Origin of the sequence: Mesorhizobium sp. M1252, from assembly GCF_040318265.1 — a bacterium.
GTDB lineage: Bacteria > Pseudomonadota > Alphaproteobacteria > Rhizobiales > Rhizobiaceae > Mesorhizobium.
The window spans coordinates 55,959-110,803 of the sequence record NZ_JAMYLX010000010.1 but is presented as its reverse complement, the minus strand read 5'-3'; the positions used below and the strand labels follow the sequence as shown (position 1 = coordinate 110,803).

The 54,845-nt window shown below is 63.9% G+C and carries 58 protein-coding genes and 1 riboswitch (2 of these 59 cut by a window edge); of the genes, 26 read left to right on the top strand and 32 right to left on the bottom strand.

Going from position 1 to position 54,845, the window contains the following annotated elements; translation table 11 throughout:
- The 3 genes from NKH22_RS20710 to rpmB form a co-directional block, all read right to left on the bottom strand.
- A protein-coding gene (locus NKH22_RS20710; protein ID WP_023694049.1) for a polyamine aminopropyltransferase crosses the window boundary here: on the bottom strand, window positions 1-110 show its 5' end (the start). Its footprint begins 562 nt before the window's first position; the window shows 110 of its 672 coding nt (coding positions 1-110); it begins with the start codon at window positions 108-110; the stop codon falls past the left edge of the window.
- Window positions 111-113: 3 nt separating this feature from the next.
- Window positions 114-794, bottom strand: coding sequence for a queuosine precursor transporter (locus NKH22_RS20705; RefSeq protein ID WP_023694048.1), 681 nt, complete (start codon window positions 792-794; stop codon window positions 114-116).
- Between the two features lie 162 nt (window positions 795-956).
- Window positions 957-1,253 (bottom strand): 50S ribosomal protein L28, encoded by a 297-nt coding sequence (gene rpmB / locus NKH22_RS20700; protein WP_023670682.1) that lies wholly within the window; start codon window positions 1,251-1,253, stop codon window positions 957-959.
- 259 nt (window positions 1,254-1,512) lie between these two features.
- Here rpmB and NKH22_RS20695 point away from each other — a divergent pair, with 259 nt between their 5' ends.
- The 3 genes from NKH22_RS20695 to NKH22_RS20685 are packed head-to-tail and all read left to right on the top strand — an operon-like array spanning window position 1,513 to window position 3,917.
- Window positions 1,513-2,313, top strand: a complete 801-nt coding sequence (locus NKH22_RS20695) for a DUF3108 domain-containing protein (protein ID WP_352910783.1) — start codon at window positions 1,513-1,515, stop codon at window positions 2,311-2,313.
- A gap of 45 nt (window positions 2,314-2,358) precedes the next feature.
- Window positions 2,359-3,246 (top strand): aromatic amino acid exporter YddG, encoded by an 888-nt coding sequence (yddG, locus tag NKH22_RS20690; RefSeq protein WP_023670684.1) that lies wholly within the window; start codon window positions 2,359-2,361, stop codon window positions 3,244-3,246.
- The gene (locus tag NKH22_RS20685; protein WP_023742898.1) at window positions 3,243-3,917 is read left to right on the top strand and encodes a lysoplasmalogenase family protein; all 675 of its coding nucleotides are present in this window, start codon (window positions 3,243-3,245) and stop codon (window positions 3,915-3,917) included. The genes yddG and NKH22_RS20685 overlap by 4 nt, the downstream gene beginning before the upstream one ends.
- On the opposite strand, the gene NKH22_RS20680 is transcribed toward NKH22_RS20685, so the two are convergent.
- Together NKH22_RS20680 and gloB are read right to left on the bottom strand one after the other, a co-directional pair.
- Window positions 3,914-4,339 carry a cupin domain-containing protein gene (locus NKH22_RS20680; protein WP_023706325.1) on the bottom strand — a complete coding sequence of 142 codons (426 nt, stop codon included), beginning with the start codon at window positions 4,337-4,339 and terminating at the stop codon, window positions 3,914-3,916. The genes NKH22_RS20685 and NKH22_RS20680 overlap by 4 nt on opposite strands.
- 20 nt (window positions 4,340-4,359) lie before the next feature.
- Window positions 4,360-5,127 (bottom strand): hydroxyacylglutathione hydrolase, encoded by a 768-nt coding sequence (gene gloB / locus NKH22_RS20675; RefSeq protein WP_023706326.1) that lies wholly within the window; start codon window positions 5,125-5,127, stop codon window positions 4,360-4,362.
- Between the two features lie 117 nt (window positions 5,128-5,244).
- Here gloB and NKH22_RS20670 point away from each other — a divergent pair, with 117 nt between their 5' ends.
- The 3 genes from NKH22_RS20670 (at window position 5,245) to NKH22_RS20660 (ending at window position 8,838) form a co-directional block, all read left to right on the top strand.
- On the top strand, window positions 5,245-6,027 hold the full coding sequence (locus NKH22_RS20670; RefSeq protein ID WP_023670688.1) for a class I SAM-dependent methyltransferase: 783 nt from the start codon (window positions 5,245-5,247) through the stop codon (window positions 6,025-6,027).
- Window positions 6,028-6,164: 137 nt separating this feature from the next.
- Window positions 6,165-7,985, top strand: coding sequence for an ABC transporter ATP-binding protein/permease (locus NKH22_RS20665; protein ID WP_027050739.1), 1,821 nt, complete (start codon window positions 6,165-6,167; stop codon window positions 7,983-7,985).
- Between the two features lie 64 nt (window positions 7,986-8,049).
- Window positions 8,050-8,838 carry a DUF1194 domain-containing protein gene (locus NKH22_RS20660; RefSeq protein WP_352806916.1) on the top strand — a complete coding sequence of 263 codons (789 nt, stop codon included), beginning with the start codon at window positions 8,050-8,052 and terminating at the stop codon, window positions 8,836-8,838.
- Between the two features lie 51 nt (window positions 8,839-8,889).
- On the opposite strand, the gene NKH22_RS20655 is transcribed toward NKH22_RS20660, so the two are convergent.
- Window positions 8,890-9,825: a glycosyltransferase family 2 protein gene (locus tag NKH22_RS20655; RefSeq protein ID WP_023673297.1), complete on the bottom strand. Its 936-nt coding sequence runs from the start codon at window positions 9,823-9,825 to the stop codon at window positions 8,890-8,892.
- Between the two features lie 248 nt (window positions 9,826-10,073).
- On the opposite strand from NKH22_RS20655, the gene NKH22_RS20650 reads away from it, so the two are divergent.
- On the top strand, window positions 10,074-10,394 hold the full coding sequence (locus NKH22_RS20650) for a DUF1330 domain-containing protein (RefSeq protein WP_023673298.1): 321 nt from the start codon (window positions 10,074-10,076) through the stop codon (window positions 10,392-10,394).
- A 7-nt stretch (window positions 10,395-10,401) separates the two neighbouring features.
- Here the strand turns inward: NKH22_RS20650 and metW are convergent, their stop codons facing one another.
- A complete protein-coding gene (gene metW / locus NKH22_RS20645; RefSeq protein WP_023673299.1) occupies window positions 10,402-11,016 on the bottom strand; it encodes a methionine biosynthesis protein MetW in 615 nt (204 codons plus the stop codon).
- Window positions 11,013-12,182: a homoserine O-acetyltransferase MetX gene (gene metX / locus NKH22_RS20640; protein WP_023685352.1), complete on the bottom strand. Its 1,170-nt coding sequence runs from the start codon at window positions 12,180-12,182 to the stop codon at window positions 11,013-11,015. The genes metW and metX overlap by 4 nt, the downstream gene beginning before the upstream one ends.
- 60 nt (window positions 12,183-12,242) lie before the next feature.
- A riboswitch (SAM riboswitch) is annotated at window positions 12,243-12,320 on the bottom strand.
- Window positions 12,321-12,446: 126 nt separating this feature from the next.
- On the opposite strand from metX, the gene hisC reads away from it, so the two are divergent.
- Window positions 12,447-13,556 (top strand): histidinol-phosphate transaminase, encoded by a 1,110-nt coding sequence (hisC, locus tag NKH22_RS20635; protein ID WP_023704330.1) that lies wholly within the window; start codon window positions 12,447-12,449, stop codon window positions 13,554-13,556.
- A gap of 4 nt (window positions 13,557-13,560) precedes the next feature.
- Complete coding sequence (locus NKH22_RS20630; protein ID WP_023686715.1) at window positions 13,561-14,496, top strand: prephenate/arogenate dehydrogenase family protein; 936 nt, start codon at window positions 13,561-13,563, stop codon at window positions 14,494-14,496.
- Window positions 14,497-14,502: 6 nt separating this feature from the next.
- Here the strand turns inward: NKH22_RS20630 and NKH22_RS20625 are convergent, their stop codons facing one another.
- A complete protein-coding gene (locus tag NKH22_RS20625) occupies window positions 14,503-15,426 on the bottom strand; it encodes a sugar kinase (RefSeq protein ID WP_352762721.1) in 924 nt (307 codons plus the stop codon).
- Between the two features lie 124 nt (window positions 15,427-15,550).
- Window positions 15,551-16,549, bottom strand: coding sequence for a DUF2125 domain-containing protein (locus NKH22_RS20620; RefSeq protein WP_352910777.1), 999 nt, complete (start codon window positions 16,547-16,549; stop codon window positions 15,551-15,553).
- Between the two features lie 122 nt (window positions 16,550-16,671).
- On the opposite strand from NKH22_RS20620, the gene NKH22_RS20615 reads away from it, so the two are divergent.
- The 3 genes from NKH22_RS20615 (at window position 16,672) to NKH22_RS20605 (ending at window position 19,027) form a co-directional block, all read left to right on the top strand.
- A complete protein-coding gene (locus tag NKH22_RS20615) occupies window positions 16,672-17,205 on the top strand; it encodes a gamma-glutamylcyclotransferase (protein ID WP_352910776.1) in 534 nt (177 codons plus the stop codon).
- Between the two features lie 164 nt (window positions 17,206-17,369).
- On the top strand, window positions 17,370-18,317 hold the full coding sequence (locus NKH22_RS20610) for an aldo/keto reductase (RefSeq protein WP_023731073.1): 948 nt from the start codon (window positions 17,370-17,372) through the stop codon (window positions 18,315-18,317).
- An 83-nt stretch (window positions 18,318-18,400) separates the two neighbouring features.
- Window positions 18,401-19,027, top strand: a complete 627-nt coding sequence (locus NKH22_RS20605) for a LysE family translocator (protein ID WP_023698717.1) — start codon at window positions 18,401-18,403, stop codon at window positions 19,025-19,027.
- 69 nt (window positions 19,028-19,096) lie between these two features.
- Here NKH22_RS20605 and NKH22_RS20600 read toward each other — a convergent pair whose 3' ends face one another.
- Window positions 19,097-19,906, bottom strand: coding sequence for a lysophospholipid acyltransferase family protein (locus NKH22_RS20600; RefSeq protein WP_023673308.1), 810 nt, complete (start codon window positions 19,904-19,906; stop codon window positions 19,097-19,099).
- Between the two features lie 115 nt (window positions 19,907-20,021).
- Window positions 20,022-20,927 (bottom strand): LysR family transcriptional regulator, encoded by a 906-nt coding sequence (locus NKH22_RS20595; RefSeq protein WP_352910774.1) that lies wholly within the window; start codon window positions 20,925-20,927, stop codon window positions 20,022-20,024.
- A gap of 114 nt (window positions 20,928-21,041) precedes the next feature.
- On the opposite strand from NKH22_RS20595, the gene NKH22_RS20590 reads away from it, so the two are divergent.
- On the top strand, window positions 21,042-21,674 hold the full coding sequence (locus NKH22_RS20590) for a pyridoxamine 5'-phosphate oxidase family protein (RefSeq protein ID WP_023673310.1): 633 nt from the start codon (window positions 21,042-21,044) through the stop codon (window positions 21,672-21,674).
- Between the two features lie 93 nt (window positions 21,675-21,767).
- Here NKH22_RS20590 and NKH22_RS20585 read toward each other — a convergent pair whose 3' ends face one another.
- The 3 genes from NKH22_RS20585 to ftsE form a co-directional block, all read right to left on the bottom strand.
- Window positions 21,768-22,487, bottom strand: coding sequence for a YdcF family protein (locus tag NKH22_RS20585; RefSeq protein ID WP_023673311.1), 720 nt, complete (start codon window positions 22,485-22,487; stop codon window positions 21,768-21,770).
- Between the two features lie 133 nt (window positions 22,488-22,620).
- Window positions 22,621-23,610, bottom strand: a complete 990-nt coding sequence (locus tag NKH22_RS20580; RefSeq protein ID WP_023694031.1) for a cell division protein FtsX — start codon at window positions 23,608-23,610, stop codon at window positions 22,621-22,623.
- A complete protein-coding gene (gene ftsE, locus NKH22_RS20575) occupies window positions 23,603-24,262 on the bottom strand; it encodes a cell division ATP-binding protein FtsE (RefSeq protein ID WP_023685344.1) in 660 nt (219 codons plus the stop codon). The genes NKH22_RS20580 and ftsE overlap by 8 nt, the downstream gene beginning before the upstream one ends.
- Before the next feature lie 174 nt (window positions 24,263-24,436).
- On the opposite strand from ftsE, the gene NKH22_RS20570 reads away from it, so the two are divergent.
- The 3 genes from NKH22_RS20570 (at window position 24,437) to NKH22_RS20560 (ending at window position 26,074) form a co-directional block, all read left to right on the top strand.
- A complete protein-coding gene (locus tag NKH22_RS20570; protein ID WP_023685343.1) occupies window positions 24,437-25,072 on the top strand; it encodes a hypothetical protein in 636 nt (211 codons plus the stop codon).
- Between the two features lie 23 nt (window positions 25,073-25,095).
- On the top strand, window positions 25,096-25,638 hold the full coding sequence (hpt, locus tag NKH22_RS20565) for a hypoxanthine phosphoribosyltransferase (protein WP_023673315.1): 543 nt from the start codon (window positions 25,096-25,098) through the stop codon (window positions 25,636-25,638).
- A 64-nt stretch (window positions 25,639-25,702) separates the two neighbouring features.
- The gene (locus NKH22_RS20560) at window positions 25,703-26,074 is read left to right on the top strand and encodes a response regulator (RefSeq protein WP_023673316.1); all 372 of its coding nucleotides are present in this window, start codon (window positions 25,703-25,705) and stop codon (window positions 26,072-26,074) included.
- Between the two features lie 6 nt (window positions 26,075-26,080).
- Here NKH22_RS20560 and NKH22_RS20555 read toward each other — a convergent pair whose 3' ends face one another.
- Window positions 26,081-27,031 carry a DMT family transporter gene (locus tag NKH22_RS20555; protein WP_023822497.1) on the bottom strand — a complete coding sequence of 317 codons (951 nt, stop codon included), beginning with the start codon at window positions 27,029-27,031 and terminating at the stop codon, window positions 26,081-26,083.
- 225 nt (window positions 27,032-27,256) lie between these two features.
- Here NKH22_RS20555 and NKH22_RS20550 point away from each other — a divergent pair, with 225 nt between their 5' ends.
- On the top strand, window positions 27,257-28,120 hold the full coding sequence (locus NKH22_RS20550; RefSeq protein WP_023726969.1) for a LysR family transcriptional regulator: 864 nt from the start codon (window positions 27,257-27,259) through the stop codon (window positions 28,118-28,120).
- Here the strand turns inward: NKH22_RS20550 and NKH22_RS20545 are convergent.
- From NKH22_RS20545 to NKH22_RS20535, 3 genes are all read right to left on the bottom strand, one after another.
- A complete protein-coding gene (locus NKH22_RS20545; protein ID WP_023685340.1) occupies window positions 28,117-28,488 on the bottom strand; it encodes a glyoxalase superfamily protein in 372 nt (123 codons plus the stop codon). The genes NKH22_RS20550 and NKH22_RS20545 overlap by 4 nt on opposite strands.
- 41 nt (window positions 28,489-28,529) lie before the next feature.
- Entirely contained in the window at window positions 28,530-31,118 is a 2,589-nt protein-coding gene (locus NKH22_RS20540) for a TIGR02302 family protein (RefSeq protein WP_023822496.1), read from the bottom strand.
- A gap of 136 nt (window positions 31,119-31,254) precedes the next feature.
- Window positions 31,255-32,196 (bottom strand): threonine/serine dehydratase, encoded by a 942-nt coding sequence (locus tag NKH22_RS20535; protein ID WP_023822495.1) that lies wholly within the window; start codon window positions 32,194-32,196, stop codon window positions 31,255-31,257.
- Between the two features lie 50 nt (window positions 32,197-32,246).
- Here NKH22_RS20535 and NKH22_RS20530 point away from each other — a divergent pair, with 50 nt between their 5' ends.
- Window positions 32,247-32,549, top strand: coding sequence for an ArsR/SmtB family transcription factor (locus NKH22_RS20530; protein WP_352910770.1), 303 nt, complete (start codon window positions 32,247-32,249; stop codon window positions 32,547-32,549).
- 20 nt (window positions 32,550-32,569) lie between these two features.
- Here NKH22_RS20530 and lysA read toward each other — a convergent pair whose 3' ends face one another.
- The 3 genes from lysA to argH form a co-directional block, all read right to left on the bottom strand.
- Window positions 32,570-33,838 (bottom strand): diaminopimelate decarboxylase, encoded by a 1,269-nt coding sequence (gene lysA, locus NKH22_RS20525; RefSeq protein WP_023822493.1) that lies wholly within the window; start codon window positions 33,836-33,838, stop codon window positions 32,570-32,572.
- 64 nt (window positions 33,839-33,902) lie between these two features.
- Window positions 33,903-34,109, bottom strand: a complete 207-nt coding sequence (locus NKH22_RS20520; RefSeq protein ID WP_023673325.1) for a hypothetical protein — start codon at window positions 34,107-34,109, stop codon at window positions 33,903-33,905.
- A 68-nt stretch (window positions 34,110-34,177) separates the two neighbouring features.
- Complete coding sequence (gene argH, locus NKH22_RS20515) at window positions 34,178-35,578, bottom strand: argininosuccinate lyase (protein WP_352910769.1); 1,401 nt, start codon at window positions 35,576-35,578, stop codon at window positions 34,178-34,180.
- Between the two features lie 34 nt (window positions 35,579-35,612).
- On the opposite strand from argH, the gene tlpA reads away from it, so the two are divergent.
- On the top strand, window positions 35,613-36,305 hold the full coding sequence (gene tlpA / locus NKH22_RS20510; RefSeq protein WP_023804537.1) for a thiol:disulfide interchange protein TlpA: 693 nt from the start codon (window positions 35,613-35,615) through the stop codon (window positions 36,303-36,305).
- On the opposite strand, the gene NKH22_RS20505 is transcribed toward tlpA, so the two are convergent.
- Entirely contained in the window at window positions 36,302-38,749 is a 2,448-nt protein-coding gene (locus NKH22_RS20505) for a bifunctional diguanylate cyclase/phosphodiesterase (RefSeq protein WP_352910856.1), read from the bottom strand. The genes tlpA and NKH22_RS20505 overlap by 4 nt on opposite strands.
- Before the next feature lie 146 nt (window positions 38,750-38,895).
- Window positions 38,896-39,042, bottom strand: coding sequence for a hypothetical protein (locus NKH22_RS20500; RefSeq protein WP_023694020.1), 147 nt, complete (start codon window positions 39,040-39,042; stop codon window positions 38,896-38,898).
- 185 nt (window positions 39,043-39,227) lie between these two features.
- Between NKH22_RS20500 and ugpB the strand changes: the two genes are divergently transcribed.
- From ugpB to NKH22_RS20480, 4 genes are all read left to right on the top strand, one after another.
- Window positions 39,228-40,538 (top strand): sn-glycerol-3-phosphate ABC transporter substrate-binding protein UgpB, encoded by a 1,311-nt coding sequence (gene ugpB / locus NKH22_RS20495; RefSeq protein ID WP_352910767.1) that lies wholly within the window; start codon window positions 39,228-39,230, stop codon window positions 40,536-40,538.
- A 71-nt stretch (window positions 40,539-40,609) separates the two neighbouring features.
- Window positions 40,610-41,494 carry a sn-glycerol-3-phosphate ABC transporter permease UgpA gene (gene ugpA, locus NKH22_RS20490; protein WP_023731064.1) on the top strand — a complete coding sequence of 295 codons (885 nt, stop codon included), beginning with the start codon at window positions 40,610-40,612 and terminating at the stop codon, window positions 41,492-41,494.
- 9 nt (window positions 41,495-41,503) lie between these two features.
- Window positions 41,504-42,352, top strand: coding sequence for a sn-glycerol-3-phosphate ABC transporter permease UgpE (gene ugpE, locus NKH22_RS20485; RefSeq protein ID WP_352806930.1), 849 nt, complete (start codon window positions 41,504-41,506; stop codon window positions 42,350-42,352).
- Between the two features lie 7 nt (window positions 42,353-42,359).
- Window positions 42,360-43,421, top strand: coding sequence for a sn-glycerol-3-phosphate import ATP-binding protein UgpC (locus NKH22_RS20480; RefSeq protein WP_352910764.1), 1,062 nt, complete (start codon window positions 42,360-42,362; stop codon window positions 43,419-43,421).
- A gap of 35 nt (window positions 43,422-43,456) precedes the next feature.
- Here the strand turns inward: NKH22_RS20480 and NKH22_RS20475 are convergent, their stop codons facing one another.
- From NKH22_RS20475 to NKH22_RS20465, 3 genes are all read right to left on the bottom strand, one after another.
- Window positions 43,457-44,539 (bottom strand): ABC transporter ATP-binding protein, encoded by a 1,083-nt coding sequence (locus NKH22_RS20475; RefSeq protein WP_352910763.1) that lies wholly within the window; start codon window positions 44,537-44,539, stop codon window positions 43,457-43,459.
- Complete coding sequence (locus NKH22_RS20470) at window positions 44,536-46,107, bottom strand: ABC transporter permease (protein WP_023737454.1); 1,572 nt, start codon at window positions 46,105-46,107, stop codon at window positions 44,536-44,538. Before NKH22_RS20470 ends, NKH22_RS20475 begins: the two co-directional genes overlap by 4 nt.
- A 154-nt stretch (window positions 46,108-46,261) precedes the next feature.
- Window positions 46,262-47,269, bottom strand: a complete 1,008-nt coding sequence (locus NKH22_RS20465; RefSeq protein WP_023698702.1) for an iron ABC transporter substrate-binding protein — start codon at window positions 47,267-47,269, stop codon at window positions 46,262-46,264.
- 204 nt (window positions 47,270-47,473) lie between these two features.
- Here NKH22_RS20465 and NKH22_RS20460 point away from each other — a divergent pair, with 204 nt between their 5' ends.
- From NKH22_RS20460 to NKH22_RS20450, 3 genes are all read left to right on the top strand, one after another.
- A complete protein-coding gene (locus NKH22_RS20460; protein ID WP_023671665.1) occupies window positions 47,474-48,025 on the top strand; it encodes a sigma-70 family RNA polymerase sigma factor in 552 nt (183 codons plus the stop codon).
- A gap of 1 nt (window position 48,026) precedes the next feature.
- Window positions 48,027-48,665: an NrsF family protein gene (locus NKH22_RS20455; RefSeq protein ID WP_023824691.1), complete on the top strand. Its 639-nt coding sequence runs from the start codon at window positions 48,027-48,029 to the stop codon at window positions 48,663-48,665.
- 202 nt (window positions 48,666-48,867) lie between these two features.
- On the top strand, window positions 48,868-50,802 hold the full coding sequence (locus NKH22_RS20450; protein ID WP_352910760.1) for a PAS domain S-box protein: 1,935 nt from the start codon (window positions 48,868-48,870) through the stop codon (window positions 50,800-50,802).
- 27 nt (window positions 50,803-50,829) lie between these two features.
- Here the strand turns inward: NKH22_RS20450 and NKH22_RS20445 are convergent, their stop codons facing one another.
- From NKH22_RS20445 to NKH22_RS20425, 5 genes are all read right to left on the bottom strand, one after another.
- The gene (locus NKH22_RS20445) at window positions 50,830-51,708 is read right to left on the bottom strand and encodes a 3-hydroxybutyryl-CoA dehydrogenase (RefSeq protein ID WP_352910757.1); all 879 of its coding nucleotides are present in this window, start codon (window positions 51,706-51,708) and stop codon (window positions 50,830-50,832) included.
- Window positions 51,709-51,828: 120 nt separating this feature from the next.
- A complete protein-coding gene (locus NKH22_RS20440; RefSeq protein ID WP_352910755.1) occupies window positions 51,829-52,758 on the bottom strand; it encodes an electron transfer flavoprotein subunit alpha/FixB family protein in 930 nt (309 codons plus the stop codon).
- Window positions 52,759-52,778: 20 nt separating this feature from the next.
- A complete protein-coding gene (locus NKH22_RS20435) occupies window positions 52,779-53,528 on the bottom strand; it encodes an electron transfer flavoprotein subunit beta/FixA family protein (RefSeq protein WP_023686691.1) in 750 nt (249 codons plus the stop codon).
- Between the two features lie 214 nt (window positions 53,529-53,742).
- On the bottom strand, window positions 53,743-54,543 hold the full coding sequence (locus tag NKH22_RS20430; RefSeq protein WP_352887854.1) for a rhomboid family intramembrane serine protease: 801 nt from the start codon (window positions 54,541-54,543) through the stop codon (window positions 53,743-53,745).
- Between the two features lie 29 nt (window positions 54,544-54,572).
- A protein-coding gene (locus tag NKH22_RS20425) for a cob(I)yrinic acid a,c-diamide adenosyltransferase (protein ID WP_027050720.1) crosses the window boundary here: on the bottom strand, window positions 54,573-54,845 show its final stretch. 309 nt of this gene lie beyond the right edge of the window; the window shows 273 of its 582 coding nt (coding positions 310-582); its start codon lies beyond the right edge, outside the window — the gene reads right to left on this strand; its stop codon occupies window positions 54,573-54,575.

Here is a 54,845-nt window from a genome sequence, read left to right as displayed (position 1 = left end):
AGCTCATTGGTGCCGAGCATGATCGAGAATTCGCTGCCGCGCTGCTTGAGGCGCAGTTCCTGTCCGCCGTCAGGCGTTTTGGCCGAGCCGAGCTGGACCCAAGGGATCACGGCCTAGACAGCCACGGTCGGCTGGCTCCAGTGGGCGGCGAGCAGCCGGTAGGGGATCAGGGCCACAACAGCGATGATCAGCTTCACCGAAAGGTCGCCCAGCGCCCAGGAGACCCAGCGCATGGTCTCGACCGGCAGCACGCCCATCAGCGGCGCCGTCTCCAGCGCAAAACCGTCGTTCGGGCCGGCAAAAGCGAAGGCGGCCGAAAAGGCGATGCTGAAGAACACCAGGGTGTCGAACACCGAGCCGACCAGCGTGCCGACGATCGGCGCGCGCCACCAGCTCTGCCGGCGCAACCGGTTGAACACGGTGACGTCGAGCAATTGCGCGCAAAGGAAGGCCGCGCCGGAAGCTGCGGCGATGCGCACCAGCCGGTCGGCTGATGTCTCGAACTCGATCAGGCCGTGGCGAAACAGGAAGGGCGGGACGAGGATCGAGCAGACCACAGCGGTCATGAAGCCGACAAGGACGATGCGGCGCGCAACGGTCGGCCCGTAGCGGCGGTTGGCAAGGTCGGTGACCAGGAAGGAGAAGGGATAGGTGAAGGCGCCCCAGGTCAGGATGTCGCCCAGCGACAGACCGCCGGCCTGGCCCTGCATCGGGAACTGCACGAGGATGTTCGATGCCACGACGACAAGCGCCATGGCGGCCACAAAGGGCAGATATCGCGAGAAGGAAGTCATTTTTTTATCCTGGGTAATGGAACCAGCCAGGCGCTAGCCGAAATCCGGATCGCGCTGCCTTGCAAGTTTTGAGCATCGGATTGCTCCGATGCTGCTGCCTTAGAAGTTTTGAGCATCGGATTGCTCCGATGCTCAGGGCGGTCGTCCCCCGCCTTGATATCGTTAAGCGGCGGGCTGGTCGGCCAGCTTCTTGGCGATCTGCTTCTTCAACAGGCGCGCGCGCTGCGACAGTTCCTTGGCGTCGGCCTTGGCCAGGAAGGCGTCGAGGCCGCCGCGATGCTCGACCGAACGCAGCGCGTTGGCCGAAATGCGCAGGCGCACATTCTGGTTCAGCGCTTCCGAAATCAGCGTCACATTGACGAGGTTCGGCAGGAAGCGGCGCTTGGTCTTGTTGTTGGCGTGGCTCACATTGTTGCCGGTCTGGACTGCCTTGGCAGTGAGTTCGCAAGTGCGGGACATGGTTCTAACCTTCAGTTCTGTCTAAGCCTGCCAAACCTTGTTCGCCCGCGCCGGGTGGCGCGCGGTTTCAGTCAGGCGGCCTTATGGAAAAGTTGGCGTTCCTTAGTTGCATTTCGCCAATGCGTCAAGCTCCGGCTTGCCCACGACTGTGACGGGCGTTTCACATAAAGGCCGAAATTCAGCCTATAAGCGGTCGGACAGGGACATTTCAAGCCGGAGTCGCCCGCCTCCGGTTAAAAAATCAAGGACCGAGCCCGCCATGCTTCGCCCGTCACATGCCGTTGTCGCCATACTTGTCGCCGCCTTGCCGACATCAACCCTTGCCGCCGCGCCCGCAGCCACCGCACAGTCCTTCAAGGGCGAATACACGGTGTCGTTCCTCGGCCTTTCCGTGGCCAAGGCGACATTTTCCAGCCACTACGAAGGCGATAGCTATTCCATAGACGGCACCGTCTCCAGCGCGGGTCTCGCCACCTTGCTCGACGACACGAGCGGCACGATCTCGTCAAAGGGCAAGATTCTGGGCAAGCAGATGCAGCCGCAGGTATTTCGCGCCGATTATAAGTCCGGCAAGAAGGCTTCCATGGTCGATATCCGCTTTGCCAATGGCGCGGTGACCGCCACCCAGGTCATTCCCGAACCGAAAAAGCGCAATCCCAAAAACTGGATACCGCTGGGCAGCAACGATCTGGCATCTGTGCTCGATCCCATGGCGGCTACCGTCATCCATGCCGACAGCCTCGACCAGGTCTGCGGGCGCAAGGTGAAATTCTATGACGGCGAGATGCGCGCCGACCTGACGCTGACCTACGCCTCGAAAGGATCGATCTCGGTCAAGGGCTACAAGGGCGACACCGTTACCTGCAAGATGAGCTTCGAGCCGGTGGCAGGCTACCGCAAGGGCCGCAAGGCGCTGAATTACCTGAAGAAGAAGAGCCAGATGATGGTGACGTTTGCACCGCTCGGCCAAACCGGCATATATGCGCCGATCCACGCCACGGTCGGGACGCAGATCGGCACCTTGACTGTCAGCGCGGGGCGGTTCGAAGCTACTGAATAGACGCGCCCACCCGAATAGAAATGGGGCGAGTCGCCGGAGACGGGCATGGGGCGCGCAACACTGATCGGTTTCTCGGCGGTCGCCATGTGGGCGCTGCTGGCGTTGCTCACCGATGCGTCGGGCGCCGTGCCGCCATTCTTGCTCTCGGCCATCACCTTCACCATCGGCACCGCGGTCGGGCTGGTTGCCCGGCTGTTCATGCCGGCGACCGATAAAAGCCTGAAGATCCCACGCCAGGTCTGGGTGATCGGCATTGCCGGACTGTTCGGATACCATTTCTTCTATTTCACCGCGCTGCGCAACGCGCCGGCGGTGGAGGCAAGCCTGATCGCCTATCTGTGGCCGCTGCTGATCGTGCTGGGATCAGCGCTGATGCCGGGCGAGAAGCTGGCCTGGAACCATGTCGTCGGCGCGCTGCTCGGGCTCGCCGGGACCGTGCTGATCGTCACCAAGGGTGGCGGCCTCGCCTTCGATGCTCGCTACACCTTCGGCTATGCGATGGCGGCCGTCTGTGCGCTGCTGTGGTCGTCCTATTCGCTGCTGTCGCGGCGCTTTCCGGCGGTGCCGACCTCGATCGTCACCTGGTTCTGCGCCGCCACGGCAGCCCTGTCCCTCATCTGCCATCTTCTGCTGGAAAAGACGGTGCTGCCCGATGGCCCCGGCCAGTGGCTGGCGGTGGTTGGTTTGGGGTTGATGCCGGTGGGTGCCGCCTTCTACGCCTGGGATATCGGCGTCAAACGAGGCAACATCCAGGTGCTCGGCGCGGCAAGCTATGCGGCGCCACTGCTGTCGACATTGGTGCTGATCGCGGCGGGCGTTGCCGAGCCGTCGCTGCGTATCCTGGCGGCCTGCGTACTGATCACCGGCGGCGCGGCGCTGGCGGCGAAATCGTTGTTCCTGCGCAAGGCGGCAACTGGCGGGGCAAGCGCATGACGATGCCGTTTGCCGGCGGCATCGACGCCAACGCAAATGCAACATTGATTTTTTCGCTGGTGGCGGCGGTGATCTACGCCTTCACCCTGGACATGCGGCCGACGCTGGCCCGCTCGGCGGCAAAGACGCTGGCCGTGGCCATGCTTGCGGCGCTGGCCTTCATGCAAGGTGGGCCGCTGTTGCTCGTCTCTGCGCTGGCGCTCAGCGCCGTCGGCGATGCCTTCCTGTCGCGTGACGGCGAAAAGGCCTTCCTCGGCGGGCTGGCCAGCTTCCTTGCGGCGCATGTCCTCTATGTGCCGCTCTTCCTGCTCGGCGGCGGCGGGCTGGATGTGCTCAGCACCGAGACATGGCGCGGCGCCATCGCGCTTGCCATGGCGGCCTTCGCAGTCGTCATGCTGGCGGCGCTCTGGCGCCGTGTCAGTCCCGGCCTGCGGGTGCCGATCGCCATCTATATCGCGGCCATTCTGGCGATGGGCATCTCGGCGTTGACGCTCGCCAATCCGTGGGTCATCGGCGGCGCTGTTATGTTCATGGCATCGGACGGGCTGCTTGCCGCGGAGAAATTCCTGGTTCCGGCAATAGCACCCTATCGCGCCGGCATCCGTTATGCGGTCTGGGTGCTCTACTATGCCGCCCAGCTCTGCATAACTCTTGGTTTTCTTCTGGCCTAAGGCTGCCAGCCCGGCTCGGCCATTTCAAACGCGGCGAAGTCGAAGCCCGGCGCCACGGTGCAGCCGACCAACGTCCATTCGCCGAGGCTGCGCGCCGATTGCCACCAGCCGGCCGGCACGACGATCTGCGGCCGCTCGCCCGCCGCAAGCTCAATGCCGAGCACCTGCTCGATCACCTGGTTAAGCATTGGACTACCTTCCTCGCACATCGACAGCGCCAGCGGCGCTCCGGCATGGAAGTGCCAGACCTCGGCCGCGTCCTTGACCCGGTGCCAGGCCGAAATCTGGTCCTGTTCAAGGAGGAAATAGATCGCCGTCGAATGGCCGCGCCCGGCGCCGTCGCGAAAGGTCTCGGCATACCAGCCGCCTTCCGGATGTGGCTTGAGGCCGAGCGTGGCGATGATTTCAGCGGCGCTGGTCATGGCTGATCCCGGAATGATGCTCAGAAATTGTCCTTGCGCTTGCGGATTTCCGCGAACACTTCGGCGTCGGAGGCCGCCTCCATACCGAGATGCTTGCGGATCGCCGGGTCGTGCCAGCGCAGGAACGGATTGGTCGACAATTCCTCGCCGATCGTGGTCGGCAGCGTCGCCTTGTTGTCGGCGCGCAGGGTCTCGATCTTGGCGGCGCGTTCTTTCAGCGCCGAATTGGTCGGGTCGACGGTCAACGCAAAGCGGGCGTTCGAAAGCGTATACTCATGGCCGCAATAGATGACCGTGTCGGCCGGGAGTGCGGCGAGCTTCTTCAGCGACTCATACATCACCGGCGGCTTGCATTCGAACAGCCGGCCGCAGCCGAGCGCGAACAAAGTGTCGGCGGTGAACGCCACTTTCGAGGCCGGAAAATGATAGGAGACATGGCCCGCAGTGTGGCCGGGCGTGGCGATGACATCGATCCGCTCACCGCCGAGATGGACGACCGAGCCTTGCCCGACGGTCTCGTCGATGCCGGGGATCTTTTCCTTTTCCGCCTCCGGTCCGACGATGCGCAGCTTGAAGCGCTCCTTCAGCGCCAGATTGGCCTCGACATGGTCGACATGGTGGTGGGTGGTCAGGATCATCGTCGGCTTCCAGCCGGTACGCTCGATAGCGGCAATGATCGGCGCTTCTTCGGGTGCGTCGATAATGGCGGTCTCGCCGCTTTTCGGGTCATGCACCAGCACGCCGAAATTGTCGCTGCGGCACATGAACTGTTCGATTTCGACGGGCATTGGCATCTCTCCATCTGTTGGCGCAGACATAGGGCGCTTGGCCGCTGATGTCATCTAGCTTTGCAGAACGTGCCGGCTTTGTTGAACTTGGGCGGCATCGCAGCTACCGTCCCGCGCATGCATTCCGATATCGTCGATCTCCGCTCCTTCTATTCGACCACGCTCGGCCGCCTGGCTGAACGCTCGATCACCATGGCGCTGTCCTCAATATGGGCAACAGTGCCCAATGAGCGGCTGGTCGGGCTCGGCTATACCTTGCCGTGGCTGGAGCGGTTCGGCACCGATGCCGAGCGGGTGTTTGCCTTCATGCCTGCTACGCAAGGCGCCGTCGTCTGGCCGGCGAACGGGCCGACGGCTACGGCGCTGGTCTTCGACGAGGAATTGCCGCTGGTCGATTCCTGCATCGACCGCATGCTGCTCGTGCATTCGCTCGAACATGTCGAAAACCCGCGCGAGACGCTGAACGAGATCTGGCGGGTGCTGTCGCCGGCAGGGCGCGTCGTCATCGTCGTGCCCAACCGGCGCGGTGTCTGGGCGCGGTTCGAGCACACGCCGTTCGGCAATGGCCGGCCGTTCTCGCGCGGCCAGCTGACAGAATTGCTGCGCGAGGCGAATTTCACACCGGCTTCCTGGTCCGACGCGCTGTTCTTCCCGCCATCGCCGCGGCGCTTCATGATGCGGTTCCACAATGTGCTGGAGCGCGCCGGCCGGCGGTTCTGGCCGATCTTTTCCGGCGTCATCGTGGTCGAGGCGCAGAAGCGGCTCTATCAGGGCGTGCCGGTCGCGCAGCGCGCCTCGCGCCGTGTCTTCGTGCCGGTACTGTCACCGCACGGTGCGACGCGGCTTGGCCGCCGGGCGGAAGGGGTGACATCGACGACGCGTCAGGTGACACCTTCGTGATCATCATGAAAACTGGTGTTGCGTGGGTTTTTCCCACCTATCTGTCGCAGATGCATTCGCGGTCCGTTTGAGCGGCGGATGCCTTCAAGTCTCTCCATCTGGTTTCAGCAACGCTTCTGAACGCAAGGACCTCGTGCATGGCTGATCAACCGGACAAGTCCGCCACCGTTCAGCCGGTAACCGTCGAAGCCAGCAGCCTGCGCGATCAGGTAGCGACGATCAAACGGGCGCTGATAGGCTCACCGGTGCGCAAGTGGCTGGTCTGGACGTCGGTCGGCATTATGGCGGTCATCGTCGCGACGTCGATCGGCCAGGTTCTGCTCAACCGCTGGAACCAGCCTTTCTACGATGCGCTGGCGCGTCGCGACATGGCGGCCTTCCTGCATCAGCTGATGATCTTTGCCGTGATTGCCGGCACGCTGCTGCTGCTCAACATCGCTCAGACCTGGCTCAACCAGATGATCCGGCTGAAGCTGCGCGAGGCGCTGACGCTCGACCTGATCGACCAATGGATGCGGCCGGCGCGGGCCTTCCGGCTCGCCAATGCCGGCGCCATCGGCGTCAATCCCGACCAGCGCATGCAGCAGGATGCCGCGCATCTGTCCGATCTGTCGACGGACCTCGGGGTCGGCCTGCTGCAATCCTTCATCCTGCTGGTGTCGTTCGTCGGCGTGCTTTGGCAACTCTCGTCGGGCTTCGTCTTCCACATCAACGGCTGGTCGCTGGCGATACCGGGCTACATGGTCTGGGCCGCGTTCCTCTATGCCGGCATCGCCTCCTGGCTGAGCTGGCTGGTCGGGCGGCCGCTGATCCGCCTCAACAGCGACCGCTACACCCGCGAGGCCGAGCTGCGTTCCGGGATGGTGCGCGTCAACGAGAATGTAGACGCCATCGCGCTCTATCACGGCGAAGCCGATGCCAAGAGACGGCTCGAAATCGACCTTGGCACGGTGCTGGGCGCGATGCGAAACATCTACAAAGCGCAGATCAACCTTTCCTGGGTGACCGATACCTATGGCTGGATCACCGTGGTGGCGCCGATCCTGGTTGCATCGCCGGTCTATTTTTCAGGCGACATCAGCTTTGGCGGGTTGATGATGGCGGTCGGCGCCTTCAACCAGGTGCACTCGTCGCTGCGCTGGTTCATCAACAATATCGGCGGCATCGCCGACTGGCGCGCCACGCTGATGCGCGTTGCCGACTTCCGCATTGCGCTCGATGAAACCGATGTGTTGCACGACAAGGAAAAGCGCATCGAATTCGGCGATAACGCCAATGGCAGCCTGACCTTCGAGAAGCTCCAAGTGGCCTCGCCGGAGGGCTGCACCAAACTTTCAGACAGCCATGTCGAGATCCATCCCGGTGAGCGCGTCATGATCACCGGCGACCCAGGCGCTGGCAAGACATTGTTCTTCCGCGCCATTGCCGGCCTTTGGCCCTGGGGCAGCGGGCGGATCGGCTTGCCGGCCGGAGAAACGCCGATTTTCGTGCCGCGTGTTCCGTATTTTCCTGCCGGCACGTTACGCGAAGTGCTGCATCCAAATGGCTCGGCGCCGGCTGGCGATGCTGATTTTGGGGCGGTGCTGGCCGAGGTCGGCCTCGAGCGGCTGTCATCCTCGCTCGACCGTTCCGCACGCTGGGAGCGTGAACTCAACGATGACGAACAGCGGTCGCTGGCCTTCGCCAGGCTGGCCTTGCGGCAGCCGAAATGGGTGATCATCGACGAAGCGATGGACGCGTTCGATGGTCCTTCGCTGCGAAGGGTACTGTCCATGCTGGAGAAACGCCTGCCGGAAACCGCGATCCTCAACATCGGGCGCGGACTGCACAATGGTCATTTCTTTCCACGCGCATTGAACATCGTGAAGGATACGGGTGCTGCGCCACTGAAACCCGCCCGAGTCAGGACCGGCGCCATCGACCCGCCGCCGAAAGCGGCCGTGCGGCGAAAGAAGTAGAAGGGGCTTTATTTCGCCGCGATCGCGGCGAAGATTCACGGGTCGAAACATCCGTGGTGCGGCCATGCTCGATGCGCTCAGCCTGCTTGCCTGCCTTGCCTGCACCACGCCCGTGGCTGCCCCGGCCGTTGCCGTGGATGTCGAACTGGTGCTGGCCGTCGACATCTCACAGTCGATGGACGAGAGGGAGTTCGCGCTGCAGCGCGCTGGCTATGTCGAGGCGCTCAGGCATCCCGATTTCATCAAGGCCGTGCGCTCGGGAACCACCGGGCGCATCGCGCTTGCCTATTTCGAATGGGCGGGCGTCGTGCGCGAGGATGGCGTCATCGCCTGGCAGGTGATCGACAGCGCAGAGAGCGCCAACGCCTTCGCCGACAGAATAGAAGCGCGGCCGTTCCGCAGCTTTCGCGGCACCTCGATTTCCGGTGCGCTTGCCTTCGGCGCCGGGCTGTTCGAGGGCACGGGGTTCGATGCGCCACGCAGCGTCATCGACATTTCCGGCGACGGTCCCAACAACACCGGGCTGCCCGTCGCCACGACACGCGATGCGGCGGTGGCCAAGGGCATCGTCATCAACGGCCTGCCGATCCTGATCAGCCCGTCGCCGACCTTCAGCCATCTCGACCAGTATTATGACGAGTGCGTCACCGGTGGGCCCGGCTCCTTCGTGTTGCCGATCTATGCGGCCTCGGAGTTCGCCACCGCCATACGCCGCAAGCTGATCCTGGAGGTGAGCGGCATCGCCGATGCGACCGTGGTCCCGATCGATGCCGCCGCACCCATGGACTGCCTGCAGGGCGAACGCGACCGGCGGCTATATTCCGACCCATATCTGCCGGAACTCGACAAATGAGGTTTGAGGCAGTTCGGAGGGGAAAGCCGCTGCTCGGCTTGTCGGCAAACTTCAGGCCGGCCGTGCACCGTATTTGTCGCGAAATTCGGCATAGAGATCGCGGCGCCAGCGCCGGCCGCCGACATAGCCACGCAACAGCTGCGGCAGCGAATAGCCAAGCGCCTTCGACGACCGGTTGGCCATATAGCCGGAGAACGCCTGCGAAACCCTGCCCTTGAGTGCATCGGCGATGAGCTGCCGGGCGATCATGTAAGGCGGAATGTAGGGGTAGCGGTCGGCGATATAGGGGTGCTTGTCGATCAAGCTCGCATAGGCTTCGACATAGCCGTCCCGGCGACCGGAGATCGAATTCTCCGAGTTGTACTTTTTCCAGTCGATCACTTCGGACAGCTGCGCGCCGCTGCGACGGGCAAAGCGCAGCAACAATTCGCGATCCTGCATGCGCGTGACGTCACTGTCGTAGCCGCCGATGGCCAGCAGCGACTCGCGCCGGGCGGTGATTGCCGACCCGGCAATGAAGATGGTCTGCGCGACAAGGGCCCGCTCCAGCGAGTCGCGGCTCAGCAGCGCCTCGCGGTTGACGCAGTTGGTGCGGCGATTGCCCTTCAGCGACACGAAGGAACTGATCAGCACTTCGAGCGAGGGATTGTTGTCGAACTGCTCCAGCGTCCGCGCCAGGCGATCCGGCAAATAGACGTCGTCGGAATCGAGGAATGTCACCACCGGCGCCTGCGCCCGCTCGATGCCGGCATTGCGGGCGGCATTGGCGCCGCGCCATTTCGAGCCAACATAGATCAGCCGTGGATCGCGGATTTCGGCAAGTGCGGCTGCCGTACCGTCGGTCGAGCCGTCATCGACGACAATGTGTTCGAACCGGGGAAAATTCTGCGCCAGCACGCTCTCCACGGCGCGCACCACCTTGCTGCGGCGATTGTGCGTCGGTGTGATCACCGAGATCAGCGGAGCGAGGTCGGTTGCCTTGGACATGTTGCTTCGATTGTGCCCCGAAATGCCTGGAGGCCGGAGGTTTTGATGGTCGCCGTCCAAGCCTTACCCCGGGATGGCATTCGCTTCGACGCTACAAAAAACCAGCGGCAATGTCATCACAAACTGTTGAGCCAGGACGCCGGTAAGCCGGCCGATTACCCCAGACGTAATCGACCGATGGCCATCATGTCTGCAGATTGCGCCAACGAAGCCGGTCGTCGGGCTTCGATCTCACAGGGAGTTCAGCCATGGCCGCCTACGCCGTCGCCCATATGCGTCAAGTCACAATGGGCCCGCAGATTGTCGAGTATCTGCAGAGGATCGACGCCACATTGGAGCCTTTCGGCGGCCGCTTCCTTGTCCACGGCGGCGACATGGAGGTGGTCGAAAACGAATGGCCCGGGCATCTGATCGTCATCGAGTTTCCGGACAGGGCGCATGCGTGGGGCTGGTACGATTCATCAGCCTATCGCGAGATTCTGGCCTTGCGCACCCACAACTCCCACGCCGATGTGATCATCGCCGATGGCGTTCAGCACCCGCACAAGGCGACGGACGTGCTGGAATAGGGGCAAACTACCGCTTCAGCAAGAACACCGCTTGCTGGCCGAAGAAATTCCAGAACCACCATGGCATCGACAGGCCGATCTTCTGGCCGTTGCCGTCGAGCGCGGTGGCTTTCTCGACCGAAGCGCCGAGTTCCTCGACCAGATTGACGAAGTCGCGGATGGTGCAGAAATGGATGTTGGGCGTGTCGTACCAGGAATAGGGCAGGTCCGCGGTCACCGGCATCCGGCCATTGACGAACAGCGACAGCCGCACCCGCCAGTGGCCGAAATTGGGGAAGGAGACGATGGCGCGGTTGCCGATTCGCAGCAGCTCGTCGAGCACCAGCTTCGGGTTGCGGGTCGCCTGCAGCGTCTGAGACAGGACGACGAAGTCAAAACCCTTGTCCGGATAGAATTCGAGGTCGGTATCGGCATCGCCCTGGATGACCGAGAGACCGCGCGCCACGCATTCATTGACGCCGCGCTGTGACAGCTCCAGCCCGCGGCCGTCGACCTGCTTGGTCTCCTGCAGGAGTTCGAGCAGCAGGCCGTCGCCGGAGCCGACATCGAGCACCCGCGACTGCGGCGGTATCAGGTTGGCCACGACTTCGAGGTCGACGCGCTGGCTGCCATTGACGCTCATGAGGCGAGCCCCCTTGCGCGGGCCGCCGAGCCGATGAAGCCCTTGATGGCGGCAAACAGTTCGGGTTCATCGAGCAGGAAGGCATCATGGCCGCGGTCGGTGTCGATCTCGACGAAGGAGACGGAGGCGCCGGCGGCGTTGAGCGCATGCACGATCGAGCGGCTCTCCTCGGTCGGGAACAGCCAGTCCGAGGTGAAGGACACCAGGCAGAAGCGGGTCTTGGTCCCGGCAAAGGCATCTGCCAACCGGCCGCCATGGTCGGCGGCGAGGTCGAAATAATCCATCGAACGGGTCATGTAGAGGTAGGAGTTGGCGTCGAAGCGGTCGACGAATGTCATGCCCTGGTGGCGCAGATAGCTTTCGATCTGGAAATCTGCGTCGAAACCGAAGGTCAGCGCTTCGCGGTCCTGCAGATTGCGGCCGAATTTCCGATGCAGGGCGGCTTCCGACAGATAGGTGATGTGGGCGGCCATGCGCGCCACGGCGAGCCCCTTTTCCGGGCGCTTGCCGTGCTCGAAATATTTGCCGCCATGCCAGTCCGGATCAGCCATGACAGCCTGGCGGCCGACCTCGTGGAAGGCGATGTTCTGCGAGGAATGGCGTGCGCCTGTGGCGATCGGCAGGGCCGAGAAGACGCGCTCGGAATAGCATGACGCCCATTCCAGCACCTGCATGCCGCCCATCGAGCCGCCGAGCACGCAAAACAGCTTTTCGATGCCGAAATGGTCGACCAGCATCAGTTGCGCCCGCACCATGTCGCGGATGGTGATGATTGGCAGGTCGAGGCCGTAGGGCTTGCCGGTGGCGGGATTGGTCGAGGCCGGACCGGTGGAGCCGAGGCAGCCGCCGATGACGTTGGAGCAAATGACGAAGAAGCGGTTGGTGTCGATGATCTTGCCGGGACCGATCAGCACTTCCCACCAGCCGGGCTTGCCGGTCACCGGATTGGTGCTGGCGACATGCTGGTCGCCGGTCAGCGCGTGGCAGACCAGGATGGCGTTGGTGCGGGCATCGTTGAGGGCGCCATATGTCTGGTAGGCGATCTGGAACGGCGACAAAAGCGTGCCGGCGTCAAGCTTCAGCGGCTTGTCAGGGCCAAAACGCAACACAGGGCTCGACGGGTTGTCGGCCTCGTTGTTGGTTTTTGTAGCGCGGAGCGCGGCCATGTGACTCTCCTTGCCCGCCGTCAGGCAATAAAAAACCGGCAATGCGATCGCAAAGCCGGTTACGTCACGCAAACGGCCCTTTAGCGAGTTGTTTAACGTGGCTGCAAGCCGACCGGCCAAATCACCACGGAACTGTTGCGTTCTTCTAGAACTCGTGCGGCCCGGCGTCAACGGCCAGCTATTGCCCGCCTCTCGACATTCGCGGCTACGGCTTGTATTTCCGCTGCGGCCTCCGGACGGAGGCATTCTCGATGGATTTGCGACATGGACAAGACAGCGGACAAGGCACGACCGACGCCCCGCGCGGGCATTATGGACATCGACGCCTATGTGCCGGGCAAGAGCACAGCACCGGCCGGCGTCGCCAAGGTCCATAAACTATCGTCGAACGAGAACCCGCTCGGCCCGTCGCCGAAGGCGATCGAGGCCGCGCGTGAAGTGGCTGCCAAGCTCGATGTCTATCCCGATGGCACCGCCCGCCGGCTGCGCGAGGCGATCGCCGAGGTGCATGGCCTCAACCCGGCAAACATCATCTGCTCCAACGGTTCTGACGAGATACTTGGCCTGCTGGCGCAGACCTATCTTGCGCCAGGCGATGAGGCGATTTTTACCGAACATGCCTTCATGGTCTACAAGATCTACATTCAGTCGGCGGGGGCCAAGCCGGTTGCTGTGAAGGAAACCGAGGAACGCGCCGACGTCGACGCGATCCTGGCCGCGGTGACGCCGCGGACCAAAATCATCTTCCTCGCCAATCCCAACAATCCGACCGGAACCTATCTGCCGTTCCAGGAGGTCCGCCGCCTGCATTCCGCGCTCCCGGGCAACGTGCTTCTGGTGCTGGACGCGGCCTATGCCGAATATGTCAGGCGCAATGACTATGAGGCCGGCATCGAGCTGGCGGGCAGCGCACAGAATGTGGTCATGACCCGCACCTTCTCCAAGCTTGGCCTTGGCGGCGCGCGCATCGGCTGGATGTATGGCCCACTGCACATCGTCGATGCCATCAACCGCATCCGCGGCCCTTTCAACGTTAACGCAACAGCGATCGAGGCCGGCATTGCCGCCATCCGCGACCGCGCCCATGTCGAGCGCAGTTCGTTGCACAACGAGACCTGGCTTACCTGGCTGAATGAAGAACTGACGAAGCTTGGGCTGCGCGTGACGCCCAGCGTCGGCAATTTCGTCCTCATCCACTTTCCCGACGACAAGAGGCATTCGGCTGAGGCGGCGGACGATTACCTCACCCAGCGCGGCTATATATTGCGGCGCGTTACCGGCTATGGCTTTCCCAATGCGCTGCGCATGAGCGTCGGCACCGAAGAAGCAAATCGCGGCGTCATCGATGCCCTCACGACATTCCTGAAAAGCTGAAACAATGACAGCACCGATGTTTGAAAAGATCGCGCTGGTCGGCATCGGCCTGATCGGCTCGTCGCTGGCCCGCATCATCCGCCGCGAGGGCCTGGCCCGCCATGTCGCCATCGCGACGCGCAGCCCGGCCACGCTGGCGCGGGCGAAGGAGCTCGGTCTTGGCGAGAGCTACACCACCGACGCCAGGGAAGCGGTCCGCGACGCCGACCTGATCATCGTCTCGGTGCCAGTGGGGTCGTCGGGCGAGGTGGCGCAAGAGATCGCAGCGGCGCTGAAAAAAGGCGCCATCCTCACCGATGTCGGTTCGACCAAGGCCTCCGTCATTGCGCAAATGCAGCCCTATGTGCCGGACGGCGTGCACTTCATTCCGGGACATCCACTGGCGGGTACGGAGAAATCGGGCCCGGATGCGGGTTTCGCCGAGCTGTTCGAAAACCGTTGGTGCATCTTCACGCCGCTGCCCGGCACCGATCCGGCGGCGCTGGAAAAGCTTTCGGAGTTCTGGCGGCGCTGCGGCTCCAACATCGACACGATGGACCCGCAGCATCATGATATGACGCTGGCCATCGTTTCGCATCTTCCGCATATCATCGCCTACAACATCGTCGGCACCGCCGACGATCTGGAATCGGTGACCAAGTCGGAAGTGATCAAATATTCGGCTTCCGGTTTCCGCGACTTCACCCGTCTGGCCGCCTCCGACCCGACCATGTGGCGCGACGTGTGCCTGCACAACAAGGATGCCATCCTGGAAATGCTGGCGCGCTTTTCAGAGGACCTCGCCTCGCTGCAGCGGGCGATCCGCTGGGGCGACGGCGACAAGCTGTTCGACCTGTTCACCCGCACCCGGGCCGTTCGCCGTTCGATCATCGAGGCCGGCCAGGACATCGACGTGCCGGATTTTGGCCGCCAGGCGGTGGAACATCCGGCGAAGAGCTAAGTCTCCTCAAGCGGGCCATGTCGCCGCGACCATGGCCATTGCCTCGTCCCTGTTTGGCGCCCCCAGCCGGCCGCCGAAGCGCTGGCATTTGAGCGCGGCCGCCGCGCTGGCAAAGCGCAACGCCTGCTCGATCGGCATGGTTTCCGCCAACGCGACAGCAAAGGCGCCGTGGAAGACGTCGCCGGCGGCAAGCGTGTCGACCGCCTTGATCTTCGGCGCCGCGATGTGGCGCACGCATCCGGCGGACCGGTCATGCCACCAGCTTCCCGCGGCGCCGCCGGTCACCGCCACGAAGGCATCGGTGCGGCTGGCGAGGTCGGCACAGGCGGTTTCGGGGTCCAGCGCATGGCCGCAGACGATGCGTGCCGCCGACTCCGAAGCGACGATGTGCGATGCCAGCGGCAGCAGGCGCTCCAGCACCTCAACCGGCGCCGTGTCGGCGTCGAGGATGGCGGGACGGCCGGCGCTGCGCGCGGCGGTCAAGGCAAGAGCGGCGGCGCCCGGCCAGCGCACATCGACCAGCACGGCATCGAAGCCGGAAAGATCGGCGACAGGCACCGCCTCGGGGTCGGCCTGCGCCTTTGGGTCGTAGAAGGGCACGATGATGCGCTCGCCATGAGCGTCGACCAGGATCGCGGCCAGCGCCGAGCGGGCGCCTTCGACGCGGCGGACAAAGCCGCAATCGACGCCCTCGGCCTCGATGCCGGCCAGCAATTGGTCGCCGACGGCATCGTCACCTGCACTTGCCCACAGGAACACCTCGGCGCCGAGACGGCGGGCGGCGCAGGCAGCACTTGTCGCCATGCCCGAGGCGATCTGGATGCCGTCCGAGGCGATGAACTTGCCCTGATGCGTGGGCAGGGTTTCGACGCGCAGGATGGTATCCAGCGTCAGCGCGCCAACGCTCAGCAGTTTCACCGGTCGGTTCATGCGTCGGCTTGCTCGAGCACGATCTCTCCCCAAAAGCCGTTCCCGCTCTTTGCGATCATGCTCTATCTCTTTGTTTTAACGCAATTCCGGACGGAAAACCGCTCACACTTTTCCTGGAATTGCTCTAATCGAGCGGCTTGATCTTGCCCAGCGGAATGAAGCCGAGCGAGGCCTTGCCCTTCACCACCTTGAGCGGCATCGACGGTTCGTTGCCGAGCAGCGCCAGACCGGCAAAGCCTTGCTCGATCTGGCTCTTCTGCTCGGGGATTGCGGTGGCGAGGATTGCCGCCACGGCTTTGGGATCCTGCAGCTTGATCGTCAGGTCGGCATTGACCTGGCCGTTGGCGTCGACCGACACCGGGCCGGAGACGGTGATGCGCGCGGTTCCCGACGACAGATCGAGCTTGTGGATGTCGACCGCCTGGCCGCGCAGGCTCCTGGCCTGCGTCTTCATCAGCGCGACGCCGTTCTTCAGCGTCGCGTCGCCGCTGCCGTCGAGCGGCGGCAGCACGCGCCCGCCGATCGCGTCGGCGTCGATCTCAAGATCGGTGAAGCTTCCGGTATAGCCAAGGTCCTGGCCGTCGGGTCGCAACTCGCCCGCCGCGGTTCCGGCGCTGAACAGTGAAACCGGGTCGGTGTCGTCGGCCGGATCGGTCTGGCCGGACAAGCTCTCGGCCTGCAGCGAAATGCTGCGTGGCAAGGGCCAGGAGAGCTTGGCATTGGCCTGCAGATTGTCCCAATCGATCCATAGCGGCGCCATCCCGGGCACCGAGGTCCGCAGTGGCCCACGCAACTCGGCGGCAGGCGACAAAGGCCGGATGAGTTCTGCAACGAAGTTGAAGCTGCCTGCCGAGGCGGCAACGTTTCTGGCGTCGTCCTCGTAAGCCAGATTGTCACAGGAGATGGCAAAACGCAGGGGGTAGCCGCTGACGGTGAGGTTGGCGCAGCCGGCCTCGATGCCTTTGTCCTTGAGCGAGGCCACCTCCTTGTCGGCTTCGCTGCTGACGCGACCGGCGACATAGAACCAGACCGCGCTGTAGGCGCCGAACAGCATAACGACCAAGGCAGCGAGCCACATCAGCCGGTGGCGAAACTTCGACGGACGCTCGTCACTTGACGTCATGCTGCGGCTTTCATTAACGCGGGCGTGTTGCGGGTGGACTGTGGTTACGCAACAAGCAAAAAGACAGAAGAGCACCGATTCCGATGCGGCGGCGTCACCTTCGTGCAATCAGGCTTGGCGATATGGGCGATTTTTGGGTTTTTGGCTATGGCTCGCTGATCTGGCGGCCGGGATTTGCGCATGTGGAGACCCGCCGCGCGCGGCTTTACGGCTACCGCCGGTCGCTCTGCGTCTATTCCTTCGTGCATCGCGGCACGCGTCAGCGGCCGGGCTTGGTGCTCGGCCTCGACCGTGGCGGCTCCTGCATCGGGCTGGCGTTTCGCGTGCCCGGCGAGTTGCGCGATGAGGTGCTGACCTATCTGCGCGAGCGCGAACTGGTGACCAGCGTCTATCTCGAGCGTGTGCTCGATATCAGCCTCGACGGGAATGGTGCGGCCGCGGCAGAGAGAGTGAAAGCGGTCGCCTATATCGTCGACCGCCAGCATGCGCAGTATGCTGGCGGGCTCGACCCTGCGCATGCGGCAGGTGTTATCCGTGGCGCCGTCGGCCAGTCCGGAAACAACGAGGACTATGTGCTCAACACGCTGCAGCATCTCGCGGCGCTGGGTATCAGCGACCACTGGCTGGAAGAGGTGGCGAAGCGGATCGCCTCGTGAGCCAGTAGACCACGGCGAGCCTGCAGGCGAAGCGCTCGCGCCTTTGTGAAGCGCTGGCCCGCTGGAAAAATTGGCTGAGGCCTTTGACCTCGGCGCGGCGAGACCTAGCTTAGCTGCGGCCCGAAGCATTCGGGTCGCCCGCCGCCAGCCCACGGAGCCCCGTCTTGCAAAAACGCCGTCTCGGTCAAACCGACCTTTCCATCGCGCCGCTGGTCCTGGGCGGCAATGTCTTCGGCTGGACCGCGGACGAGAAGACCTCCTTCGACCTGCTCGACCGGTTCGGCGACGCCGGCCTCAACGCTATCGATACGGCCGATGCCTATTCGCGCTGGGTGCCGGGCCACGCGGGCGGCGAGTCCGAGACCATCATCGGCAAATGGATGAAAAGCCGCGGCAACCGTGACAAGATCATCGTCATCACCAAAGTCGGCTCGGATATGGGACAAGGCAAGAAGGATCTGTCCGCTGCCCATATCGAAAGGGCGGTCGAGGCGTCGCTTGAGCGGCTGCAGACCGATGTGATCGACCTCTATTTGTCGCACTGGCCGGACCCGACCACGCCTTACGAAGAGACGCTCGGCGCCTACCAGAAGCTGCTCGCTGCCGGCAAGGTCCGCCATATCGGCGCCTCGAATCTTGACGCCGGCCAGCTGCGCGCCGCGCTCGATGTTGCCAGCCTGCGCGGGCTGCCGCGCTACAGCGTGCTGCAGCCGGAATACAATCTCTACGACCGCTCATCCTTCGACGGGCCGCTGCATGATCTGTGCGTGGCCGAGGATATCGGCGTCATCACCTATTTCAGCCTCGCCAAGGGGTTTTTGAGCGGCAAATACCGTAGCGAGGCCGATCTCGGCAAAAGTGAACGCGGCGGCGGCGTGAAGGCTTATCTCAATGCGCGCGGCATGCGCATTCTGGCCGCACTCGACACTGTGGCGGCGCGCCATTCGGCCAAGCAGGCGGAAGTAGCACTCGCCTGGGTGATGGCGCAGCCCGGCATCACCGCGCCGATCGCCAGCGCCACGACGCTGGACCAGGTCGACAGCCTGGTGCGCGCCGCATCGCTGAAGCTCAGCGCGGAGGATCTCGTGGCGCTGGACAAGGCCAGCGCCTAGCCGCGCAGGTTCGGCACGATCGTTCAAGACGACGGCTGTCTGCCTTGCCACACTGTTCTCCATTATTGTGGAGAAGAGGCAGCATGGCCGCAGACATTCTTTCCCAGGCGCAGCCCTGGCAGCAATTGCTGGCGCTGGTGCTGGCGGCAACCGTCGTCATGGGCAGTCCTGGCCCGGCGACGATCAGCGTCACGGCGATAGGGGCCGCCTTCGGCCTGCGCAATTCGCTTCACTACACATCGGGGATCATTTTAGGCACGGTCGCGGTGCTGCTGGTCGTGGCCACCGGCATCAAGGCTATCCTCACCTCGATGCCGGGCGTAGCGCCAGTGCTGGCGGTCGCTTCCGCCGCCTATATTCTCTACCTCGCCTACAGAATAGCGACAGCGCCGCCGCTGGCCGCGCGTGACAGCAGCGCGGTTCTGCCGACCTTCCTCGGCGGCTTCCTGCTCGCCGTTGCCAACCCGAAAGCCTATGTGGCGATTGCTGCGGTCCTTGCTGGCTCCGCGACCGCAGCCGGCGCCGATGCTCTCGGCATCCCGGCCAGGCTGGCGGTTCTCACCCTGATGATCGTAGCCATCCATGTGCTGTGGCTGCTGGCCGGCGCGGCCTTCGCCCGCACCCTGCGCCAGCCGCTGGCGTCGCGGATCATCAATCTGGCCTTCGCGGCGACGCTGGTGCTGACCACCGCGCTGGCCGCGTGGCCTTGAGCCGGCTCGCAGAAGAGATCAAGCTTTGGTCTTTTTTGTTTTGGCGCAATTCAGCACGGAAAAAACCGCTCACACTTTTCCTGGAATTGCTTTGGCGGCCGCGGCGAGTTCGGCCAGCCGCTTGACCGCCGTCGGCGGCATTTGCGGCGGGTTAGGAGCCTGCGATGCCTCGATCAGCAGCTGGTCGCAGGCGGCTTCCGTATCGCCGATCAGCCGGTCCATGAATTCGTCCTTGCCGAGCCCGGGCGGAATCGGCGGCAGGAAGCGGGCCTTGATGGTGCCGGGAAAGCGCAAGAATTTGCGGCGAGGCCAATAGAGGCCGGCGACATGGGCGACCGGTACCACCGGGACGCCAAGCTGCGTATAGAGCTCGACAATGCCGTATTTGTAAGCCGGCTCGTCGCCTGGCGCTCGGCGCGTGCCTTCGGGGTAGATAATCAGCTGGCGCGGATTGCGCCCCATCTCCTGCTTTGTCGATGCAACGACCTGCTTCAACGCCTTGGAGCGGCTGCCGCGGTGAACCGGGATCATCCGCATCTTCAGGATGTACCAGCCGAAGAAGGGGATCCAGGTCAGCTCGCGCTTCAGGATATAAAGCGGATCGTGGAGGAAGGGAAAGAAAGCGATCGCGTCCCAAAACGACTGGTGTTTCGGCGCCAGGATGAAAGAGCCCTCCGGCAGGTTCTCGACGCCGGTGATGTCGCTCCTGGTGCCGGCGATCTTGTCGTAGAGCCACAGGCTGGTGCGCGACCAGAATTTCGGCACGAACCAGGCGCGATGGCGTGGCGAGAGGAAGTAGTAAGGGGTCCAGAGGACCATCTGGACGATCAGATTGACATAGAAGACGAAGTTGAACGCCAGCGAGCGGATATAGAGCATGCGGGGAAGGGCCCGTTGAGGAGGTGTGCGTTGGTTACACCAAGCGCGGGCAAAAAGGAAACGCCGCAATGGCCTGACATAGGCCGGCTCGCCACTGACTCAAGCCAGTCTCAACTCACCACGTCGCCTGCAATAGCCGCTGCTTCAGCCGCGGAGCGGCGAAATCGAGGAACGCCCTGAGTTTCACCGCCAGCAGGCCTTGGCCGGCATGGACGAGGCTCACCGGCCACGGCTGCGGCTCGAAGGGTCGCAAGACCGGGACGAGCACGCCGGAACGTACTGCGTCCGCGATCTGGTAGGAGAGCACCCGCGTCATCCCGGCGCCTGCAATCGCGGCATCGATTGCAGCTTCCGCCGTGTTGACGCGCAGCCGTGAGTGGATCGGCACGATCAGTTCGCCCTTGTCGCCGGCAAAGCTCCAGCTGGCGAGCGCTGCAGGCCCTTCGAAACTGATGCATTCATGCGCGGCCAGATCGTCCGGCGTCCGCGGCATGCCATGCGCGGCGATATAGGCGGGGCTGGCGCACACGACGCGACGGATCGCGCCGACGCGGATGGCAATGAGGCTCGAAGGCGCAAGCTCGCCGATGCGGATGGCAAGGTCGAGATGTTCCTCCGCCAGTTGGGTTATCCGGTCAGCCAGCGTCAGGCGAATGTTGACTTGAGGATAAGCCGCCAGGAATTCGGTGACGACAGCCAGCACGTGCAGGCGACCAAAGACGACCGGCGCGGTGATGAACAGGTCGCCGGTCGGCGTGCTGTATTCGCCGGCAGCGGTGCGTTCGGCTTCGCCGACCTCGCCGAGGATGCGGCGGCAGGCGGCGAGATAGGCCTGGCCGGCATCGGTCAGCGTGAGCTGCCGGGTCGAACGGTTCAGCAGGCGCGCCTGAAGGTGCTTTTCGAGGTCGGAAACCTTGCGGCTGACCGTTGCCAGTGGAATGCCGAAATGGCGGCCGGCAGCGGAAAGGCTGCCCGCTTCCACCGCGGCGACGAACAGCGACATGGCTTCGAGACGATCCATAGTGTCTTCCGGAAATTGGAAGGATGGCTTGCAACTATGCCATCTACATCCAAAACATGGAAGGACCTACCTCTTCGCGTACAATGGCCGTGTTTCGACCTCGCGGAGGCTTCCATGAATGCTCATACTTTCACCAGCGATGTCGCCTTCACGCCGACGGTCAAGGCGATCCAGACCCGCAAAGGTTCGCGCAAGGGCTATGCCAGCGCCGAGGAGCGCGGCGGATGGCGCGCCCATATGACGCCCGACCTCGCCGACTTCATCGCGGCGCAGACCAGCGTCTTCCTGTCGACGGCAAATGGCGAGGGTCAGCCCTATATCCAGCATCGCGGCGGGCCAGCCGGCTTCCTCAAGGTGCTGGACGAGAAGACCATCGGCTTTGCCGATTTCTCCGGGAACAGGCAGTTCATCACGCAGGGGAATCTCGCCGACAACAACCAGGCATTCCTGTTCCTGATCGACTATGCGCATCGCCAGCGCGTCAAGATCTGGGGCACGGCGCGCGTCGTCGAGGACGATGCCGAGCTTCTGGCAAGGCTGATGCCGCAGGACTACAAGGCGCGCCCCGAGCAGGTCATCCTGTTCACCGTCTCGGCTTGGGATGCCAATTGCCCGCAACACATTCCGCAGCGATTCGAGGCCGCCGATGTCGCGGCCGCACTCGCCGAACGCGACAAGCGGATTGAAAGCCTCGAACAGGAGATTGCGCGGCTGCGTGGCGCGGAAGACGGCACGGCCAAGGGGTAATCGAGCGCCGTCAGAGTCGTCTGTCTGGACGCAATAGGGAAAGCGTACGTGCTTTTCCCGGGAAAACCGCTACACACTTTTCCTGGAATTGCTTTAGTCCTTGGCGGTCGAAACCTCGGCCAGTGCGACGCTGTCGGCAGTCTGGCGGACCGGGACGACGCCGCGCGCAAGCGCCAGCAGGTATTTGCTGTATTCGGTCAGAAGCACGCGTAGCGCTTCCGGCTTGGTCAGCCAGTCGCCATTGTCCAGATTGGTGTTGACCACCGGATAGGGTTCAAGCCTGGCGCCATGCAGCAGGCGGCCCATCTCGAGCAGGCTGCGCGGCATGTGGTAATTGTTGGTGACGAGGATGACGCTGCCATAGGCGTGGCTCTCCACCCATTTAGCGCTTTCCTCGGCATTGCCGATCGTGTCGAGCGCGGCGCGGTCGATGTCGACACAGCAGGAAAACAGCGCCTTGTCGCCGCCGGTAGCAGCCTGCAATTGGCGGCGGCTGGCAGAGGGATGCACGCCTGAGATCAGCAGCCGCTCGCCCTTGCCGGAGGCAAGCAGATCGAGTGCTGCGTCGAGGCGGGCCTGACCGCCGGTCAAGACGATGATCGCATCGGCCTTGGCCGGGTTGGTCGGGGTCGTCATGTGGCTGACCTTGCTGGCGAACCAGCCGAAGCCACCGGCAAACAGGGCCACCAGCAGCAGTAGACAGAGGGAGGCGAGACGCAGGGCGGTGCGCAAACGGCCCAGCCCGGTACGCACACGCAAACGCACCACTGGCATCTGTCCAGCCGTTCCGGTCGACTCCCGCGCGTTCATCATCCTATGGTTAATCCTGAAATGCCTTTTTGGTAAGGAAAAAAGCGCACATTGCGTTACGTCGGTTTTCGATCCGTGATCGTCCCTTCCATTCCTGTCCTTGCCCCCGAACTGTTTTCGCTTCTGCCCTCACGGTTCACCCCGCATCCGGCTGGCGGACATCGATGTCGCTGAGATAGGCGACGACGGTGGCGTGCGAGGTCGCCGCTGTCAGTCCGCCGATCACCAGCACCATCAGGCCGACGCCGAGATAGCCTGCCGATCCGATGGCGAAATTGCCGAACAAAGCGGTGGCCTGGTCGGCCTGCGGCGTTGCCATGTTGCGCGACGACCACCAGGAAAAGACGATGAAAACCAGGATCGCGGCTGCGCCGCCGGCGGCCGCGCCCTTCATGCCGGTGACCAGGAAATGCCAGCGGAATTCGCGCGCGATGAAGCGCGCCTCGGCGCCGACGAAATGCAGCACTTCGATGATATGGCCGTTACCCGCCATAGCGCCGCGCGTCGCAAACACTACGGTCAGCACCGTCGCCGACAGCATCAGGACCAGCACGGCGATGCCGATGGTGACCGTGGTGCGGGCCATGGCGACCAGCCGGTCGACCCATGTACGGTGATCGTCGAGCGAAGCACTCGGCAGCTTGGGCGTGAGCGCCGCACGGATGGCGCTAAAGTCGGGCGGACTGGTCTCGTCGATGTTGACGATGATCAGGCGCGGCACCGGCAATTCGTCGATATTCAGGCCCGAGCCCAGCCATGGCTCCAACAGACGCGCGGTGGCGTCGCGATCGATGATCCGGGTTTCCTTCACGCCGGGGAATTCGCCGACGATCTGCGAGGCCTGGGCAAGGGCTGCCTCCATGTCGAGGCCGTCGACCGGTTTGATCTGAATCGTCGCCTCGCGCGAGATCTGGTTTTCCCAGATCGAGGCAGTGTCGCGCACCAGCGTGACGGCGCCGAAAGTCAGGCAGGACAGGAAGGTCATGATGGCGATGACCAGCACCAAGGCGCGGCCGGCAATATTCTGCGCCGGCACGATCGGCGCCATGCGGCGCTGGACGCGCTGCGTCGTCGTCGCGGGCTCGGCGGCGTCTTCATGCAGCTGTTCGGCCGATAGCTCAGTCATAAATATCCAGCCTTCCGCCGGCCAGGATCATGCGGCGCGCGTCGACCTGCTCCATCAGGCCGAGATCGTGAGTGGCGATCACCACCGCGGTGCCGAGCCGGTTGAGCTCAATGAACAGCCTGAGCAACCGGCGCGCCAGCGGCGGGTCGACATTGCCGGTCGGCTCGTCGGCAAGCAGGATTTCGGGCTGTTCGATCAAGGCCCGGGCGATTGCCGCGCGCTGCTTTTCGCCACCCGAAAGGACCGGCGGCAACACATGCATGCGCTCGCCCAGGCCAACCCATTTCAAAAGTTCGGTGACGTCGGTGCGGTAGCTCGCTTCCTCGCGGCCGCGCACGCGCAGCGGCAGAGCGACATTCTCATAGGTGGTCATGTGGTCGAGCAGGCGGAAATCCTGGAACACCACGCCGATGCGGCGCCTGAGATGCGGCAGTTCAGCGCGCGAGATGCGCGAGCGGTCCTTGCCGAAGATGGTGATCAGCCCGCGTGTCGGCTTCAGCGACATGAACAGAAGGCGCAGCAGCGTCGTCTTGCCGGCGCCGGAGGGCCCGCTCAGGAACTGGAAGGAGCTCTCCGGAATGTGCAGGGAGATGTCGCGGAGGATTTCCGGACCCATGCCATAGCGGAGGCCGACATTTTCGAAGCGGATCACGTGCGACGACCTGAGGGCGGCGGCGTGCCAGCCCTTTCTGTCCAACGACCATCGGCCGCCATGGTTAACCGTCGGTTAATTTTCGCTGTTTTTGAGTGCGTCACAAGGGTTCCGGTGGGGAAGCGTTAACCATTTCCATTTACGCAAAAGAAACGAAGAGGCAACAGCGGGGCCATGATGGCTGAGCAACGAACCGCGCGCCCGGTTTCCGGCGAAATCATGACCGGGACAAGTGTCGCACCGGAATCGCGGCCTGTGGCGACCGACATCGTCGATGCGGATTATGAGGTGCTGCCGCAGCTGATCCCACTGATAGAAGCCATGCCGACGCCGGCGCGCGACATCGCGACGCCGTCGATGGAAGGCATGGAGATGCTGCGCAAATCAGATGCGTCAGCCGGGCGGCCGGCATCGCGTGGCGGGCCGATCTTCTGGATTGCCGGCATCGGTGCGGCGCTTGCCGCCTTCTGGGTCTCGGGTGGCCACGCGCTGGTGCGCCAGACGCCGTTCTGGTCAGTCGAACAGCCGGAGGGCGCCGTACTCAGCATTGCCGGCGTCACGTCGCGTGTCGACGCCTCAGGACCCGCCCCGGTGCTGTTCGTGGATGGCGAGGCCGTCAATGACGGTTTGAAGGCGGGACAATTGCCGCCGCTGGAGATACGTGTCACCGGCAATGACAGCCGCATCACCCGTTATACTCTGGGGACATCCAACCGTTCTCTGGCGCCCGGCGAAAGATTCGGCTTTTCCAGCCGCCTCGATGTGCCTAGAAACGGCGTCAAGGCCGTGGCGGTCACCTTCGCCGGCTAGTCGGTTCTCTGGAAAGGTTGTTGATGCCAGTTGTGCGCGGCAAGGACATCGAGGTCCTGTTTTCGGCGTCCGCGATCGCGCGGCGCAATCTCGAACTCGCCAAGGAGATCGCCGAGCACGACTATCACGACCTGCTGGTGATTTCGGTGCTGAAGGGCTCGTTCATCTTCGCCGCCGATCTGATCCGCGCCATGCACGATGTCGGGCTGTCGCCGGAGGTCGAGTTCATCTTCATTTCCAGCTATGGCGCCGGCACCACCAGCGGCGAGGTGAGGGTGCTGCGCGACATCGACAATGAGGTCGCCGGCCGCGACGTGCTGCTGATCGACGATATCCTGGAGTCGGGCAAGACGCTCTCCTTCACCCGCAACCTGATGCTGTCGCGCGGCGCCAAAAGCTGCGCCATCGCGGTGCTGTTGGACAAGCGCATGCGCCGCCAGACGGAGCTGAACGCCGACTATGTCGGCTTCGACTGTCCCGATTACTTCGTCGTCGGCTACGGCATGGACGTCGCTCACGCTTTTCGCGAACTGCCGTTTGTCGGTGTCGTCAAAGGCGATGCCTGAGAAAAGGCCCCCGACGCTTCAAATTTTCAGAAAAAGTCAACTTTTGCCCGCCAAATTCCGGCCCATGGCAAAGCTTCTGATCGTCGAGGACGATGAGTCCGTCCGCACCCTCGCCGCCCGCGCGCTCGAACGCGCCGGGCACTCGATCGATATCGCCGCCGACGGCGCGCAGGGGCTGGCGATGGTCAGTGCTGCAGGCGGCGGTTACGACCTCGTCGTCTCCGATATCCGCATGCCGGAAATGGATGGCATCGAGATGGCGATCGCCGCAGCCAGGCTTTTCCCTGACATGAAGATCCTGCTGATGACCGGCTATGCCGACCAGCGCGAGCGCGCCGAGGAATTGAACGGCATCATTATCGACGTCGTGCAAAAGCCTTTCACGCTGGCCGAAATCCGCTCGCGGGTCGACCAGGCGCTCGCCTGCTTCGCCTGACACGCTTCAGGCGGCATCCTGAGACGCGGCGAGGACAGGCGCAGCGCTCCTGCGCCGCTCGGTGTTGAGCGCCAGCAGCCCGGCGCCGATGATCAGCGCCGCACCGATGGCGGTGGTCGAGCGCGGCACCTCGTTGAAGAACAGGAAGCCCCACAACGGCGACCAGATGATCCCTGTGTATTCGAAGGTGGCGACGCGGTTGGCTGGCGCCAGCCGATAGGCCTGCGACAGAAGGATCATGCCCGCGGAAGCGACGAAGCCGCAGGCGGCCATCTTGAGGAAATCCGGTGTCGTCGGCCAGACCCACGGCCGCACCAGGAATTCGAGGCTCGGATGGACCGCGTGGGTTATGCCGGCAAGCCAGAACGTGCCGGCAACCATAGCGGCCCCGACCAGATAGGCGCCGTTCTGGTAGAAGGCCATGACGGTGGAGGATTCTGTGTCGCCGATCTTGCGCGCCATCAGCTGCGAAAAGCCGTAGAGCAGCGCCGAGCCCAGCGACAACAGGGCCGCCCAGTCGAACAGGCCTGCGCCCGGGCGCAGCATCACGACCACGCCCAGCATGCCGATCAGCACGGTGGCCAGCGCCTGCCATGACACACGCTCGCCGAGATAGGGCCCGGCCATCGCCATGATGAACAGCGGCGCCATGAAGTAGAGCGCCACCGCATCGGCCAGCGGCAGAGCGGCGATCGCCAGATAGTAGACGGTATAGGAGCTGAACTGGATGAAGGCGCGGATCGTCAGCAGGCCAAACCGCTTCGAGGCGATGGCCCGCAGGCCGACATCGGCGCGAACGAGAACGACCAGGATCGGCAAAGCGACGATCGAGCGGATCCACATCACCTCGGTCACGGGATAGCCGGCCGACACCGCCTTGACCAGCGGGTCCTGGAGCGAGAACACCAGCACGCCAAGGCACAGGCTGATGATGCCGAGAACGATCCGGTTGCGCATGTTGTTCTGCCGGCCCTTGCCTTACTGCCCGCAGCCGCCCGGCCATGGGGTAAAAAGAACCCGCCACCGTTTCGGGCAGCGGGTATGAGTGAGGACTCTTTGATTGGTCCGCAGCCGGTTTCGCGGCGGCACATCCAATGGGTGAGCGGACTATGCTGCGGCGTTTGACATGTTGCAAACGAATTGGAATGATACCAGCGATCAAATTTGCTTATGACGGATTCGATGCGGCCAGCCCTCGACAGCGATCTCCTGCGCACCTTCGTCGCCATTGCCGAAGCGGGCAATTTCACCCGGGCGGCGGAGCAGGCCGGGCGCACCCAGTCGGCGGTGTCGATGCAGATGAAGAAGCTCGAGGAGCTGGTCGGCGACAGCCTGTTCGAACGCGGCTCGCGCGGCGTGGCGCTGACGCGCCGTGGCGGCGAGCTGATCGTCAATGCCCGCCGCATCGTCTCTCTGCTCGACGAGACGGCGGCATCGATGGCGGCGGCACCGCTTGGCGGGCCTGTGCGCATCGGCATTCCCGAGGAATATGGTCACGCCATCCTGTCGCGCGCGCTCGGCGCCTTCTCGAAGCGTCACACCAAGGTCGAGGTCACCGTGCGCTATGCACATTCGGGCGCCCAGCTGGCAGCGTTGGCGGCCGGTGAACTCGACCTCGCCGTGGTGTTCGAATGGCAGGATCCTTCCGGCGGCGAGGTGCTGATGCACGATCCGACCGTGTGGGTGACATCGAGCCTGCATCACATGCATGAGGAGCGGCCGGTGCCGATCGCGCTCTACAACCGGGCCGGCTGGTGCAAGGACTTTGCCATCAAATCGCTTGAGCAGCGTGGGCTGGCCTACCGTGTCGCCTATACCAGCGACACCACCGGCGGCCTGAAGCTCGCCGTCACCTCTGGCCTGGCGATCGCGCCGATCTCGCACAGCAATATTCCGGATGGCTGTCGTGAACTCACCGCCGCTGACGGGTTCGGCCATATCGATTCCTCGAATGTGGTGATGCACCGCAGCCCAAATGCCTCAGGCGAAGCTATCGACGGCATGCAGGAGGCGATCCGCGAGGCGTTCGTCAACCGGCCGGCTTAGTCTGTTGCATCCTCGTAGAAATGCAGGCGATTGCCGAAGGGGTCGCCGACCGACACTTCACGGGTCTGCCACGACGTGGTTTCGAGGCCCGGCCGGGCGTAGCGGTATCTCTTGCCGATCAGTTCGCGGTGCAATGCCGCGATGTCCTCAACCTTGATGCGCATGGCTATACCCGGCGCGCCGTCGCCATGATGTTCGCTCAGATGCAGGACACAGCCGTCGCGGATTACACCCATGTAGAGCGGCGCATTGTCGTCGAAGCGGTGCTCGAACTCGACCTTGAAGCCGAGAAAGTCGACATAGAATTCGCGTGCCTTGGCGATGTCGAAGATGCGCAGGATGGGCGTGACGGCACCGAGTTTCGGCATGGCGCTGATACCATTCAGTTCGACGGATGTTGCCTTGGAGGCTACTTCAGCTCCAGCAGCCGCTCGAGGTAGCTGCGCTCGATGTCGGGGCTGAGCGCGTTGCCGAGCCGCTTGCGAATCGCCTCGAGAATCTGGCGGGCGCGCTGCACGTCGATCTCGTCGGGCACCTTCACCGAATCGCCGAAATCGGGTCCGCGGCTGGCGCGCGGTCGGCCCAGCGGATCGCGGCCGGCGTCCTGTTGGCGGCCGCCTTCCTGGCTGCCGCCCTGGTCGCCCTGCATCGCCTGCAGCTGCTTCATCATCTCCTTGGCGCCCTTGCGCAGCGCTTCCAGCGCGCGACCCTGGTGGCCGACTGCCTGGTCGCCTTCGCCTTCGCCAAGCGACTTTTCGGCATTGCCCATGGATTTGCCAGCGTCGCCAAACCCCTCATTGGGTTGCATGCCCATGCCTTCCAGGCCCTTCTTCAGCTTGTCGAGTTCGCTCTGCAACTGGCCCTGGCCTTCCTGCAACTGCTTCATCGCATCGGCGAATTCCTGCGGTGTCATCGACTTCGGCCGGGCGAGAGGATCGCGATCCTTGCCGACGCCCGGCTGGTCCGGGTCGTCGCCATTGCCTTCGCCGGGCTGCTGATTATCTCCGCGCTGCATCTGGTCCATGCGGTAGGTGTCGTTCATCATCTCCTGCTGGCGGCGCATGATCTCGCCCAGCTTGTCCATCTGCTGGCGCATCTCGCTGTCCTGCTCGCCGCCCTGCTGCTGACGGCCGGCCTGCAGGTTGTTCATCATGTTTTCCAGCTGCGACAGCAGCTCCTGCGCCTTGTCGCGGTCGCCCGACTTCGCCAGGTTCTCGATCTGGTCCATCATGCGGTCGATATCACTCTGACGCAGCTCGCGACCATTCTGCTGCATCTGCGGCGCGTTCGGGTTCTGCTTGGCGCGCTCGGCGAATTCCTGCAGGAATTCGTTCATCGCCTCGCGCAGTTCCTTCATCGCCTTTTCGATCTCTTCGTCGCTGGCGCCGCGCTTGATGGCGTCCTGCAGCGCCTGCTGGGCCTGGCGGAGCCGCTTTTCGGCGGACGAGAGATTGCCTTCCTCGATGCCGAGCGCGATTTCCCAGAGATAGGCAACCTCGTTGCGCAACTGATCGTCGCTGTCCGACATCTTCAGCCGGCTGCGGGCGCTCATGATGGCGAGGTAATGCGACATGTTGTCGAACGTGTCCTCGGGCCGCAGCGTGATGGCGTCCATCAGGTCGAGCACGCGCGGCTTGGCATTGGCGTCGAGCGCCAGTAGGCGGCGCTGCTCGACCACCGCCCGCGCCAGCGGGTTGGCGAAGGGCCGCTCCGGCATCACAATAGTCTTGGTTTCGCTGGTCGCGGTGTGTCCGGCATCGTCGGTGGCGACAAGCGACAGCTTGATGCTGGCGCCGGCCCAGACGTGCTCGGTGAGGTCCTTGGTGGTCTTGGCGGCGTTCGCCTTGCCGCCGCGGCGCGGCAGCGCCAGCGGCAGGTCAGGCGGACCGTAGAGCGGATGCGCATCGGGCGCCGCCGGATCGGCCAGCGCGAAAACCGCCTTGGCGGTGGCCGCGCCATAGTCGTCGTCGATCTGGTAGTTGAGCTCGAAGGCGCCGTTGACGGCGCGCTTGGGCTCGCCGACGAAGCGGATCGTCGGCGGCTTGTCGGGGATCACCGCGAAGGCCCAGCGACCGAGATCGGCTTCGCCCGACTTCAGCGTCAGCGTCCCGTCGGCGGTCAGCTTGCCGGTGAACTGGCGCAGCTTGGGGGTCGCGGGGTTGACCGCCGCTGCCTTGACGGCCGCCACCTGTGGTCCCGACGGGTCGATGGCGCGAGCATTGCCGCCCTTGTCGGCAAAGCTTAGCGTTTCCTCGCCGGAGCCGCCGGTCACGCGCAGCGAGACGTCGCTGCCTTGCGGCACGGTGAAGGTGGCAACCGCCTGCTTGGCGTTGCCATCGATGACTGGCGCGGTCAAGAAGATGGGCGGCTTGCCGGTATAGGCCGGCGGGGTCACCCAGGCATCGATGCGCGGCGGTACGATGTCGCGCGCCGCATGGGCACTGAAACCATCGGACAGCCTGCCGCCGGACGGTCCGAAGGAAAAGGCAAAAGCGGTGACCAACAGCAGCGCCGCCACGGCACGCAATGCCCACGGATCGCGCTCCGGCACGCGGGTACGCGGCAGGTCGGCGCCAAGGCTGCCGAGCTTGTCGGCCATGCGCTTTTGGTGTTCGCGCCACAACGCCTGGGAAAAGATGCTTTCCTTGCCGCTGGGACGGTCGGTCTGCACCAGCACCGGGCTGTGCTGCAGCTGGTTGGCGGCCTCGATACGGCGGTCGATTTCAGCGGCGGATGGAAGCTTGAAGAAACGCAGCGGGTAGAGCGCCGCCAGCGTGGCAATACCGAACGCCGTGACCAGGATAATGCGCGCAATGTCAGGCAGCCGGGGGAAAAGGCCGAGCCAGGAGAGGCTGAGAAACAGGCTGGCGACGATGAGCAGCGGCAGAAGCAGCGGCCAGCCGCGCTCGACCGTCATCGAGACCCGTGTCGCCAGCCGGCTCAGGGCAAGCCGCCCGGTCAGGCTGCGATCGCCACTGGAAATGGGGCGTTCCGTCATTGGCCCTTCCTGCCCGGGCGGGATAGCCCGGACTCAACAAGCAGAAGTTTACCAGCAAACACGGCAAAGGCGAGGCGGTTCCGGAAAACTTGAAAAGCTTTGGCGGGTTTGCGTCCCACTTCAGTCGCAGCAAGGTTTAGAATTTCGTGGGATCGGTGTTCGAGCCGCATACCAGGACCGCGATCCGTTCGCCCGGCGCCGGGGTGTAGCGGCCGGACAAGAGAGCCGCAAAGGCAGCGGCCCCACCCGGCTCGGCGATGATACGCACCCGCTCCCACAGCGCCTTCTGCGCGGCAATGATGGCGTCGTCGGTGACCAGAATGGAGCGCTCGACAAAAGCCTCGGCGATCGGGAACATCATCTCGCCGACGCGCTTGGGCGCCAGCGAATCGGCGGCGACGCCTTCGGCCGGCGCATCGACGGGGTGGCCGGCTTCGAAGGCGTGATGCAGCGTCGGCGCGCCTTCGGGCTCGATGGCGATGATCCTGATGCGGCCGGCAAACCAGGCGGCGATGCCGCCGATCAGGCCGCCGCCGCCGACAGCGACCAGCAGCGTGTCGATGTCGGGCAGATCGTTTTCGATTTCGAGGCCGAGCGTGCCCTGGCCGACCAATGTTTCCTCCTGGTTGAAGGCATGGATTTGCAGCGCCCCGGTCTTTTCAGCAAAAGCCTCGCTGGCGGCCAGCGCCTCGGCATAGCGGGCGCCGCCGACGATCAGTTCGGCGCCGTAGCCGCGGATGCGCTGCAGCTTGGCCGCCGGGCTGACTTCGGGAACGAAGATCGTCGCCTTGTGGCCAAGCCGCATGGCGGCATAGGCGACCGCAGCACCATGATTGCCGCCCGAAGCCGCAACCACGCCGGCCGCAGGCACCGGCCGTTCGAGCAGATTGGTGAAGGCGCCGCGCGCCTTGAACGAGCCGGAATGCTGCAGGCATTCGAGCTTGAGGTCAACCGCCTGCGGCGGCCGGTCGAAATCGGCCATGTCGACGCGCAGCACCGGCGTGTGCCTGATATAGGGGCGGATGCGCGGTTCCATCGCGGCGATGCGTTCGCGCGTGACGGTGTTGCCGTTCGTCATGACCATCTCCTTGGGATTGACAGCAATTAGTAACTTGGCAAAATGGCTAAATGCAAGAGGTTGAAGTCTTCAAGGCAGTCGCCAACGAACGCAGGCTGCAGATCCTCGACTGGCTGAAGGATCCGCAGGCGCATTTCCCGGCCCAGGCAGACGGCGATCTGGTCGAGGACGGCGTTTGCGCGCTGCTGATCGCGGAGAAGCTCGGCATTACGCAGGCGACGCTCTCCGAACATATGCGCGTGCTTACCCAGGCCGGCCTGCTGCGCCCCAAGCGCATCAAGCAATGGACGTTCTACCGCCGCGACGAGGACAGGATCGCCGACACAAGGATGCTCATCCAGAACCGGCTGTAGCGCAGCCGGCGCTGCGGCTTCTATTTCAGCCAGTCGGGCACCGAATCCAGGCCGATCAGCTCGTCATAGGTCTGGCGCCGGCGCACGACGTGGAAACGGTCGCCGTCGACCAGAACCTCAGGCACAAGTAGGCGGGTGTTGTAGGTGCCGGATTGCACCGCGCCATAGGCGCCGGCGGTGGTGACGGCAATGAGGTCGCCAGACTTGAGCCGGGGCAGGTCACGGTCGAGGCCGAGATAGTCGCCGGTCTCGCAGACCGGGCCGACGACGTCGACCGCCATGCGCGGCGTGTCGGCCGGCGGCTGCACCACCGGCTTGATGTCGTGGAAGGCATCGTAGAGCGTCGGCCGGATCAGATCGTTCATGGCGGCGTCGACGACGAGGAAGTTCTTGGCGTCGCCTTTCTTCACGAATATCACTTCCGAGACCAGGATGCCGGCATTGCCGACGATCAGCCGGCCCGGCTCGAACATCACCTTCACCCCAAGCTTTGTCAGATGCTTCCTGACGATATCGGCATAGGCATCGGGCAGAGGCGGCGGGCTGTTGTCTGTGCGGTAGGGGATGCCGAGGCCGCCGCCGAGATCGACATGCTCGACGGCGTGGCCATCGGCGCGCAGCGCGCCGACCAGTTCCGCCAGAAGCGCGAAAGCATCGTCAAAGGGCTGCAACTCGGTGATCTGGCTGCCGATATGGGTATCGATGCCGATGGGCTTGGTGCCCGGCAAACCGGCCGCGCGGGCATAGACCTGGCGCGCCCTTTGCCATGGAATGCCGAACTTGTTCTCGGCCTTGCCGGTGGAGATCTTCCTGTGCGTCCTGGCGTCGACATCCGGGTTGATGCGCAGCGAGACCGGCGCCACCTTGCCGAGCGCGGTGGCGCGGGCCGACAGCAACTCCAGCTCCGGCTCGGATTCGACATTGAAGCAGAGAATGCCGGCCTCGAGCGCAAAATCCATTTCGCGCGCGGTCTTGCCGACGCCCGAGAATACGATCTTGCTGGCCGGGATGCCGGCGGCGAGCGCGCGGCGCATTTCGCCTTCCGAGACGGTATCGGCGCCGGCGCCGAGCTTTGCCAGCGTCCGCAGCACCGCCTGGTTGGAATTCGCCTTCAAGGCGTAACAGACCAGCGTGTCGAGACCGGCAAAAGCCCCGGCGAACACCCGGTAGTGCCTCGTCAAGGTTGCCGTCGAATAACAATAGAACGGCGTGCCGACGCTTGCGGCGATGTCTGGTATCGCCACGTCCTCGGCATGGAGCACGCCGTCGCGGTAGTCGAAATGGTTCACGAGAGTGTTTCCGGAAGTTGGAGCACGAGACCTGGCCAGAAAGACCAAGCCGGTCTCATCGGCTCTAGATCAGCGGGTCCAGGATGAACTTCTTGTCCACGACCGGTTTTTCCGGCTCTGGCGGCACCGGCTGTTTGGCGCGCTCGGCGTCCTTGCGGGCCTGGACGGCCGCTTCATAGGGCGTGTCGAGACCAGCCTTACGGCCGCAAGCGGTCACGGCAGCCATCGCCGTCAGCAGCGTCAGCGTCACCAAAATCCTGCTCGCGGTCATCGATCCATCCGTCCGAAACTTTATGTGCTGCGCTTTTAACCGAGTTTTAGGCGCATTGCACCCCGGCATCATGCCTTGGCGATGCGCTTTTTCCAGCTGCGGATCTGCTTCCTGACCTCCGATGGCGCGGTGCCGCCGAAACTGGTGCGGCTCTTCACCGAATTCTGCACCGCCAGAACCGAGAAGATGTCTGCCGTGATGCCGGGGTTGATCGACTGCAGATCCTCCAGCGACAGCTTTTCAAGGCTCACCTTCTTCTCTTCGGCCAACGCCACCGCGCCGCCGGTGACATGGTGTGCCTCACGGAAGGGCAGGCCCAGCGTGCGCACCAGCCAGTCGGCGAGGTCGGTCGCGGTCGCGTGGCCCGAGCCGGCGGCCTTTTTCATGGCGGCGGCATTGACCGTCATGTCGCGCACCATGCCGGTCATCGCCGCCAGCATCAGATCGAGCGTCTCGGCGGCGTCGAAGACCGATTCCTTGTCTTCCTGCATGTCCTTGCCGTAGGTCAGCGGCATGCCCTTCATCACCGTCAAAAGGCCGACCAGATGGCCGGTGACGCGGCCGGTCTTGCCGCGCACCAGTTCGGCGGCGTCCGGGTTCTTCTTCTGCGGCATGATTGAGGAGCCGGTGGAGAAACTGTCCGACAGCCTGACGAAGCCGAATTGCGGCGTCGACCAGATGATGATTTCTTCGGCGAGCCGCGACAGATGCGTGGCGGAGATCGCCACCAGGCTCAAAAACTCCAGCGCGAAATCGCGGTCGGAGACGCTGTCCAACGAATTGCGCATCGGCTCGCGGAAGCCGAGCGCCTTGGCGGTCTTGTGGCGATCGATCGGAAAACTGGTGCCGGCAAGCGCTGCCGCGCCGAGCGGGCTTTCATCCATCCGCTCGATGGCGTCGCGGACGCGCGACAGGTCGCGCGAAAACATCTCGACATAGGCCATGCAATGGTGGCCGAAGGTCACCGGCTGCGCCGCCTGCATGTGGGTGAAGCCGGGCATCACGGTCGCCGCATGCTCCTCGGCGCGATCGAGCAAGGCTGAGATCAGCCCCTTCAGCGCCTCGGCGACGCGAAAGCACTCGTCCTTGACCCAGAGCCGGAGATCCACCGCCACCTGGTCGTTGCGTGACCGCGCCGTGTGCAGGCGGCCGGCGGCCGGGCCGACCAGATCGGCGAGGCGGGCCTCGATGTTCATGTGAATGTCTTCCAGCCGGGTCGAGAACTCGAACGTGCCGGCCTCGATCTCTTTCAGGATCGTGTTCAGCCCGTGAGCGATCTTTTCTTGGTCGGCCGCCGAAATAATGCCCGTTTCAGCCAGCATCTCGCTGTGGGCGATCGAACCTCTTATGTCTTGCGCATAGAGTTTGCGGTCGAACGAAATCGACGCGTTGATCGCTTCCATGATCGCGGCCGGACCCGAGGCAAAACGTCCGCCCCACATCTGGTTGCTGGCCTTCTTGTCGCTCATCGCTATAACCCGTGCTCCGGAGCAGTCTTAGAAAATGGCAGACGGTAGCAGATACTTCCCGGCCCCGCGCCTGATCCTCGCCGCTTTGCTGGCGGGCGTGCTGGCCGGCGTGGTCGCGGTATATGTCAGCGAGAGCGGGTCTGGCAACAACGCAGCCACCGGCAGCGCACCTGCGGCCGGCGCGGGCAACAGCAAGGACGACGTCGCCTGCGCCGCCAAGAGCGACCGCGCCAAAAAGGTTGCCGCCGCGGCCACCGGCCAGGTGGCGGCATTGCTGCCCGCCGATCCGCCGCAATCGCTGAAAAGTCTCGCCTTCAACGGTCCCGACGGCAAGCCGATGACGATCGCCGATCATGCCGGCAAGACCGTGCTGCTCAATTTGTGGGCGACGTGGTGCGCGCCCTGCCGCGCCGAAATGCCGGCTCTCGACGCCTTGCAGAAGGAAAAGGGCAGCGATGCCTTCGAAGTGGTCGCGGTCAATGTCGATGCCGGCGACGATGTGAAGCCGAAGAAGTTCCTAGCCGATATCGGCATCGGGTCGCTCGGCTACTACCGCGATTCGACGCTGGCGCTGTTCAACGACGTCAAGACGCGTGGCTTGGCGCTAGGCCTCCCCGTCACCATGCTGATCGACGGCGAAGGCTGCCTGATCGCGCATATGAACGGACCGGCCGAATGGTCGGGACCGGATGCCAAGCGCCTGGTCGAGGCCGCACTCGCCCCTTAGGATGAGCGCAGGGCCGCCGCCGGCGGCAGCATCAAGATGCTGCCGCCGCTTTGTTTGACGCTGGCGTCGTCGTGTGCCGCCGGCGCCGCGACGCCGGTCAGTTCGCTGAACGCCTCGATCGGGCTCGGCCGGCCTAGATAGTAGCCCTGGCCGATCTCGCAGGCCTCGGCGTCGAGGAATTTCAGCTCGCCCAGCGTCTCGACGCCCTCGGCCAGAACCGGCAGGCCGAGACCGCGGCCAAGCCCCAGAACGGCGCGCACGATGGCTGCCACCTGGCCGTTGCTGTCGACTGATTTGATGAATGAGCCGTCGATCTTGATCTTGTCGAAGGGGAAGGCGCGGAGATTGGACAGCGAGGAGTAGCCGGTGCCGAAATCGTCCATCGCCACACGCACGCCAAGCGCCTTCACCTGGCGCAAGGTCGCCAGCGCGCGCGGCATGTCCTTGACCAGCGCCGTTTCGGTGATCTCGAGTTCGAGCCTGCCGGGCGTCAGGCCGGAGCCGAGCAGGACTTCATGCACCTTGCGGCTGAAATTCGGATTGTGGAGCTGCACCGCCGAGACATTGACCGCGACGGTGAGAGGGTTCTTCCAGCGCGCTGCCTCGGCGCAGGCCGTCGCCAGCACCCATTCGCCGATCTGGATGATGACGCCGCTGTCTTCGGCCACCGGGATGAAGGTCGCCGGCGACACGTCGCCGCGCTGTGGATGGCGCCAGCGGATCAGCGCTTCGAACCCGACCATCCGCCCGCTGCTGATCTCCTTTTGTGGCTGGTAGACGAGGCGAAACTCATCGCGCGCCATGGCCTGGCGCAGTTCGTGCTCCATCACGCGCCGGTCTCGCGCCTCGGCGCCCATCGAGGCCTCGAAGTAACGGTAGGTGTCCTTGCCCTCGGCCTTGGCGCGGTAGAGCGCGGTGTCGGCGTGGCTGACCAGGAGTGTCGGCTCATCGGCGTCGAGCGGATAAAGTGCAATGCCGATGCTGGCCGACACCAGCCCGCCACCGACCGACAGCCGGTTTTCCTCGCGCATGGCCGCCAGCACCGCCTCGGCGATGCGGCCGGCCGCCTGCGGATCGGGAAGGTTCGGAGCGATGATGGCGAACTCGTCGCCGCCGAGACGCGCCAGCATCTGTCCGTGGCGGAGCACGGCGGAGGCGCACAGCGCCACCTTCTGCAGCATGGCATCGCCGGCGCCATGCCCGAACAGGTCGTTCACTTCCTTGAAGCGGTCGAGGTCGAGCAGCAGCAGCGCAAGATGCCCACCCTTGCCGCCGCGGTCCATTGCGGCAATTTCGGCCTCGAGCCGGCCGGAGAAACTGCGGCGGTTGGGGAGCCCGGTCAGCGGGTCGAAATGGGCGAGGCGCAGGATCTCCTGCTCGGCCTTCCTGCGTTCGCGGATGTCGCGCACGGCGACCACGCTGTGCCGCTTGCCGCAATAATCGATGCTCCTGGCGATAAGTTCGACGGGGATGGTGGCGCCGTCATGGGCTCTGAGTTCGGCTTCCTGTGCCTGTCCGCTGCAGTCGGACATGCCGGCCGCGGTGCGTTCGCCGAAGAGGTCGCCAAGCAGCATCGCGTTCAGCACTTCCGGCGCAATGCCGGTTAGCGCGGCGATGCTGTCATTGGCGCTGACGATGCGGGCGCCGTCGCAGACGATCAGCCCCTCGACGGCGGCGTTGGCGAGGCCGTGCATGCGCTCGGCCTCGAGCTTGTGACGCCGGAAGCGAAGGTCGATCCACAATGCTGCGGCTGAAAGCACCAGGATAGCCATGCTGACTGCAGCGGCGGCGAAGGCCTGCGACACCGGTTCGACCGTGAACTGCGATATCTCGATGGAGGAGTCCGGGAAGATCGACACCGCGCCCATGGCGATGAAGTGCAGGCTGCAGATCGCCAGCGTCAACAGGATGGCGGCGGCGATTGTGGCCTGCATGGACGGCCGTCGCAACACGACCAGCAGCGCCAGCGCGGCGAGGGTCACGCCTGCCAGCACCGAGACGCCGACCAGCAGCGGGTTCCAGACGATGCGCCCTTCGACCTCGAAAGCGGCCATGCCGATATAGTGCATGGCGGCGATACCAGCGCCGAGGACCGCGCCGCCGACCAGAGGGTAGTCGATGCCCCGGCGCAAGGTGGCGATCCACATGCCCGCAGCGGTCAGGGCGACGGAACCGGCGAGCGAAAGCGCCGACATTTCCGTATTGTAGGCGTTGGGGATTCCGGGAGAAAAGGCAAGCATTGCGATGAAGTGCGTCGCCCAGATACCGAAGCCGGTGGAAGTGGCTGCTATCATCAGCCAGGTATAGCGGTTGCGCTCGCTCGAGCGGTCGACATGGCGAAGCAGGTTGACCGCCGAGAAGGAAGAAATACCGCAAATGAGCGCTGCCAGTGCGACCAGTCTCAGATCGTGCTCATGCACGATACAATTATAGACCGTCAGCATCTCGCCCACCTGCTCTCCCACAGCAATCAAGCCGTCCACTTGATTAGTATGCCACGCTTGACGAAGAATCGGTTATGCGAACTACAACTACAGCGGGTTTTTCGGGTTGTACGTTGCGGCGATCCTGTCTCATTCCAGACGCACGGTTACAGCAGCGCCTGGCGCGATGCCGCTCGGCCGATCTCGATCTGGCCGAGCGCCGGTTTGGCGGCCTCACGGTGCAGGTGCGTGGCGCTGTCACGCGGGCCCTTCACGCATCGCTGGGCGGTCGGCGATCCTTGCAGGCCCACCATGCCCCATTCTATCGCTGAGCCGGCTTGGCATTTCTCTCTGTCCTCGTTGCAAGGCGAGGGGGCGCGAAGTTAGCCGGGTATGAAATTCACGAAACAGCAACAAATCCGTTGTCCGATTGTCATCAGCGACACATATTGCCTTTGCGGGAGTGCCCCTTTCGCCAATGACAAACGGGAGATGAAACATGAAGTTGTTCGGCTTTGCGGCCGGTGTTGCCGCCACCTTGACCCTGCTTTCCACCCCCTCCGCCTTCGCCGCCACCCAGATCAGTTGGTGGCATGCCATGACCGGCGCGAATGCCGAGGTGGTCGACAAGATCGCCAAGGATTTCAATGCCAGCCAGAGCGACTATGAAATTCTCCCTGTTTTCAAGGGCACCTATCCCGAAACGCTGAATGCCGGCATCGCTGCCTATCGTGCGGGGCAAGCGCCCGACATCATCCAGGTGTTCGACGTGGGTACCGGCGTCATGATGGCAGCCGAAGGTGCGATCAAACCGGTGGCCGATGTGCTAACCAGCGCCGGCGTGACCTTCGACAAGAGCCAGTATTTGCCCGGCATCGTCGGTTACTATTCGAAGCCGGACGGGACCATGCTGTCCTTCCCCTATAATTCCTCGTCGCCCATCCTCTACTACAACAAGGATATTTTCCAGAAGGCCGGGCTTGATGTGAACAACCCGCCAAAGACTTGGAACGAGGTGTGGGAAGCCGCCAAGAAGATCAAGGCGAGCGGCGCCGCTTCCTGCGGCTATACCTCGACGTGGTTGACCTGGATCCACCTTGAGGCCTTCGCGGCCTGGAACGACGTTTCCTATGGCACCAACCAGAACGGACTTGCCGGAACCGACGTCGAGCTCAAGATCAATGCGCCGATCTTCGTCAATCATTTCCAGGCGCTCGCCGACCTGGCCAAGGATGGCACCTTCAAATATGGCGGCCGTACCTCCGAAGCCAAGCAGATCTTTCTTGCCGGCGAATGCGGCATCTTCACCGAATCGTCGGGGGGTCTCGGTGACATCGTCAAGTCGGGCATGAACTACGGCATCGGCCAGCTTCCCTATGATAGTGACGCCAAGGGCGCGCCCCAGAACACCACGCCGGGCGGCGCCAGCCTGTGGGTGTTCGGCAACAAATCGGACGAGGAATACAAGGGCGTCGCGGCGTTCTTCTCCTACCTCTCCAAGACCGAAGTGCAGGAGTACCTGCATCAGAAGTCGGGCTATCTGCCGGTGACGCTCGCTGCCTATGAGGCGACCAAGAAGTCCGGCTTCTATGACAAGAACCCGGGCCGTGAGACGCCGATCCTGCAGATGCTGGGCAAGGCGCCGACCGAGAACTCGAAGGGCGTGCGCCTCGTCAACCTGCCGCAGGTGCGCGACATCGAGAACGAGGAGTTCGAGAAGATGCTGGCCGGCCAGCAGACTGCGCAGCAGGCGCTCGACAACGCGGTCGCACGCGGCAACAAGGCGATTCAGGAAGCGATCGCAAACTGAAGCGATTTGTCAGTTGAACCTCGTCCACGCGGACCCGCGTGGACGATTTCCTGAATAGCGAGGGAATCACCCTGTCTCCACGCGTCGTCTTTCCCAACAAGACCCTGCCTTACCTGCTGGTGGCGCCGCAACTCGCCATTACGCTGATCTTTTTCTACTGGCCGACCGGGCAGGCGCTCTACCAGTCGATGCTCAGGGAAGACCCGTTCGGGCTGAAGAGCAAGTTCGTCGGGCTCGCCAATTTTCGCAAGGTGCTGGCCGACCCGGCCTACCTCAACTCGATCAAAGTTACGCTGGTGTTCTCTCTGGCGACCGCGATCGTCGCCATGGGTGTGGCCCTGTTGCTTGCCGTCATGGCCGAGAAGGTGGTGCGCGGCAAAGGCCTCTATCGCACGCTGCTGATCTGGCCGTATGCGGTGGCGCCGGCGATTGCCGGCATGTTGTGGCTGTTTCTGTTCAACCCCTCGATCGGTTCGCTGGCCTACGCCTTGAGAGGTCTCGGCATTGCCTGGGATCCTTTGCTTAACGGCAACCAAGCCATGATCCTGCTGGTGTCTGCGGCTGCCTGGAAGCAGATCAGCTACAATTTCCTGTTCTTCGTCGCCGGGCTGCAGGCGGTGCCGAAGACGTTGATAGAGGCGGCGGCCATGGACGGCGCCGGGGAGACGAAGCGCTTCTGGACCATCGTCTTCCCGCTGCTCGCGCCGACGACCTTCTTCCTGCTGGTCGTCAACACGGTCTATGCGCTGTTCGACACTTTCGGTATCGTCCATGCGGTCACCGGCGGCGGGCCGGGCAAGGCCACCGAGACGCTGGTCTACAAGGTCTACAATGACGGTTTCGTCAATTTGATCCTCGGCGATTCGGCCGCGCAGTCGGTCATCCTGATGGTCATCGTCATCTCACTCACGGCCATCCAGTTCCGCTATGTGGAACGCAAAGTCCACTACGGTTGAGCGCGAGCGATGATTGGTCAGTCCCCGCTTCGCGCCCTCATCGCCCACGCCGTGCTCATCCTGGGCATCCTGATCGTCGCTTTCCCGATCTACTACACCTTCGTTGCCTCCACGCAGACGCTGCAGACCATCCTCAAGCCGCCATTGCCTCTTTTGCCCGGCGACCAGGTCTGGAACAATTACAGCGAGGCGCTGTTTGGCGGTGTCGGCCGCATCGGCGGCGTCAGTGTCGGCCGATTGCTGCTCAACACCACGATCATGGCGCTCGGCATCGCGGTGGGGAAGATTTTCATCTCGATCCTTTCGGCCTATGCGATCGTGTTCTTCCGTTTTCCGCTTCGGATGGTCTTCTTCTGGCTGATCTTCATCACGCTGATGCTTCCCGTCGAGGTGCGCATCCTGCCGACCTACAAGGTGATGGTCGATCTCGGCATGATCGACACCTATGCCGGCCTGATCGTCCCGCTGATCGCCTCGGCCACCGCCACGCTTCTGTTTCGCCAGTTCTTCATGACCATTCCAGGTGAGTTGGTGGAAGCGGCGCGTGTCGACGGCGCCGGACCATGGCGCTTCTTTTTCGACATCCTGCTGCCGCTGTCGCGCACCAACATCGCAGCACTGTTCGTCATCCTCTTCATCTATGGCTGGACGCAGTACCTGTGGCCGCTGCTCGTCACCAACAGCAACGACATGAACACCATCGTCATCGCACTTAGAAAGATGGTTTCCTTCGCCGATGCCGATACCCAATGGCATCTGGTCATGGTCACCGCGATGCTGGCCATACTGCCGCCGATCCTGATCGTGGTGCTGATGCAACGCTGGTTCGTGCGCGGACTTGTCGATTCCGAAAAGTGAGAAGCCGATGGCGACCGTCGATCTGAAGGATGTGAAGAAGGTCTATCCCAGCGGCGTCGAGGCGGTGAGGGGTGTCTCCATCGCCATTCCCGACAAGGAGCTTTGCGTGCTGGTTGGGCCGTCCGGCTGCGGCAAGTCCACGCTGCTGCGGATGATCGCCGGGCTTGAGACCATTTCTTCCGGCACCGTCGCCATCGACGGCAAGATCGTTAACACGATCGGTCCGACCGAGCGCGACATCGCCATGGTGTTCCAGAACTATGCGCTCTATCCACATATGAAGGTCTACGAAAACATGGCCTACGGGTTGCGCAACCGGGGTACTCCCAAGGACGAGATCGACAGCAGGGTTCGCTCGACCGCCAAGGTGCTGGAGCTCACGGCGCTGCTCGACCGGCGCCCGCGCGAGCTTTCCGGCGGCCAGCGCCAGCGCGTGGCCATGGGTCGCGCAATCGTGCGCAATCCAAAAGTCTTCCTGTTCGACGAACCGCTTTCCAACCTCGACGCCAAACTGCGCGGCCAGATGCGGGTCGAAATCAAGAATTTGCAGCGCTCGCTCGGTGTCACCTCGGTCTACGTCACCCACGACCAGCTTGAGGCGATGACGCTGGCCGATATTCTCGTCGTCATGAATGGCGGGTTGGTCGAGCAGACGGGCGCGCCGCTCGACATCTACGAGAAGCCGGCATCGACCTTCGTCGCCTCCTTCATCGGAGCGCCGCCAATGAACCTTCTGCCTCTTTCGCAAGGACCGGCTGGTCCGGCGCTGACCGACGGCAAGACGGTTGACTTCGCGCCTACGAACGCCGCCACGCTTGGCTTCCGCCCTGAGGATGCCGACGTCACCTTCAGTGCCGAGGCATCATCCGGCGCGCTTATTCTGCCTGCGGCGGTCGAGGCGGTCGAACCTGTGGGAGCCGAAAGCTTTCTTCACTGTGCCGCCGGCGGCAACCGCATCGTCGTGCGTGTGGCCGGCCGCGCCACGGCCAAACCCGGCGATCAACTGCGCGTCGTGGCCAGGGCCGAGAAGCTGCATTGGTTCGACAATGCTGGGAAACGAGTCGATTGACGCAGCCGCTCGCGCCAATCCGACGCATCGGCAGTTCAGGCGAAGACATGCGCCTTGCCGGAAACTGTCAGACGCACGATCTCGCCGACGGCAGGTGCGTCGATTCCCGGCTTGCGTAAGGTCAGCGGTGTGCTGCCGATCGCCGCGGCGTCCGGCGGATCGGGGTTGTTCAACAGCCGCACGGCAATGGTGCACATCGAGCCTGCGAATTCCGAGTCCGTCACCTCGGCGAATATCGTGCCCGCAGGACCCGACATGCCTTCGCGCGACGTGCGCTTCACCTGCACCTGCTCCGGTCGCAGCATGATGCGGGCGATGTCGCGCCGTTCCTTCGAGTCGACGGCTATGCGACCAAGCGAGGAGGTGGCGAAGCCGCCTGAAATCTTTGCCGGCAAGATGATGGCGTCGCCAAGAAACTCGGCAACCATGCGGTCTTTCGGCTGCAGATAGAGTTCTCGCGGTGTGCCGATCTGAGAGAACTTTCCGTCGCGCATGACCGCCACCTGGCTGGCGAAGGACAGCGCCTCGGCCTGGTCGTGGGTGACCAGGATGGTGGTGATGCCGGCGGCTTCGAGTAGTTCGGCGACCGCCTTGCGCATCGAGGCGCGCAGACCGGTGTCGAGCGCCGAGAACGGTTCGTCGAGAAGCATCAGCCTGGGCTTCATCGCCATGGCGCGGGCCAGCGCCACGCGCTGCTGCTGGCCGCCGGAGAGCTGGTGCGGGCGGCGCTTGAGGATCGCCTTGTCCAGCCCGACGGTATAGGCGAGCTCGGCGATGCGCTCGGCGCGCTGGTCCTCGCCGCGGGCCATGCCAAAGCCGATATTGTCGCCGATGCTGAGATGCGGGAACAGGGCGCCGTCCTGCGCCACCAGGCCGATGCCGCGGCGGTGCGCCGGCACCGCATGGCCGCCATTGGCCAGCACCTCGCCGTCGAGCACGACGCGGCCCTGGTCGGGCGCCTCGAAGCCGGCGATCAGCCGCAGCAACGTCGTCTTGCCGCAGCCGGACGGGCCGACGATCGCGGTGCGACTGCCGCTTGCGGCGCTGAGCTCGATGCCGGCAAGGGCTGCGACCGGGCCGTAGTGCTTGGTGAGGCCATTGATTTCGAGAAAGCTCATCGCCCGGCCATCCGTTTCGACTGGACATAGAGCAGCCAGGTCAGCGGCAGCGACATCGCCACCATGATGAAGGCGTAAGGGGCGGCGGAGGCATAGTCGATCTCGCCGCTATAGGACCAGAACGCCATGGCCAGCGTGCGCGTGCCGTTGGGCGCCAGCATCTGGGTGGCGGTCAGCTCGTTCATGATGCCGAGCGCGACCAGCGCCATGCCGGCCGCAGCCCCCGGCGCCGACAGGCGAATCGTTGTCGACCAAAGCGCCTTCAGCGGCGGCCGGCCAAGGCTGGCGGCGGCGCGTTCGAGCTCGACCGGCGCCTGTGCGATCGAGGCTCTGAGGCTGATCAAGGCGCGCGGCAGGAACATCAGGGCATAGGCGACCAGGATTGTGAACAGCGTCTGGTAGAGCGGCATGGCGATGCGCACGGTAATGGTGACCAAGGCCAGCGCGATGACCACGCCGGGCAGCGAACCGACAATGTAGTTGCAGCCTTCGAGCAGCCGCTGCAGCGGTCCCGGCGCGCGGATCGAGATCCAGGCCATCGGCATGGCGGCGATGGTCGCAAGCAAGGCGCCGGCCAGCGCCAGGAACAGCGTCTGGCCAAGCGCCAGGCCGATCTCGTCCAAACGCCAGACATCGGCGCCGCCGGCGACCAGCCAGCGGCCGATGGTGACGAAGGGCACGCCGATGGCGAGAAGCGTGGCGATGGCAGGCAGAGCCAGGCAGGGCAGGGTGGCGCGACCGAGCCTGGTGCGCTGCTGGCGGCGCGCGGCACCCGAGCCTACGCGGGCATAGCGTTCCTCGCCGCGCACCAGCACCTCCAGCGCGAGCAGCACGAAGCAGCAAGTCACCAGGACGCCGGCCAGCATGTTGGCGGCGGGACCGTTGAAGGTCGACTGGAACTGGTCGACGATCGCCGTGGTGAAAGTGTCGAAGCGGATGAAGACGTAGAGGCCGTATTCGGCCAGCAGATGCAGGCCGACCAGCAGCGCGCCGCCGCAAATGGCCAGTCTCAGCTGCGGCAGCACGACACGCCAAAACACCCGCCATGGTCCAAGGCCGAGTGCTGCGGCTGCGTCCTCCAAAGCAGGATCGAGCCGGCGCAGAGCCGCCGCCAGCGGCAGATAGAGGAACGGGAAATAGGCGAGAACCGAGACCAGCACGCCGGCCCACAGGCCGTGCAAGGTCGGCACCATGGTGATCCAGGCATAAGAGTGCACGAAGGCGGGGATGGCGAGCGGCGCCACCGACAGCCAGGCCCACAGGCGGGCGCCGGGCAGGTCGCTGCGCTCGGTCAGCCATGCCAGCGTCACCGACAGCACGGTGGCGATCGGCACGGTGAGCGCCACCAGAAGCACGGTGTTGACCAGAAGTTCGCCGACGCGCGGCCGGAAGACCAGGGCCGAAGCAGTGTCCCAGCCGATCTGCACACCGATCCAGATGATGAACGCCAGCGGCAGCAGCGACAGCAGCGAGACAATTATGGCGGCAAGCGCGATCCAGGACATGGGCTTCCGGCGGGACCGCCCGACTGTCTGGCCTGAACGTGCGAGATCGACCGCAGTTTGCATCAGCTCGACCGCGCCACTGCCGCCGGGGCGGGGGCGCCGCAGGCGCGGCCGGAAACGCAATGTGTCGTCATGGACAATGCCATCTCGAAAACAGAGCGCTCCTGCGGAAAGTCCGGCAGGAGCGCAATCGTTGCCCTTTTAGGACGAACCCAGCCTAAAGCAAGCCGGCTGCCGTCATCAGGTCCGTCACCTTTTTGGAGTTCAGTGTCGCCGGATCGACCTTCGGCGCCTGCAGGTCGGCCAGCGGCACCAGCTTGGGATTGGACTGCGCGTCCTTGCCGATAGCGTATTCGAAGGACGTGCCGGTCTTCAGCACGTCCTGGCCGCCTTTCCCGGTCACCCATTTGAGGAACGCCTGGGCTTCCTTCGGGTGTTTGCTCGAGGCGAGCACGCCGCCGCCGGAGATCGAGACGAAAGCGCCGGGATCCTGGTTCTTGAAATAATGCAGTTCGACGTTCTTGCTGTTTTCGCCGGTCTTTGCCTGATCGCCGAAATAGTAATAGTGGTAGATGATTCCGCCTTCGATCTCGCCGGCATTGACCGCCTTCATCACCGTGCCGTTGCCCTTGTAGGCGGTGAAATTCTCCTTCATGGCCTTCAGCCAGTCGGCGGTTGCGGCTTCGCCCTTGAGCTCGAGCAGCGCGCTGACGATGGCCTGAAAATCGGCGCCGGAAGGCGAGGCTGCCCAGCGGCCTTTCCAGGCGGGATCGGCGAGATCGAGCATCGATTTGGGCAGCTTTTCGGCCGTGAGCTTGGTCTTGTTGTAGGCAAAGACGGTGCTGCGCGCCGCGACACCCACCCATTTGCCGCTGCTCGGCTGGAATTCGGCCGGGACTTGCGCCAGCGTGTCGGCGTCGACCGGCGCGAAAAGGCCCGCCGCTTCGACCAGAGTCATGGCCGGCGAGTTCTCGGTCAGGAACACGTCGGCCGGCGAAGAAGCGCCCTCGGCGACGATCTGGTTGGAGAAATCGCTGTCGCCGCCATTGCGCAGCGTGACCTTGATGCCGGTTTCCTTGGTGAAACCTTCGACCCATTCCTTGGCCAGGCTCTCATGCTGGGCGTTGTAGACGATGATGCCGGCATCCGCGGCCATCGCCGGCCCGGCGATCATGCTCACGGCCAGCGCTGTGGCCCCCGCTAGGGTGGAGAGCGTGTATCTCATGGCGTCATCCTCAATCTCGGTGGTTCTGGTTTCGCAGGCTGCACCTATCGATACCTGACAGCAGTAGTCAACATTGCTCGGCTGCTTCAATCGGTCGCCGCTCCCGCAAACTTTCGTGATTTTGCGGCACTTTGGCTTGGACATCATTTCGCCGGACACGTAACAAATCGGTGCCGAGGCGCGAAGATCGGGGAGTGAACTCTTGTGAGCGGCAAGGATGAGGCCGAGCTTTCCCGGCTGATGCGGGCCGCGATCGCGGGAGATGAAAGGGCCTACGCCGACTTTTTGCACCGGATCGCCGCGCTGGTTCGCGGCTTTGCGAGGCGCAAGATCGTACAGGGCGGGGTCGATCCCGAGGATGTCGTGCAGGAAACCTTGCTGGCCATTCATGTGAAACGGCATACCTGGCGCCAGGACGCGCCGGTGTTGCCATGGATCTATGCGATAGCCCGCTTCAAGCTGATCGATGCTTTCCGGCGGCGCGGACGGCGCATCGAAATCGAGATCGACGAGATCGCCGAGACCTTTGCCGAGCCGGAAACCGAGACCGTCAGCGAACGCGACATCAACCGGGCGCTGGACGGACTGCCGGCTGCGCAGCGTTCCGTCGTTTCTTCGATCTCGGTCGACGGCCGCTCCATCGGCGAGACGGCGGCCAGGCTCGGCGTCAGCGAGACGGCGGTGCGGGTGTCGCTGCATCGCGGGCTTGCCGCGATCGCCAAGCGATTTGGGCAGGGGCGCTTCGGGCGGCAGTGACATGAGGACGGAGGATCTCATCAAGGCACTCGACGCCGACACAAGCAGCAAGGCGATGCCGCTGCGCTCGGCCTGGTTGATGGCGGCGGCAGCCGCGGCGGTGATCGCGGCTCTGGTCTTCTTTCTCACCATCGGCCCGCGTCCCGACATCATGACCGCCATGCACACGATGCGGTTCCTGGCGAAGTTCGTGTTCACCATCGTGCTCGCCGTCACCGCCTTTGGCCTGGTCCGGGCGTTGTCGACGCCGGGCGCTTCGACGGCGAGAGCTGCGGCCTGGATACTGGCGGCGCCGCTGCTGGTGGCCGTGGCGGTGGCTCTCGAACTGTTCATGGTGCCGGAGCCGATGTGGAGCACGCGCATGGTCGGCTCCAACATGATGATCTGCATGGGTTTCATCCCGCTGATCGGCATCGGCCCGCTTGCCGTCTTCCTGTGGATGCTGCGCTATGGCGCGCCGACGCGGCCGGTGTTGGCCGGGGCGGTCGCGGGACTGCTCGCCGGCGGCCTGGCGGCGACCTTCTACGCCGCGCACTGCTTCGACGATTCGCCGCTTTTCGTCGCCACCTGGTACACGCTCGCCATCGCCGTCCTCGCCGGTCTGGGCGCGCTCGGGGGACGGTTCTTCGTGCGCTGGTGACCGGGCCGTTCAAGATCGCCCAATAATCACCGATCCTTAATCATGCCGGCAATTGTTTGCGGGTTCACCGTGTTGCCGGTGGCTCCGGCGCAACCTTTCCTTAAAATCGATCATCCAGTGTTTTTTGCAGAAATGTGTTGCGCATGGGGTGGCATGCACAGTGATGCGGCGAGAGCGAAAAAGCCTGCGGGCTGACAGTCACGTGGCTTTGGTGCTTGCGGCCGGAGGGCTTTGCGCTGCCGTGGTCGCGCTCCTGCTGTCGCGGCTCGATGTCAGCGCCGAAGTGCTGAAGCTATGCCTGCAGATATCGGTGCCGGTCGCCGCCGTGGCGCTGATTCTCGCCGCCCTGTTCATTTACCGGATACTGGACGATCGTCGGCAGATCGCCGAAAGCGAGCAGCGTTTCCGCCGCGCCATGGAGGATTCGGCGATCGGCATCGCCATTGTCGGCCTCGACGGCCGCATCCACGAAACCAACCCGGCCTTCGCCGCCATGCTCGGCTACAGCAAGCAGGAGATCGAGGCGCTGACCTTCTTTCAGATCACCCATCCCGACGATGTGCAGATCGGCCGTGAGACGATGGACGGCATGCGAGCGGGCACCGTCAACGCCTTCCACTTCGAAAAGCGCTACCTCAGGAAGGACGGCACGCCGGTATGGGCCCATCTTGCCGGTTCCGTCATTCGCGACGAGAAGAGCGGCAGCCCGCTCTACCTGGTCTCGCAGATCGAGGATATCGATGCGCGCAAGCAATCCGAGGCGCGCATAGCCGAGGCCGAAACGCGCTGGAATTTTGCCCTGGCCAGCGCCGGACAAGGCGTCTGGGACCTCGACATGCGCAAGGGTGGCACCACCTACTCCGCCACCTGGGTGAAGATGCTGGGCTATGCCGATGGCGAGCTGGACGGCGACCCCGACCGCTGGCTGGCGATGATCCACCCCGACGATCGCGAAAACGTGGCCGAAGCCGATCGTGCCCATCTGGAGGGCAGGACACCGTTCTTCGAAGCCGAGTTCCGGATGCGCCACAAGGATGGCCACTGGGTCTGGATCCTTGATCGCGGCAAGACGCTCGAACGCGACAAGGACGGAAGGTTGGTCAGGGCCATCGGCAGCCTGACCGACATCACCCAGCGCAAGCAAACCGAGGAAAGCCTCATCGTATCGGCGGCAATGCTGGCCGACGAGAAGGAGCGGCTGAGGGTGACGCTGCAGTCGATCGGCGACGCCGTCATCTGCACCGATGCCGCAAACCGCATCACCTTCATGAACCCTGTCGCCGAAAAGCTCACCGGCGTTGTTGGCGCAGAGGCGCTCGGCAAGACGCTTGGCCATGTCTACTGGGCGGTGGACGAAGAAACCGGGCAAAGGATCGGCATGACGCGGCCGGCGCTCGGCAGCGCCAGCCCTGCCGACCAGAACAGTCGCGCCGTCCTCATCCGTCGCGACGACACGCGCTGCAGCATCCGCCAGGTGGTGTCGCCGATCATGAACGACCGCCAGGAGTTCTGCGGCCTGGTCATCGTCTTCCAGGACTTCACAGATGCGCGCGCCTTGCAGCGCCAACTCGCCTATGCCGCCGCGCATGATGCGCTGACCGGCCTTGCCAACCGTTCGAGCTTTATCCGCACCATGGAGGAACTGGTCGACCGGAGCCGCAAGGCCGGCACGGCCAGGCCGGCGGGCGAGCATCATTTCATGTTCATCGATCTCGATCATTTCAAGCTGGTCAACGACACTGGCGGCCACGCCGCCGGCGACGCCTTGCTGAAGCGGGTTGCCGAGGCCATTCGCGGTGCGCTTGGGCCGGAGGATATCGTGGCCCGCCTCGGCGGCGACGAATTCGCGGTCGTCCTGAAAGCCGGCTCGAGCGCCGGCGCCAGGATTGCCGCGCGCTCGATCATTGAAGCGATCCGCGCCCTGCAGTTCACCTGGGACGGCCGGCCGCATGCGATAGACGCCAGCATCGGGCTTGCGCCGATCCACAGCAACAGCGGTGAAGTCGACGAGATCATCGCCCGGGCCGATGCTGCCTGCTATGCGGCCAAGGCCGCCGGCCGCGGCTGTGTTTCCGTGGCGCCTGACGATACCGGATCAAGCGGCCAAGCAGAGCCGCCGCTTGCAGCGGCGTCCTGAGGGAGCACGGAACTTTCGTTCTGGTGGTTAGCGCGTCGGAACCGGTTGCTCGCCGCGATAATCGTAGAAGCCGCGCCCGGTCTTGCGGCCGAGCCAGCCGGCCTCGACATATTTCACCAGCAGCGGGCAGGGGCGATATTTCGAATCCGACAGGCCGTCATGCAGCACCTGCATGATCGAGAGGCAGGTGTCGAGGCCGATGAAATCGGCGAGCTGCAGCGGTCCCATCGGATGGTTGGCGCCGAGCCGCATGGCGGTGTCGATGGCATCGACCGAGCCTACCCCCTCATAGAGCGTGTAGATCGCCTCGTTGATCATCGGCAACAGAATGCGGTTGACGATAAAGGCCGGAAAATCTTCAGAGACGGTGATCGTCTTGTCGAGCTGTTTCACATAGGCCTTGGCCGCCTCGAAGGTCTGATCCTCGGTAGCGATGCCGCGCACCAGTTCGACCAGCTTCATCAGCGGCACGGGGTTCATGAAATGTATGCCGATGAAACGCTCGGGACGGTCGGTCTGCGCGGCAAGCCGGGTGATCGAAATCGACGAGGTGTTGGTCGCCAGAATGGCTTCCGGGTTGAGCTGGGGACAGAGCTGCGCGTAAATCTTGCGCTTGACCGTCTCGTCCTCGGTCGCCGCCTCGATAACCAGATCGGCACCGGCGAGATCAGCCATGGTGGGGGCTGCGGAAATGCGCGCCATCGCTTCGTTACGCAGCTTTTCCTCAAGCTTGCCGGAGCCGACCTGACGGGCCATGTTGCCGCTGACCGTGGCAATGCCCTTCTCGATACGGTCGGGCGAGACGTCGTAGATCAGCACCTTGAAACCCGAAAGTGCTGATACATGCGCGATGCCGCCGCCCATCTGGCCGGCGCCGATGATGCCGATCGTCTCGATCTTGGCCATTTGCAGCGATCCCGTCGAAAAGGCCTTTGCGGCCTGCTTTTTGTGCAGTGCAAACTAAAAGGGTGGGGCAGCTTCGTCTACCCCACCCTTTCACAATTTAATACGCTTTAGCAGAGAGCGTCAAAGCGCCTTTTGCAGTTCCGGCAGGATGACGAACAGGTCGCCGACCAGGCCGTAATCGGCAACCTGGAAGATCGGCGCCTCTTCGTCCTTGTTGATGGCGACGATGACCTTCGAATCCTTCATGCCGGCAAGGTGCTGGATGGCGCCGGAAATGCCGACGGCAATATAGAGGTCCGGCGCCACGACCTTGCCGGTCTGGCCGACCTGCCAGTCATTCGGGGCGTAGCCGGCGTCGACGGCAGCGCGCGAGGCGCCGACGGCTGCACCGAGCTTGTCGGCGACCGGCAGGATGACTTCCTGGAACTTTTCCGAGGAGCCGAGCGCGCGGCCGCCCGAAATGATGATCTTGGCCGAGGTCAGCTCCGGACGGTCGGTTTCCGAGAGTTTGTTCTCGACGAAGGTGGAGAGGCCGGGATTGGCCGCGGCCTTCACCGTCTCGACAGCTGCCGAGCCGCCCTCGGGGGCAGCCTGGAAGGAGGCGGTGCGCACAGTGATGACCTTCTTGGCCTCGGTAGACTGCACCGTCTGGATCGCATTGCCGGCATAGATCGGCCGCTTGAACGTGTCTGGTGATACCACTTCGATGATCTCGGAGACCTGCGCGACATCGAGCAGGGCCGCGACGCGCGGCGCGACATTCTTGCCCGACGAGGTCGCCGGCGCGATTATGGTGTCGTAGGCGCCGGCCAGCGAGACAACGAGTGCCGCGGTCGGTTCGGCGAGGCGCTCGGCCAGTTCGTCGGCCTCGGCCAGCAGCACCTTGCTCACGCCCTCGAGCTTGGCAGCGGCGTCGGCCGCGCCCTTGGCGCCTTTGCCGGCGACCAGCACATGCACGTCCGAACCGATCTGCAGCGCCGCCGAGAGCGCCTTGGCGGTCTGGTCGGAAAGGCTGGCGTTGTCGTGTTCTGCGATGAGGAGAATGGTCATTTTATCTGTTCCTTCCAGTCTCAGAGCACGCCGGCTTCGTTCTTGAGCTTGTCGACCAGTTCGGCGACGCTCTTGACCTTCACGCCCGCCTTGCGGCCGCTGGGCTCCTCGGTCTTGAGCACCTTCAGGCGCGGCTTGACGTCGGCGCCGTAATCGGCCGGGCTCTTTTCGTCGAGCGGCTTCTTCTTGGCCTTCATGATGTTGGGCAGCGAGGCATAGCGCGGCTGGTTGAGGCGAAGATCGGCGGTGATGATCGCCGGCATCTTCAGTTCCACCGTCTGCAGGCCGCCATCGACTTCGCGCGTCACCTTGGCCTTGTCGCCGTCGATCACGACCTTGGAGGCGAAAGTGCCCTGTGCCCAGCCGAGCAGGGCGGCCAGCATCTGGCCGGTCTGGTTCGAGTCATCATCGATCGCCTGCTTGCCGAGGATCACGAGACCGGGCTGTTCGGCGTCAACGACGCCCTTCAGCACCTTGGCGACGCCGAGCGGCTCGGTCTGCTCGTCGGTCTTGACCAGGATGGCGCGGTCGGCGCCCATGGCGAGCGCGGTGCGGAGCGTTTCCTGCGCCTGCTGCGGGCCGACCGAAACGACGATGATCTCTTCGGCCTTGCCGGCTTCCTTCAGCCGGAGCGCCTCTTCCACCGCGATCTCGTCGAACGGGTTCATCGCCATCTTGACGTTGGCGAGTTCCACCGCCGAACCATCGGCCTTGACGCGAACCTTGACGTTCGCATCCACAACCCGCTTCACGGGCACAAGGATCTTCATTGTCTGTCACCTCTCCTGAGATATCCGGGCGCGCTATAGCAGCGTGCGCCTCCGCAGAGTTGTCGAAAGCCGACATTCCTGACTGAATTCCGGCCAAACGGAATCCTGGCCGGACGAATTCTGGTCTTCTGCCGCCTAGCGGTGGCGCTCTCCGTAGTTGTGGCGACGCAACACGTCAATATGCCACGGCAGCGGCCAAACCACCCAAATCGGTTCACTTGTGACCGGAAGCGCCACCCCGGCCCCAACGCGTCTCAGGTTGCACGGGAGCGGGACCGGCTGGCGCCGGCCCAGTAGAAGCGGCTGGCTGATCGGCGGGTTCCGGCTCGCCGTCGTCACCGGCGAGCAGCGGCACGCCGCGGCTGCGCATGATGAGCACCAGCACGCCACCGGCAATGATGCCGCCAATATGGCAGGCCCAGGATATCTGGTTTTCGCCGCCGGCGGCAAACATCACCACCTGGAAGCCGATCCACAGGATCAGCGGGATGAAGGCCGGGATACGCAGCGGAATGCGGGCAAAGACCAGCACCCACACTTTCACCCGGGGGTAGAGGACCAGATAGGCGGCGACGACGCCGGCAATGGCGCCGGAGGCGCCGATCAGCGGCACCTCCGAACTCCAGGCGACGAGCCCTTGGAAGAAGGCGCCGGCGATGGCGCAAAGCAGGTAGAAGATAAGGTAGCGGATGTGGCCGAGTGCGTCCTCGACATTATCGCCGAACACCCACAGGAACAGCATGTTGCCGCCGAGATGAAAGATATCGGCATGCAGGAAGGCATAGGTGAGGTAACTCAGGCTCTCCGGAATGACGACGAATTGGGGCGAGAGTTCTGCCGTGTCGTGGACAACCGAAGGGATGAAGCCGAGGCCGAGCACGGCGGCGTTGTTGAAATTTTCGCCGCCGATCGTGGTGATGAGAAAGACCAACACGTTGGCCGCGATCAGGGCGATCGTCACATATTGCAGCCGGATGTGGCGCAACCTGTTGGAGTCGTAAAGCGGGATGAACATGCCCCAAGCCCTTTCCCGCCTTCGAAAATTCAGCGGTTCTTGCCGGGCACCCATAACACGTCGGCATTTCCGTTGTCATTGACCGCACGAGCGGCGACGAACAGAAAGTCCGAGACGCGGTTTATGTATTTCAGCCCCTCGCGATTGACATGTTCGGCCGGGTCCTGCGCCAGTGCCACCATGATCCGCTCGGCCCGTCGCGCCACGGTGCGGGCAAGATGAAGTGCTGCCGCCGCCGGCGTGCCGCCATTGAGCACGAAGGATTTGAGCGGCTGCAGATCCTTGTTGAGAAGGTCGATATC

Coding starts and splice junctions, on each gene's coding strand:
- NKH22_RS20615 (WP_352910776.1), top strand. CDS start 16,672: ATGGGCGATTTTTGGGTTTTTGGCTATGGCTCGCTGATCTGGCGGCCG.
- metX (WP_023685352.1), bottom strand. CDS start 12,182: ATGGCCGCGCTCCGCGCTACAAAAACCAACAACGAGGCCGACAACCCG.
- NKH22_RS20430 (WP_352887854.1), bottom strand. CDS start 54,543: ATGTTCATCCCGCTTTACGACTCCAACAGGTTGCGCCACATCCGGCTG.
- NKH22_RS20520 (WP_023673325.1), bottom strand. CDS start 34,109: ATGACCGCGAGCAGGATTTTGGTGACGCTGACGCTGCTGACGGCGATG.
- NKH22_RS20665 (WP_027050739.1), top strand. CDS start 6,165: ATGGCTGATCAACCGGACAAGTCCGCCACCGTTCAGCCGGTAACCGTC.
- NKH22_RS20580 (WP_023694031.1), bottom strand. CDS start 23,610: ATGACTGAGCTATCGGCCGAACAGCTGCATGAAGACGCCGCCGAGCCC.
- NKH22_RS20695 (WP_352910783.1), top strand. CDS start 1,513: ATGCTTCGCCCGTCACATGCCGTTGTCGCCATACTTGTCGCCGCCTTG.
- NKH22_RS20540 (WP_023822496.1), bottom strand. CDS start 31,118: ATGACGGAACGCCCCATTTCCAGTGGCGATCGCAGCCTGACCGGGCGG.
- NKH22_RS20660 (WP_352806916.1), top strand. CDS start 8,050: ATGCTCGATGCGCTCAGCCTGCTTGCCTGCCTTGCCTGCACCACGCCC.
- NKH22_RS20670 (WP_023670688.1), top strand. CDS start 5,245: ATGCATTCCGATATCGTCGATCTCCGCTCCTTCTATTCGACCACGCTC.
- NKH22_RS20465 (WP_023698702.1), bottom strand. CDS start 47,269: ATGAGATACACGCTCTCCACCCTAGCGGGGGCCACAGCGCTGGCCGTG.
- NKH22_RS20435 (WP_023686691.1), bottom strand. CDS start 53,528: ATGAAGATCCTTGTGCCCGTGAAGCGGGTTGTGGATGCGAACGTCAAG.
- NKH22_RS20655 (WP_023673297.1), bottom strand. CDS start 9,825: ATGTCCAAGGCAACCGACCTCGCTCCGCTGATCTCGGTGATCACACCG.
- NKH22_RS20685 (WP_023742898.1), top strand. CDS start 3,243: ATGACGATGCCGTTTGCCGGCGGCATCGACGCCAACGCAAATGCAACA.
- NKH22_RS20475 (WP_352910763.1), bottom strand. CDS start 44,539: ATGAGCTTTCTCGAAATCAATGGCCTCACCAAGCACTACGGCCCGGTC.
- tlpA (WP_023804537.1), top strand. CDS start 35,613: ATGGCAGACGGTAGCAGATACTTCCCGGCCCCGCGCCTGATCCTCGCC.
- hisC (WP_023704330.1), top strand. CDS start 12,447: ATGGACAAGACAGCGGACAAGGCACGACCGACGCCCCGCGCGGGCATT.
- NKH22_RS20545 (WP_023685340.1), bottom strand. CDS start 28,488: ATGCCGAAACTCGGTGCCGTCACGCCCATCCTGCGCATCTTCGACATC.
- NKH22_RS20680 (WP_023706325.1), bottom strand. CDS start 4,339: ATGACCAGCGCCGCTGAAATCATCGCCACGCTCGGCCTCAAGCCACAT.
- NKH22_RS20535 (WP_023822495.1), bottom strand. CDS start 32,196: ATGACGAACGGCAACACCGTCACGCGCGAACGCATCGCCGCGATGGAA.
- NKH22_RS20560 (WP_023673316.1), top strand. CDS start 25,703: ATGGCAAAGCTTCTGATCGTCGAGGACGATGAGTCCGTCCGCACCCTC.
- NKH22_RS20625 (WP_352762721.1), bottom strand. CDS start 15,426: ATGAACCGACCGGTGAAACTGCTGAGCGTTGGCGCGCTGACGCTGGAT.
- NKH22_RS20605 (WP_023698717.1), top strand. CDS start 18,401: ATGGCCGCAGACATTCTTTCCCAGGCGCAGCCCTGGCAGCAATTGCTG.
- NKH22_RS20570 (WP_023685343.1), top strand. CDS start 24,437: ATGATGGCTGAGCAACGAACCGCGCGCCCGGTTTCCGGCGAAATCATG.
- NKH22_RS20600 (WP_023673308.1), bottom strand. CDS start 19,906: ATGCTCTATATCCGCTCGCTGGCGTTCAACTTCGTCTTCTATGTCAAT.
- metW (WP_023673299.1), bottom strand. CDS start 11,016: ATGAGCGTCAATGGCAGCCAGCGCGTCGACCTCGAAGTCGTGGCCAAC.
- NKH22_RS20530 (WP_352910770.1), top strand. CDS start 32,247: ATGCAAGAGGTTGAAGTCTTCAAGGCAGTCGCCAACGAACGCAGGCTG.
- NKH22_RS20585 (WP_023673311.1), bottom strand. CDS start 22,487: ATGATGAACGCGCGGGAGTCGACCGGAACGGCTGGACAGATGCCAGTG.
- NKH22_RS20455 (WP_023824691.1), top strand. CDS start 48,027: ATGAGGACGGAGGATCTCATCAAGGCACTCGACGCCGACACAAGCAGC.
- NKH22_RS20650 (WP_023673298.1), top strand. CDS start 10,074: ATGGCCGCCTACGCCGTCGCCCATATGCGTCAAGTCACAATGGGCCCG.
- gloB (WP_023706326.1), bottom strand. CDS start 5,127: ATGCCCGTCGAAATCGAACAGTTCATGTGCCGCAGCGACAATTTCGGC.
- NKH22_RS20590 (WP_023673310.1), top strand. CDS start 21,042: ATGAATGCTCATACTTTCACCAGCGATGTCGCCTTCACGCCGACGGTC.
- NKH22_RS20595 (WP_352910774.1), bottom strand. CDS start 20,927: ATGGATCGTCTCGAAGCCATGTCGCTGTTCGTCGCCGCGGTGGAAGCG.
- ugpE (WP_352806930.1), top strand. CDS start 41,504: ATGATTGGTCAGTCCCCGCTTCGCGCCCTCATCGCCCACGCCGTGCTC.
- NKH22_RS20555 (WP_023822497.1), bottom strand. CDS start 27,031: ATGCGCAACCGGATCGTTCTCGGCATCATCAGCCTGTGCCTTGGCGTG.
- NKH22_RS20550 (WP_023726969.1), top strand. CDS start 27,257: ATGCGGCCAGCCCTCGACAGCGATCTCCTGCGCACCTTCGTCGCCATT.
- NKH22_RS20470 (WP_023737454.1), bottom strand. CDS start 46,107: ATGCAAACTGCGGTCGATCTCGCACGTTCAGGCCAGACAGTCGGGCGG.
- argH (WP_352910769.1), bottom strand. CDS start 35,578: ATGAGCGACAAGAAGGCCAGCAACCAGATGTGGGGCGGACGTTTTGCC.
- NKH22_RS20440 (WP_352910755.1), bottom strand. CDS start 52,758: ATGACCATTCTCCTCATCGCAGAACACGACAACGCCAGCCTTTCCGAC.
- yddG (WP_023670684.1), top strand. CDS start 2,359: ATGGGGCGCGCAACACTGATCGGTTTCTCGGCGGTCGCCATGTGGGCG.
- NKH22_RS20480 (WP_352910764.1), top strand. CDS start 42,360: ATGGCGACCGTCGATCTGAAGGATGTGAAGAAGGTCTATCCCAGCGGC.
- NKH22_RS20500 (WP_023694020.1), bottom strand. CDS start 39,042: ATGGTGGGCCTGCAAGGATCGCCGACCGCCCAGCGATGCGTGAAGGGC.
- ugpB (WP_352910767.1), top strand. CDS start 39,228: ATGAAGTTGTTCGGCTTTGCGGCCGGTGTTGCCGCCACCTTGACCCTG.
- hpt (WP_023673315.1), top strand. CDS start 25,096: ATGCCAGTTGTGCGCGGCAAGGACATCGAGGTCCTGTTTTCGGCGTCC.
- NKH22_RS20505 (WP_352910856.1), bottom strand. CDS start 38,749: ATGCTGACGGTCTATAATTGTATCGTGCATGAGCACGATCTGAGACTG.
- NKH22_RS20705 (WP_023694048.1), bottom strand. CDS start 794: ATGACTTCCTTCTCGCGATATCTGCCCTTTGTGGCCGCCATGGCGCTT.
- NKH22_RS20445 (WP_352910757.1), bottom strand. CDS start 51,708: ATGGCCAAGATCGAGACGATCGGCATCATCGGCGCCGGCCAGATGGGC.
- NKH22_RS20630 (WP_023686715.1), top strand. CDS start 13,561: ATGACAGCACCGATGTTTGAAAAGATCGCGCTGGTCGGCATCGGCCTG.
- NKH22_RS20620 (WP_352910777.1), bottom strand. CDS start 16,549: ATGACGTCAAGTGACGAGCGTCCGTCGAAGTTTCGCCACCGGCTGATG.
- rpmB (WP_023670682.1), bottom strand. CDS start 1,253: ATGTCCCGCACTTGCGAACTCACTGCCAAGGCAGTCCAGACCGGCAAC.